Source organism: Brevibacterium sp. UCMA 11752, assembly GCF_021532235.1.
Classification (GTDB): domain Bacteria; phylum Actinomycetota; class Actinomycetes; order Actinomycetales; family Brevibacteriaceae; genus Brevibacterium; species Brevibacterium antiquum.
In genome coordinates, this window is record NZ_JACBOS010000003.1 from 3,050,356 (window position 1) to 3,108,026 (window position 57,671).

The following is a 57,671-nucleotide window of genomic DNA, read 5'->3' on the forward strand; positions in this document are numbered from 1 at the left end:
CGGCAGGGAGTCGGTGAGTACCCACAGATCGAGAAGCGCCGAGGTGGCAAGATCGCGACGATGATCGGGCAGTTGCGTGATCCATGCAGTGCACCGGTCCAGGAATTGCTGCTGCCGTGCCGCCGGCCCTAGGTCTTCTATTCCGGGCATGACACGCGAGTTCGGTGCCAAGCGCTGCACCATCTCGATGCCGATGCCTTCGCGCGAGGTCCCAGAGGTGAAGGCGACGGTGGCGGAGCGGAGGGGATCATTCCGGCCCGCCTGGGCGAGAATGTCGGTGCCTGAGGACGTCGCGAAGCCTGCACCGAGGAGGCCTGCCCCTGCGAGTGCACCAGTGAGGACCTGTCGGCGGTTCAGCCGGGGCCAGGGCACTCGACGCGACTGGTGCTCGGGATTCATGTGGCAACTGGCTTTCTGCCGTGGGCCACCATCAGCTGTAAGTGGTGCCGCCTCGGTCGTGCAGAATTGATGCGGGTACCCGGGCACATGGTGCTGGGCAGGAGGCGATTCTACCGGAGAGCCCACCGCGCTGCGGTCGACAGATCGTTCAGGAACCGAAAAACCCGGTCGGACCGTATGGTCCGACCGGGAAGCGGAGGGGATGACGGGAATCGAACCCGCACCATCAGTTTGGAAGACTGAGGCTCTACCATTGAGCTACATCCCCGTGTTGCGTTAACGACTATAGTCGACTTCCGCATGGCCCGCCAAATCGACTGAAGATGAGCTGAGTCACATTGCCTGCTGCGACCTCTGGTGCGGCCTGTGACCTGCATCCCATTCGCAATGAGGGGCCGAATCGATGTGCATCTTGACCCCTGCCTGTGGTTAGATTGTCTACGTCGCGGGATGTGGCGCAGCTTGGTAGCGCATCTGTTTTGGGAACAGAGGGTCGCAGGTTCAAATCCTGTCATCCCGACGATAGTGAAGCCGTTCGGACTGAATGTCCGGGCGGCTTTCTTCGTACCTTTGCCCGCCGCTCCTGGCGCTGCACTCAGTCTCATGATTCTCGCCTCCCATCTTTCGTCAGCACAGGAGACAATGGGAGGGCAGGCTCGCAGATTGCCGAGGCCGAAAGGTGCGCCGCCGATGCCGATCCGACGACACGACAGTCCCCTTCTACCCACGGTGCTGCCACGCACGGGCGCGCACCACCTCGCGCCGCAGATCGGAGACCGAGCTGCTGGCACCGCTCGCAGACGCGCCGCTATCGCGGTGACACTCGGGCTGGCGCTGAGTGGCTGCAACTCCGATCAGGGAGATACGCCCCTCTCAGATTCGCCCTCAGCAGGCTCGACGGCTCCCGCTTCGCAGAACGGCAACGGGGCCGATGAGGACAGCCGGCCCGATGCCGAGTCGGAGGTGGTGACGCAGAACCTGGAGGCCCCATGGTCGGTTGCCTTCTATGAGGAAACTGCTCTGGTCAGTGAACGGGATTCCGCTCGGATCCTCGAAATCGACTCTCAGCGCCCGGCAGACGCCAGGGAGGTTGCCACGGTTGCGGGCGTCTCCGCCTCGGGTGAGGGTGGTCTCTTGGGACTGAGCGTCCGCGGCGACAGTCTCTATGCCTACTTCACGGCCGAATCGGACAACCGAATTCAGCGCTTTCCGATCACGCGCGGTTCCGATGGGATCGAACTCGGCTCGCCGGAGACGATCGTCTCCGGCATCGCCAAGGCCGGATTCCACAACGGTGGGCGCCTGGCCTTCGGCCCGGACGGAATGCTCTATGCAACGGTCGGCGATGCTGGCGACCAGAGTGCCGCACAGGATCGTGAGTCGCTCTCGGGTTCGATCCTGCGGATGAAGCCCGATGGCAGTGTGCCTGAGGACAACCCCTTCGACGATTCCCTCGTCTACTCCTATGGGCACCGCAATCCGCAGGGATTGGCCTTCGACGAGGACGGGACTATGTATGCCAGCGAGTTCGGCCAGGACACCTGGGATGAACTCAACATCATCAAGGCCGGCGGCAACTACGGATGGCCGGAGGTCGAAGGGATCTCAGAGGACGGGGCCGATGACGATGATTTCATCGATCCGGTTCAGCAGTGGAGCCCCGACCAGGCCAGCCCGAGTGGAATCGCCATCAGCCAGGACACAATCCTCATCGCCAACCTTCGCGGGCAGCTCCTGCGGACCGTGCCATTGGCGGATGTCGCCAAGGCCGAAAGTTCCTACGCCGGTGAGTTCGGTCGCCTGCGTGATGTGGTGACGACACCGAGTGGCGAGGTATGGATCCTGACGAACAACACCGACGGGCGCGGCGATCCGGCCGACGGCGACGACCGGATCCTCCGCATTCCCTCCGACCTCAGCGCTGGAAGTCGATGACCTGCCGCACAACGGTTCCATCCGCCAGAGCGTCGAAGGCTTCATTGAGGTCTTCGAGGCCGATTGTGTCCGACACCAGTTCCTCGACCGGCAGTTTGCCCTGCCGCCACAGATCGGCGTAGACGGGAATGTCACGGCTGGGCACCGCCGAACCCAGGTACGAACCGATGACGGTGCGTGCCTCGGCCGTGAGAGTGACCGGGGTGATGTGTGACTGCGCGTCCGGGGCAGGCAGGCCCACCGTGACGGTCTTCCCGCCGACCGCGGTCGCGGAGAACGCGGTTTCGAAGGCCCGCGGATGGCCGACGCATTCGATGACGATCGGTGCCCGTCGCTGGCCCAGCTGCTCGGGAGTGTAGACCTCGGCCGCGCCCAGTTCCTGTGCCCGGAGCAGTTTGTCCGGATTCGCGTCGACGCCGATGACGCCGGCAGTCTCAATGGACAGGGCCGTGATCAGGGCAGCCATCCCGACCCCGCCCAGCCCGACGATCATGACCTCGTCCCGAGGTCCCGGAACTCCCGCGTTGAGAACCGCTCCCCCGCCTGTGAGGACCGCGCAGCCGAGCACTGCCGCGATCGATGCGGGAACGTCCGAGGCCACCGGGACGACGGAGGCGCGATTGAGCACAGCGTGGGAGGCGAATACCGACGCACCGAGGTGGTGGAGCACTTCGGCACCCGAATCATCGTGAAGGCGGACCTTGTGTCCGTCGAACGGCAATGTTCCCGCACCGTTCGTGGCACTGCCCGGAGTGCACGGGAGCTTGCCGTCCGTGAGACAGTTCGCGCATTCGCCGCAGCGCGGCAGGAACACGGTGACGACCTGATCGCCGATCTCCAGGTCATCGACACCTGCACCGAGCTGTTCGACGATTCCGGCGCCTTCGTGCCCGAGCAGCATCGGCAGTGGCCGAGGCCGGTTGCCGTCGACGACGGAGAGATCGGAATGGCAGACACCGGCTGCACTCAGACGGATGAGAACCTCACCGGGTCCGGGCCCGTCGAGTTCGAGATCCTCGAATGACATCGGCCGAGTCTGAGCGTAAGGGCGCTGGGCACCCATGTCCCGAAGCACGGCTCCACGGATCTTCACAGCGTGTCCCCCATGATCACAGTCCGGCCTTGCCTGTGGCCTCGTACTCGTCCATGATCCGAATCCGACGCTCGTGCCGCTCTTCGCCGGAGAAGGGCTCCGAGAGGAAGGCATCGACGATGGCGATCGACTCAGCCTCTGTGTGCTGCCTGGCACCCACCGACACGATCTGGGCGTTGTTGTGCTCGCGCGCGAGTTTCGCGATGTCAGTGTTCCAAGCCAGGGCGGTCCGGGCTCCCTTGACCTTGTTCGCAGCGATCTGCTCTCCGTTGCCGGACCCGCCGATGACGACGCCGAGGGCCTCAACACCCGCTGCCTGGTCATCGACGACAGCCTGTGCCGCGGCGATGCAGAACGCGGGATAGTCATCGAGTGCGTCGTATTCGAGCGCGCCGTGGTCGACGACCTCGTAACCCGACTCGCCGAGGTGGGCCTTGAGAACCTCTTTGAATTCGAATCCTGCGTGGTCGGTGCCGAGATGAACCTTCATGTGGTCACTCCTTCGAAGTGTCCGGGGCCAGATGCCCGGGAAAGACTGTGCGTGTGGTTTGTGCTTCTGGACGTGTGTGAGTCGAGGTCAGCGCCTCAGTCGAAGACCGGACCCTGATTGCGTGTGCGCTTGAGCTCGAAGAAGCCAGGAGTCGAGGCGACTGCAAGAACTCCGTCGAAGAGTCGACCTGCGTCCTCGCCCTTCGGCGCCGGGGTGACGACCGGACCGAAGAATGCCGTCCCGGCTACTCGGCAGACCGGTGTGCCCACATCGTCACCGACAAGTGCCAGCGCCTCATCATGAGACTCCTGGAGAGCAGCGTCATAGTCGTCGCGTTCGCCGTACTTCATCAAGTCGGCCGGAAGACCGACCTCATCCAACGCCTCGGCGACGGCCTTGTCGAAGTCCTTCTCGCCGCCTGGGTGGATACGGGTTCCGATCGCCGTGTAGAGAGGCTCGGTGAGCTCCTCGCCATGTTCGGCGATTGCAGCGGTGACGATGCGCATGGGTGCCAGAGCACGATCCATCAGCTCTCGATAGTCGGCAGGGATGTCCTTGTCCCGGTTGAGGATGTTCAGGCTCATGACATGGAACTTCACATCGATGTCGCGGACCTTGGCGACCTCAAGACCCCAGCGCGACGTCATCCATGCCCACGGGCAGGCCGTGTCGAACCACAGGTCAAGTGTCTCTCTGCTCAATTTCACTCCTCGTTAGGGTGGGCGCGGGATCCGACGAAACTCCCGCAATGTCCGATGCCAATTTATCAAGCCTTGGCACCGATGAGGAATGCGTCCATGAAAGAATGGCGAAGTACACCCGGACCCGAAGCGGAGGTCACCTCAAAGTGCCCCAATACAACCTCACCCGCGAGGAAGCTCGCAGACGTTCATCCCTCGTCGACGTCTCGAGCTACGAGAACACCCTGATTCTCACAGGAGGGGGCGACAGCTTCCGAGTTCGCTCCCGCATCCGCTTCACCGCAACTCCGGAGTCCACGACATTCATCGATGCCATCACCGCCAGCGTCGAACGCATCCGGCTCAACGGACTCGATCTCGAGACCTCCGAGGTCGTCTCCGCGTCCCGGATCACTCTGCCGGGCCTCGCCGCTGAGAATGAGCTCGTCATTGATGCACACTTCTACTACATGAACACCGGTGAGGGGCTGCACCGCTTCGTCGATCCCATCGACGATGAGGTCTACCTCTACTCACAGTTCGAGGTTCCCGACGCCAGACGCGTCTTCCCTGTGTTCGAACAACCCGATCTCAAGGCTTCGTTCTCCTTCACAGTTGTGGCGCCTGCGCGCTGGACAGTCGTGTCGAACTCCCCCACTCCGACTCCCGGTGATCCCAGCGAAGTCTTCACCGAACTCGACGAAGCGCCGGTCGAGGACACCGCAGTGTGGCAGTTCGCCCCGACGACTCCGATCTCCTCCTACATCACTGCGATCGTGGCCGGCCCGTACCGCAGCGTGCATTCCGAGCTCATCTCCTCCGATGGCTCTCCTGTCCCCCTTGGCCTGTACTGCCGCGAGTCTCTCTTCGACCATCTCGATGCAGAGAACCTGTTCAACATCACACGAGCCGGATTCGAGTTCTACGAACGTGAGTTCGGGGTGTCCTACCCGTTCGAGAAGTACGATCAGCTCTTCGTCCCCGAATTCAATGCCGGTGCGATGGAGAACGCCGGTGCCGTGACCATTCTGGAGAACTACGTCTTCCGGTCCCGGCCCACCGAGGCCCTCGTCGAGCGCCGCACCGTGACCGTGCTCCATGAACTGGCGCACATGTGGTTCGGTGATCTGGTCACGATGAAATGGTGGAACGACCTGTGGCTCAACGAGTCCTTCGCCGAATTCATGTCGACTTTGGCCACCGCCGAGGCCACCAAGTATACGGATGCATGGACCACGTTCGCCACGATCGAGAAGTCGTGGGCCTACCGCCAGGATCAGCTCCCGAGCACACACCCGATCGTCGCCAGCATCGAAGACCTTGCAGATGTCGAGGTCAACTTCGACGGCATCACCTACGCCAAGGGCGCCTCGGTGCTCAAACAGTTGGTCGCGTGGGTCGGTCGAGAAGAGTTCTTCTCCGGCCTCAAACGCTATTTCGACAAGCACGCGTGGTCGAACACGGAACTGCCAGACCTCCTCGGCGAGCTCGAGGCGACAAGCGGGCGCGACCTCGCCACCTGGTCGAAGCTGTGGCTCGAGGAATCAGGTGTCAACCTCCTCGAGGCAGAGCTCCACACCGAGTCCGACAACGGCGCCGAGGTGGTGACGAAGCTGCAGGTGACCCAGAAGCCGTGGATCATCGAAGGACAGCCGGCTCCGTCGCTGCGTCCGCATCGCCTGGCCATCGGGTTCTACTCCGACGATGGGAAGGGCCGACTGGTCCGCACCCACAGCTTCCCGATCGACATCGATTCGGACTCGACCACCGTCGACGAGGCTCGCGGCCTGTCCAAGCCCGACGTCATCATCGTCAATGACGAGGATCTGACCTATGCGAAGGTCCGCTTCGATCGCGAGAGCATGGACGTCGCGGCCAAGCGGCTCGGGGACTTCGATGGCTCGTTGACGCAGCTGCTGGTCCTCGGGGCCCTCTGGGACACTGTCCGCGACGGACAGCGTCCGGCCCAGGACTACATCACCACTGTCCTGGACAACTGTGCGGCCGTGACGCATTCCTCGGGACTGCTCTCCCAGATGCGTCAGCTCGAGACCGCTGTCGGGGCCTACCTGCCCCCGGAAGCGCGGGCAGAGGCTCACACGTCCATCGCCGACCGGTTCGCACAACTCCTCGACACGGTGCCCGGAGGCACAGACCAGGCGTTCCAATTCCTCCGCGGCTTCATCAAACATGCCTCATCACAAACCCAGATCTCCCAGCTGCAGTCCTGGTTGGACGCGACCGGGGACACAGTCCACGGGATCACCATCGACACCGATCTCACCTGGGAGATCATCATCGCACTCGCGGCACACGATGCGATCGATGACTCCGCAATCACGGCCATGACCAAGACGGACCCTTCGGCCACGGGGGCGCGTCAGGCAGCGACCGCTCGCAGCGCACGCCCCACCTCGGCGGCGAAGTCGAAGGCATTCATCCGCATCCTTGACGAGGCTGACCTCCCGAACTCGGAACTCGCGGCACTGGCTCTGGGATTCGCCTCCGGCCTGCAGACGGAGACCGGTGAGATCCTCGTCTCGGAGGAACCACTGCGCGACTTCTCCACCGAATATTTCCAGCGGGTCTCCGGATGGTGGGAGACGAGGACCTTGGAGATGGCGCAGACCATGACGCTGCGGCTATTCCCCCCGGTCAGCGAGCACACTGTCAAAGCCACCCGGGCGTGGCTGGACGATCACCCCGCGGCTCCCAAAGGTCTGCTTCGCCTGATGCGTGAGAATCTTGCAGATGCCCAGCGAGCTCTGAGCGCTCAGGAAGTGTCCAGCAGTTCCAAGGGCACATTGACATTCGGCCGTTAGGCTCGTGGCATCATGACTTTCGATGCACTGAAGACTGACCTCATGTCCGCGCCCAAGATCGATTGGGATTTCCTCCTCGACGCTCCGCTGAGAATCGTCATCATCATCATCGGCGCGATCGTGCTCAACATGGTGATGCGGCTGTTCATCCGACGCTTCTCCACTGCAGTGGCCAAGGGCACCGTCGGCAGCGAGAAGAAGACGGAGAACAGCAAGTTCTCGAGCACGGTCATGGAATCCCAGCGGACCGGCATCGAGCCGACTGTGATCCGTGAGCGCCGCGCGCAACGGGCGAAGACCGTGGGTCGGATGCTCTCATCCGTGGCGACGATCATCATCAGCGTCATCGCGATCCTCATGGTCCTCGACCAGCTGAACTTCAATATCGCACCGATCCTGGCCTCGGCCGGAATTGTCGGTGTGGCATTGGCCTTCGGCGCTCAGGAGCTCGTCAAGGACTACCTGTCCGGGTTCTTCATGGTCATCGAGGACCAATACGGCATCGGCGACACCGTGGACCTGGGCGAAGCCGTCGGCGAGGTCGAGGACTTCGGTCTCCGCAAGACGGCTGTCCGTGATCTCACGGGAACCCTGTGGCATGTGCGCAACGGTGAGATCATGCGAGTCGGCAACCTGTCGCAGGGCTGGGCGCGTGCAGTGCTCGAGATCCCCGTCAACTACTCCACCTCCATGGACACCTACCGTGAGATCACTCAAACAGTCACCGCTGAAATGGCCAAGGACACGCAGGTTGCCTCCGCAATGCTCGAACTCCCCGAGATCGCCGGCGTCCAGTCTCTCTCTGCCGAGTACAGGGTGATCAGAACGATGATCAAGACGAAGCCCAACCTGCAGTGGATGGTCGAACGTGCCTTCCGGGCGGAACTCACGAATGAGTTCGACAGGCGCGGAATCACCATCCCGATCATTCAGGAGACCGTCCTCAGGACGCTTCCGCGGTCGACGGACTCACCTGACAGCACCTCCGAAGGCGACGCCGACGCCGATGACCAGGCTCGGGCCACCCATGTGTCACAGCGAACCAAGGACCAGGGGCCCTCGCCGCTGCCCAGTGATGACGAGATCCGGTCGACGACGGATGAAGCCGGAACCGACACCTCAGACGGAGAGAGCTGAACATGACCCAGACATCGAACGAGACCATCTTTGACGCTGTCGGCGGCCATCCCACCTTCACCCGCCTCGTCGATGTCTTCTACGATCATGTGGACCGCGACGAGGTGCTCATCGCGATGTACCCGGAGGGACACGACCTCACCGGCGCCAAGCACCGGCTGCAGATGTTCTTGGAGCAGTACTTCGGCGGTCCCACGACCTACCAGGAAGAACGCGGCCACCCGCGACTGCGGATGCGCCATTTCCCCTTCGCCGTCGACTTCGACGCTCGTGACCGGTGGCTGGCGTCCATGCGGGCAGCACTCGATGATGTCGCGCTGCCGCCGCTCTACGACGAGATCTTTTGGGACTACTTTCAACGAGCGGCTACGGCCATGGTCAACACGAACAGCAATCCGGTCTGACAGTGCGGCTCTGCCTGCGGGATCCGCGCCGAACTGTCACCGCTCAGCTGTCACCGCTGAGGGTCACTGCTGAGGGGTCATCGGGCCCGGGTGAGCAGATGCCCTCCGGGAGTCGAGATACGCAGCCACCCGGAGGTCGCGAAGACTTCGTATTCCTCGTTGGTCTCCCCCGCCGAGGCGGTTTCGGCCTCCGGTACGAACCGCAGCGCACTCGCGGCGAACGCGAGCCCACCGGGCAGCTCTTTACCTCCTACGGCTGTCATCGGCTTCGACCACACACGCGAACGCAGCGCCTTCACCGCATGTGAGCCTGCGCCCTCGGGAGCACCGTCGCTGATCTCCGCGACTCCCGCCTCGGCGGTCGAACGAAGCACATCACCGGTGATTCTGTCACGGGCCACCCACTGACCCTTCGGGGGTGCTATGCCGGTCCAGGACACCAGCACCGAGTTCGGCGGGACTGGCAGACGGGTGGCGTTCTCCTCTCTGGCGAACCGATCCTTGAGGTTGGCCAAGGGCACAACCTCATCGAGACCGTCCATTTCCGGTCCGTTCAGGCGCAGCATGCGCATAGCCAGCACCAGGGGTGTGGAGTCTCCGATCCCATGCGGGTACAGGGGTGCAATGGTCACCACGAGCACGGTCGACGATACGTGCAGACGCATGGCTCCATCGGGGTCCAGCCGATGCGCCAGCGAAGTGAATGCGGCCAGGTCCTTCATCGCCAGCGGATCGGCGATCTCCAGTTCCGTCACCGGCGACTCCGCATCGGAACGGCTGGTCGAATGACTTCTGTCATAGCTGCTGTCTCCTCCTGGCTCAGACGCCGTGGTCGAGAGCTTGTTCTGTCCACAAAGACGATGACCGTCTCCGCCAGCGTATAGGCGACCGAACCATCGGGTTCGGCGATGACGTAACCGATCGTCACAGACGCCGGTTTGACCTCGCTGATGACCAGATCAATGGCAATGGGTCCCGCGCGATAGGGAATCGGTCGGCGATATTCGATCGCGTGCGAGGCGACGAGCAGCTCGGTGGTGTTCGAAGCCTCGGCGAAGATCGCGGGAATCGAGATCCCCGATACTGTGCCCGAGATTCCCAGCTGGCCGGGGGTTGTGGGCGCATCGGTGCTGTGCGTCGGTGACCCCAACGCTCGGACACGTGCCTCTTCGAGCAGTCGCAGCTGGGTGACATTGTTGACGTGGCCGTAGGCATCCATATCACCCCATCTCAGCTCCAGCAGTACTCGTGTGAATTCGTTCAGATGGGGATTTGTGGTGCCAGTGCGCATAAGACCCATCATGCCACTTTCACTGCGGCGGTGAGGGCCGCGATAGGATCGTGACCACAAGGACGAGAATCATTGTCGCAGGCTGGAGGCCCATATGAGCGATGTAGAACCCACGACTGCGAAGGCGAACGTCGACACACTGCGCAAAGTGCTCGAACTCGACAGCCTGAGTTCCGCCTCGGCGTCTCGAGAGAGCGACTACTTCGTCGGACAGAACCAGTACAAGCCAGATGGGCGTGTCTTCGGCGGTCAGGTGGTGGCGCAATCCGTAGTGGCCGCTGCCGCGACCCTGCCGGATGATCGCCTCATCCATTCACTGCACGGCTATTTCCTTCGTGCCGGGGATGTCAGCGAACCGATCGAGTTCGGTGTCGAGCGACTCCGTGACGGGCGATCGTTCTCCGCTCGGCGTGTCCACGCCTATCAGAAGGATGTGCCGATCCTATCCCTGATCGCCTCATTCCAAGTCGAGCAGGGGGGCCTTGAGCACGCTGAGACCATGCCGCCGGGCCTGCCCGGTCCACTGGAGTGCCCGGAGCTGCGCGACATTCTCGCAGGACAGGACACACCACTGGTCACCGAATGGTTGAATAAACGACCCTTCGAGATCCGTCCGGTCGAGGCTTCCCTGTATCTCACCTCCACCGATGACCGCCAGCGCGATCGGCAGCACGTTTGGTTCCGCGCCAGCTCGCCCTTCGGCGATGATCCGGTGCTCAATGCTGCTGCACTGGCCTATGCCAGCGACTTCAATCTGCTCGAACCGGTTCTGCGCCGTCAGGGACTGAGTTGGACGAGTCCAGGGCTCCGGGTGGCCAGCCTCGACCACGCGATGTGGTGGCATCGTCGAGTCCGGGTCGATGAGTGGATGCTCTACGTTCAGGAGTCTCCCGCCGCCCAGGGAGGCCGCGGTCTCGGCTACGGGCGGATCTTCACTCAGACCGGTGAGCTGCTGGCCACAGTGGCGCAGGAGGGCATGGTCCGCATCAAGGCACCTCAGTGAACCACGACACCGCGATGATCGAGATCCTCGGAAGGATCCTCTCTCGTCTGGTCAACGTCGCGCTCTTCATCATCATCACGATTGTGGCCCTGGTGCTCCTCCGCGAGGCGATGGACATGAACCTGGCGCTGATTGCGCTCTTATCAATCGTCATCGGGATCGTCGGCACCATCGCCGTGATGTATCTGTTCAAGCTTCTGCTGCGCCTCGGCAAGCTGTTCTCCCGTTAGTCAGCTGCGCCAGAACGCTGACTGACCTCAACAGGCTGACTTAGCTCAACGGGCTGACTTAGCTCAACAGGCCGGCTGACCCCAACACACTGACACCTGGCAACAGAAGATGCCCCGGTCGACGACCGGGGCATCTTCTGCAGGCAATCAGCTCTGTGCGCTGCGCTGATAGCGCGCAGCGCACAGAGCTCAATCAGTCAGTCGCGGGTGAGGCGACGGTGCGTCACGCGATGAGGGCGAGCCGCGTCCTCACCGAGTCGTTCGACCTTGTTCTTCTCGTAGGACTCGAAGTTCCCTTCGAACCAGTACCAGTCCGCAGGGTTGTCTTCTGTGCCCTCCCAAGCAAGGATGTGCGTGGCCACACGGTCGAGGAACCAACGATCGTGCGAGACGACCACGGCGCAACCGGGGAACTCCAGGAGTGCATTCTCCAAGGAACCCAGCGTTTCCACGTCGAGGTCGTTGGTCGGCTCGTCGAGCAGCAGCAGGTTTCCGCCCTGTTTGAGGGTCAGTGCCAGGTTGAGGCGGTTGCGCTCACCACCGGAGAGCACGCCGGCCTTCTTCTGCTGGTCCGGGCCCTTGAACCCGAATGCGGAGACATATGCCCGCGAAGGCATCTCCACGTTGCCCACCTGAATGAAATCGAGTCCGTCGGAAACGACTTCCCACAGGTTCTTGTCGGGGTCGATTCCGCCCCGGGACTGGTCAACGTAGGAGGTCTTGACGCTGTCGCCGATCTTGAGGTCTCCCCCGTCGAGCTCTTCGAGTCCGACGATGGTCTTGAACAGAGTCGTCTTGCCGACGCCGTTGGGGCCGATGACACCGACGATTCCGTTACGCGGCAATGAGAAGCTGAGCCCGTCGATGAGAAGACGATCGTCATAGCCCTTCTGCAGGCTGTCGGCTTCGATGACGATATCGCCGAGGCGAGGACCGGCAGGGATCTGAATCTCTTCGAAATCCAGCTTCTTGGTCTTCTCTGCCTCTGCTGCCATCTCTTCGTAGCGTGCCAGACGGGCCTTGGACTTCGTCTGCTTGGCCTTCGGGTTGGACCGGACCCAGTCGAGTTCGTCCTTGAGGCGCCTCGACAGCTTCGCGTCCTTCTTGCCCTGAACCTGCAGACGCTCCTGCTTCTTCTCCAGGTAGGTCGAGTAGTTGCCCTCGTAGGGGTAGAGGTGTCCGCGGTCGATCTCAGCTATCCATTCGGCCACGTGGTCGAGGAAGTACCTATCGTGAGTAATTGCGATGACAGCGCCGGGGTAGGACCGCAGGTGCTGTTCCAACCACAGCACAGATTCCGCGTCCAGGTGGTTTGTGGGCTCATCGAGCAGGAGCAGATCAGGCTTTTCGAGCAGCAGTTTGCACAACGCCACACGGCGGCGTTCACCACCTGAGAGCACACTGACGTCAGCGTCCGGCGGTGGGCAGCGCAGAGCATCCATCGCCTGCTCGAGCTGAGAGTCGAGGTCCCAGGCATCCGCAGCGTCGATCGCTTCCTGCAGCTTGCCCATCTCTTCCATCAGGGCATCGAAGTCTGCATCGGGACTGGCCATCTCCTCAGAGATCGCGTTGAAGCGGTCAAGCTTCGCCTTGATCTCGCCGACGCCTTCCTCGACGTTGCCGAGAACAGTTTTGTCCTCGTTCAGTGGCGGCTCCTGCAACAGGATGCCCACTGTGAAGCCTGGGCTGAGCCGAGCCTCACCATTGGACGGCTGTTCGAGTCCGGCCATGATCTTGAGAATCGTTGACTTACCGGCACCGTTCGGACCGACCATGCCGATCTTCGCACCTGGGTAGAAGGACATCGACACGTCATCCAGAATGACTTTGTCGCCGTGCGCTTTACGCGCCTTGTGAAGGGTGTAAATGAATTCGGCCATAATAACCTCAGGTTATCGGTTCAGCACGCACAAGTGCCAATTGAGTCACTGCTCGAAACCCTTGGATCAACCGCCGCCGAGTGACGGTGCCTCACCCGAAGATGAACCTTCGGAGGAGCCGCCCTCAGACGATGTCCCTCCGGACGAAGAGCCTTCGGACGAGGTTCCTTCGGAGGATGTGCCCTCAGAAGAACCTTCGGATGAAGAGCCGTCTGATGATGTTCCCTGCGACGAGGTGCCTTCCGACCCTTCGTCTGGCGCCGGACTCTCTGAGGCTCCGTCCTTGCCGTTGATGTCCTCACCAGGCATATGCCCGGCACCGTTGGAATCGCCGTCCTTCTCGCGCTTGTCACCTTCAGGTGCCTTCACACCCTTCGGACGTTCGACCTCGCCGAACAGACACGACCCGGTCGATTCTGTGGGAGGCATCAACTCTGCAGTCGCCTTTCCCTTCCGAATCTCTCCGATGACGCAGCCTTTGTCGGTTTTGACGCCGAACATCTTCGAGGGAACGTCATTGCCCAATGGCGAATCGTCGATTGTGGCTTCGAGCTGGTCCGCATCGTAGCCTGCATCGATCATGGTCGTAAAGAACTTCTTCGTCGACGGAACCTTCTCCTCATCGCCGGTCAGCGGCTTGAGGGCCTTGACGACTTTGTCGACCTCGGCAACCGGTTTCGTCGGAGTCCGGGCGGGCGTCGGATCAGAGTTGTCACCACCGATGCCCAGCAGCGAACAGCCCGACAGAGCTAAGGTCAGAGCTCCGAGGCTCAGGAGGGGAACGAGACGCATCAACAACCTCAGCAGGTGGGAACGATTAACAGTCTCACCTTAACCGATTGCTCGCACTATCGCGGTCAGATCCGACGTGTTCCAGCCTCGACCTGTTCACGTGATCCGTGCGATGACGGTGATGCGGCTCTGTTCCGCCCCACTCAGAACGGCGCCGCTGCGCTCACCGTGTCACGAACAATGGCATCATCAAGGTCTCCGGAGTCTCCTCCTCCAGCTTCGGCAGTCACATCATCTTCTGCGCCTTCCGCGTCGCCTTCTCCCTCGTTCCCAGCACCGAGGCTCGACGCTTCGGAGGCATCGGGCCCGACCTCGCCTGCGCCTGTCCCGGCGAGGCTCCCCCAGGCTGAGTCGCTGCCTGACGATTCCTGCTGCTGACCCTCGTGCTGCCGGTTCACACTGCCGGCCTTCTGATAGTGGGCGGTTCCGTAGCGAAGATCGGGACCGATGTGCTCGGCGACGACGGTCGGAGAGATTCCGCTCTTCTCCGCTGTCGACCATTCGCGGATCTTCAGGGTCCCCTGCACCACCACGGACATTCCCTGATGGAGGCTCATCGAGGCATTGCTGGCCAAGGGTCCATAGCAGTCGACGCTGAACCACGACGTTGTATCGGAGACATATTCCCCGGTCCCCTTGTCGAGGCGCCAATGGTTGACCGCCAGACGGAAGGAAGCGCAGGCTCTGCCCGAGGGAAGTGTCCGGCTCTGCGGATCGGCAGCCACAGTACCGCTGAGGTTGATCGGAATGATGGACATCGTGTTGCCTCATTTCTTGGGTAGTTTCGTGATCTGCCCTGCCGGATCGCCCATCGGGGACGAAACGGTCTGAATCGGCCGAACACGTCAACCACCAGTGAGCGTGCCAGGCAGCACTGATGTCCAGACATGAAAAATGCCCTGTGGACGGTTGTTGGCCGTCCACAGGGCATTGGCACATGAGTCCTCGCTCATGTGCACAGAAGTGTCAGTGCAGCGTCTCGTAGGCGCGCCGGTGTTCACCGATCACAGCATTGACGGGCTCCAGATAGGAGCTCTGTGCCACGCTCCCAACCGCCTCGCGAAGTTTGCGATCGACGTCGCTGGCCGCCTCGTTCGCGCCCTTGTTCCGCGCGGACTTGGCGATCACCGAAGTCACAACGGATCCGATGATCCCCACCACCAACAAGCCGATACTCACAATCCAGCTCCATCCCGGAAGCGCTCCGGGCACGACGATGGCGAGGATCGCTGTGGCGATGACACCCAGCAGACCGAGGATCGTGGCGATGAAGAAGATGATCTGCAGAAACCTGGCCAAGGACCACCAACCGGGAGTCTGCGGTTTGATATCCACAGCGGTCACGGCCGAGTCCAGCGTTTCGGACAGCTCGGCGGTGCTCGCCTTCTCAGCCTCCGCGACTGCGCTCTGCCACGGTCGCGGCATTGTCGACACTGATTCTGCGATGAGTTCATGGGCCATCAGGCGCACCTGAGAGCTTTGCGCTCTGCTGGTCGCGGGCACCGACGCGCGGATGAGTTCATCTCTGCCTTGACCGTGCTTGGCTCCCAGCGGATCGGGGGCATTTCTCTGCATCCATGCCAGCACCGGATACCCCGTCTTGCGGTAGGCCCGGCGAATATAGTCATCGTGGACGGTCTGCGCGACAGCCTCGACGCCGGCGGCATCGGACATCGTCTCCACCAGACGCGAAGCTCCCGGTCGTTCATCGGGTGGAACCACGGGCTCGCCGAGTTCGTTCTGCATACGTTTCGCCATGGCCTGCATGTCAGCCAATAGGCGTTCTGAGGCGGCCTGCTTGGAATCGACTGTGTCAGCCAAAATCGACCGGACCTCAGGAACACCTTCTCGTGTCACTGCGGACGTCAAGTGCACCTTGGTGTCGGTGAGCCCGTCCTCGACGAGCAGCTGCTGCAGGTGGTCAGCAGCAGCTTTCTGCTCTTCGTCACTGAGCTTGTCGACCTGGTTGAGAACGACGACCATGTTCGCGCTGTTCTCTGCCAGCTTTGCCAGGTATTCGGAGTGCAGTGAGAAGTCAGCATATTTCTGTGGGTCAACGACCCAGAAGACAACGTCGACGAGGCCCACGAGTCGATCAGATTCGACGCGATGCTTCACAGCGGTCGAATCGTGGTCAGGCAGATCAAGCAGAATCAGACCGTGGAGTTTACGCTGATCGTCGCCGTCGAGCGCCGATTCACGCCAGGTCCGGCTGCGCTCTGGAACATGCAGCCAGTTGAGGATGTCGTTACCGCCTTCGCCCCACACACATGCAGTGGGGCGGGAAGTGGTCGGACGGCGAACACCAACCCGGGCGATGTCCAGCCCGGCGACTGCGTTGAACAGCGACGATTTTCCCGAACCAGTGGAACCTGCGAAGGCCACAACGGTGAATTCCTCGCCGAGACCGAGGCGGTCCTCGGCGCGGTCGAGCAGGTTCTGCGCGTCCCTGCGAACTTCAGGACTCAGTTTGTCAGGGCCCAGAGACAGCGTCTCTCGGATGCCTTCGGCCCGACGTCTGATCTCGGACTGTGCAGGATCGTTCACAATGCCACCTCAAGTCGATCACCGGAGGCGCGCAGAACGCCCGCTTGCCGCGCCGGTACCGCGGATAGTCGTAATACGTTGTCAAAAGGCCCGCGGCAGTCACCGACGATTCCTGCCGCTGTCGTCAGGAAGCGATCTCTGATCGATCCGATGATATTCACGGCCTCCTGTTCACCGAAGATCGTGCCGGCGAGGCTGAGAGCGACATTCGCGTCATTGCGCGAATCATGATTGTCCGCATATGTGTACTTGGGGTCCCAGAATGCCGCGTATTCGACGACGGCACAGACTCCGCCGACGCCGAACGACAGGATCCTGGCCTTAGATTTCTTGCCCTGGCCGATGTCTCGCACGAGAGCGTTCACCTCGTTGGACCATCCGCTGACGGCAGACTTGACCGAGTCTTCAAGGTCGTTCGCGCTCTGTCGGAGTTCGGGGTGTGCGTCCAGTAACGCCGATCCGGCCGGGTTGCGCAGCCACTGAGCACTGATCTCGTCAACGACACCGATTGCCTGTTCCCGCAGTGAGATCGCTGCGCTGCGCAGAATCGCGATGTGCAGCGGCGAAGCAGCATCGTGCTTGCCTGTGACCGCAGCGGAGATTCTGTCTCGCATGCGAGCCATCGTGGGTTCCAGACCGCGAAAGAGCTGTCCCGTTCCTACGAAGTCCTGCCATCTGGCATTGACCTCTCCATGCAGGACGCGACCGTCGGAGAATATCTCGGCAAGTCCTCCGCCCGCAGCATTGAAGGTCTGATCAAGGCTGAGCTGCAGCTCGTCGAAAGCCGACTCCTGCGATTCTGCGTAGTCGGCCAGAGACTTCACCTGGGCCGGCATTGCGCCGATCGATCCGGTGAGGGTCCGCTGTCGTATGCGCTCCTGAGACTGGCCCTCCGAGCTCACCTGATTGATCCAGGATCGGATCGGATAGATCGCTGAGTGTGGCAGCAGGCCGTCTGTCAGCTCCAGCTCAGCCACCGCGAAGATCGGAGAATTCGCCAGACCTGATTCCGACAGCAGGCTGGACAGATGGTGCCTGACCTCACGGTTCGCCTCCGGCGGCACCCGGTCGAGCACGATGGCCACGGAGGTGTTGCGAACCGCGGCGTCCCTCAGCAGCGCCCAGGGTGCGGCATCGGCATAGCGATTGGCTGTGGTCACGAACATCCACAGGTCGGCGCTCATCAGGATTCGTCGGGCCAACTCGCGATTCGACTCGGCAATTGAGTCGATGTCCGGGCAGTCAAGCACGGCGGTGCCGGGTTCGACGTCGTCGTTGGGGATGAGCACGACAGATGGGGTCGAGGTCGTGGGGTCCGTGCTGCGGGGCAGGTCGGACAAGAACGACTGTGATTCGAAGAATTTGGTGTCGGCGGGGTTGTGGACCACGATCGGGTTGCCCGTCGTTGGTCGGCGCACTCCGGCAGGGCTCACTGCTCGTCCCACCAGAGAATTCACGAGCGTGGATTTGCCAGCACCGGTCGATCCGCCCACGGCGATCATGAAGGGCGTCTGCGTCCGATTGATCCGCGGCAGCAGGTAATCAGTCAACTCCGACGAGAGCTGACGATGCAGTTCGCGACCGTCAGCGAAGTCTTCGGTCTGCAGGGTGAAGCGGGTTTCTGAGACTCGCTTCGCGATATCGCTCAGCGCCCCTCCCACTGGTGGCGTCACGGCACTCTTACTGTCTGTCATCACGCATCCACTCTCTACGTTTTCCCAGCCGTGCACCAATTGCCACGCCGTAACGTGAGGTAATTGGTCATTGGTGCGAATACTCGGAGCGTCACTTGGCCTGTCAGTCTGAGAAGAAGTACCCCAAAAGTACCCCCGGCGGGGCTCGAACCCGCGACCTACCGCTTAGAAGGCGGTTGCTCTATCCAACTGAGCTACGGAGGCTCAAATATCCTAACCGATGCCCGGACGAGAACAGAAAGCGACCCTCATCAGTGTCCCAGAGATTGAACTCCGAGGCATCAATGAGGGCCGCTGTGTCCGGGCAGTTGCTCTCACCCCGCATCAGGGGTGTTCGACGTGCGGATCAGTACTCGCGAGCGACACGCTCCAGTGACTTACGCACCGTCACGAATGAGACTGCGACCAGTCCGATGAGGGCGAGGATGACGGCCACCGCTTCGATGGCGAAGGCGAAGTCGACGATGACCGGAAAGAATCCGGCAGCCATGAATCCGAGCAGGGCGACCATCGTCAGTGCAGTGGCTGTAGTGAAATACGTGGAACCATTCATTGTTCATCTCCTTCTTCCTTAAAGAAAGAGTAGACCCGAATGAGACCTGCGTCACTAGGAATTTCCCGAAAGTTTCACCTGTGCCCAACTTACCTGTCGGTACCAATCGACGGTGATGAGCAGACTGATCAGCCGTCGTCACGTGCGTCGATGGCCCTTTCCAGACGCTCGAGCTTGCCATCGATCTCACCGGTGTAGCCCGGACGGATATCAGCCTTCAGCACCAGCGCCACTCGCGGGCCGAACTCACCGACGACGTCGGTGGCCTCTTTGACGACAGCGAACACCTCATCCCATTCACCTTCGATCGTGGTGAACATCGAATCAGTTCGGTGTGACAACCCGGACCGTCGAACGACCTCGACAGCTGCGGCAACCGCATCGTGGACCGATGCGTCCGTATTGTCACCGCCGCTGGGAGCGACGGAGAATGCGACGAGCATGACGCTCTCCTTTCGTATCTGTGTCAGTTCCGTGCGGGCACGGACACGATGAGCGAGTCACCCTGGCCGCCACCACCGCAGAGGGCGGCGACACCTGTGCCGCCACCTCGGCGCTGGAGCTCGAGCGCAAGGGTCAATACGATGCGCGCTCCGGAGGCGCCGATCGGGTGGCCCAGTGCAACAGCACCACCATTGACGTTGACCTTCTCAGGATCGATGCCCAGGTCCTTCGAACTGGCGAGTCCGACTGCAGCGAAGGCTTCGTTGATCTCATAGAGGTCGAACGAATCAGCCGCGACCCCTTCCTTCGCGGCAGCGGCCTGAATCGCCTGTGAAGGCCGATGCTGCAGCGACGAGTCGGGGCCTGCCGTCCACCCGTGCGAGCGGATCTCGGCGAGAATGGGGGCACCGAGCGCTTCAGCCTTCTCACGTGACATGACGACGACAGCGCATGCACCGTCGGAGATCTGCGAGGCGTTTCCGGCTGTGATCGTGCCGTCCTTGCGGAAGGCCGGTCGCAGTTTGGCCATCGACTCCGGGGTCGTCTCGGCGCGCACGCCCTCATCGGCGGAGACGGTCACGTCACCCTTGCGAGCGGAGATGGTGACTGCCTCGACTTCATCGGCGAATGCGCCCGATTCCCAGGCCTGCGCTGCACGCTGATGTGAGCGGGCAGCGAAGGCGTCCTGATCCTCACGGGAGAATTCGAAGTCACCGGCGTTGGCATCTTCGGTCAGACCACCCATGGCCTGGTCGGTGAAGGCATCCCACAGACCGTCATAGTCCATATGGTCCTTCATCACGACATCACCGTATTTGTAGCCCGAACGTGACTTCTCCAGCAGGTGGGGAGCCAGGCTCATCGATTCCTGCCCTCCGGCGACGACGACGTCGTACTCCCCTGCCCGCACCAGCTGGGCCGCCTGTGTGATCGCGTTGATGCCGGACAGACACAGCTTGTTCACGGTGACACCGGGCACGTGCATCGGGATGCCGGCTTCGACCGCGGCCTGACGCGCAGGTCCCTGACCGAGCCCGGCCTGCAGAACCTGCCCCATGATGACGTACTCGACGTCCTCGCCGGTGATCCCTGCGCGACCGAGTGCGCCGGAGATCGCCTTGCCGCCCAACTGCACAGCTGTCAGCGACGACAGACCTCCCTGCAGACGCCCGAACGGAGTACGCGCACCCGCGACGATCACTGCTTCAGCCATTTTTCCTCCTCAGATATTCGTACCCCGCTCACAGCGAGGGAAGTCGATGAAGTGTTGTCTGCTCCAAGGGTAGTCCAGCTGTCTGTGGCCTCGGTCACGGGGGTTATGTCACATCGGGGCAGGAGACGTCCAGACTTAGGAATTCGCACCCAACACTCATAGTGAGTCCGTTAGAGTAGTGGTGGGACGATTTGACCACATACCTTGACACGACAGGAGTCCACTTCAGTGACGCCCACCGAAGAATTCCGCACAGCGATGCGCGGCTACGAAAAAAGTGAAGTTGATTCTCGCCTGCAGCAGCTGCGAACCGAGGTCGAGTCCGTTCGTAAGGCCCTTTCCGATGCCCGAAGTCAGGTCATCAACGCTGATCGCGCGAAACTTCAGATCGCCGGAGAACTCTCGGAGGCGAAGGCCCAGCTGAAGAAGGCTGCCAATGACAGCGCCGAGGCTTCAGGTCCTCCCGGGAGCCGCATCGACCATCTGCTCAAGATCGCTGAATCCCAGGCACGCGAGACTCTCTCGCAGGCAAACTCCGACGCAGAGACGATCCGCAACAAGGCACGAGCCGAAGCCGCTTCGGCTCGTGCCCGCATGCACACGGAGAGCAACGACACTCTGTCCAATGCCCGCTCCGAGGCCGATGCCATCATCAGTTCGGCCGAGCTGCGCGCCGACGAGACTGTGAAAGCTGCCGAAAAGCGCGCCGCAGAGCTCAAGGCGACGGCAGAACGCGAATACAACCAGGCCAAAGAGGCAAATGAGGCTGCCACGAAGGAAGCCCGCGAAAGCCTCGAACACGAGCTCGCTGAGCTCAGGGCCACTTCTGAGAAGCAGGCCGCGGATCTGCGGGCCGAAGCCAAGAGCCAGGCAGATGAGTCGATCAGCACTGCTCAGGCGCAAGCCGACGAACTCCTCGCCGCTGCGAAGGCTCGCGACGCGGCATCGACGAAGGCCTCTGACGAACTCGAGGTCGAGCTGGCTGGTAAGCGCCAGGCCGCCGAGGCCGATCGCAAGAAGCGCTACGACTCCGCCCAGATTGAGAACAAGAAACTCATCGACGAGGCTCAGGCGCGTGCGGCGAAGGCAGATGCAGAAGCAAAGGAGGCCGCGGAGAGAGCGGAGACGACCCGCTCGGATGCGGTGAAGAAGGCTGACGACATCATTGCCGACGGCAAGACTCGCGCGCAGACCCTCATCGGTGAAGCCCGGGCAACGGCCGAAGCCACCATTGAGGAGTCCGCGGCCGAAGCCAAGCGCAATGTGGCATCGGCTCAGTCCCAGGTCGACCTGTTGACCAAGCAGCGCAAGACGATCACAGCACAGCTCGATCAGCTCCGTTCCCTGTTCGCCATGCCCGGTGTGATGGGCGGCGATTCCGTCGACCCAGCCAAGGCTGAATCCGCGTCCCATGCCACCGAGCAGATCGCCGATGAACAGGAGCTGGCCGACCTTCTGGCGGAGGATCCCGAGGAGACAGACAAGGCTGATGACATCGCTGCTGACGACGCGGATGCCGGGGCAAAGGACACGGACGGCCCAGCCGACACAGCTGCCTCAGTGGACTCCACGGACGCTGCGGAGGCACCGGCTGAGAACGTGCCCACCAAGGCGGCCGAGCCTCAGGGAGCTCAGTCGAAATCCGAGAAGCCTGCCACGACGGACGATTCCGACGAAGCCGAGGACTCCGACCTGCCGAATGGAGCCACCGATGCTGACACGATAGCCATCGATGCTCAGGTTTCGGGGTCGCAGAGCAAGAACACCAAGGCGTCGCGTTCCGGGAATTCGCTGCGCTGAGGTCTTCACCCTCCCACAGCCTGCACCATTGAGAAGGGGCCAGTTCACAAAGAACTGGCCCCTTCTTCTGGTCTCGATTCCTGGTCCGCCTGCGATCGGCCCGCGACCAGTACCCTCACCTGAATTTCTGAAAGCACCTCGTGTGCCAGTGGCGGCGGGACTCCACTCCCACCTCGGTGCCGTGTCGCGCGGTCTGTCGCCAGGCAACAATATGCGCCGTCGACGACGCCACGTCCTGTCCGCACCCTGGGCAGATATAGACCTTGCCCTGAGAATTGCCGGCAACGTTCTGCACCGACCATGTCCCGTCGGGCAGATCTCGATTTGTGCGCAGTCCACTCACAGAGTCGGAGAGCTCACGCGGGGCCTGCTGCCATTTGTTTTTGCGACGCGAGGAGGTAGATCGTGGCATCTGCCCATTCTCTCACGTAGAGTGAAGCGCGTGCGTCTCGTCATTGCTAAGTGCTCCGTTGATTATGCCGGTCGTCTGACCGCCCATCTGCCCATGGCCACCCGTCTCATCATGCTCAAGGCCGACGGCTCGATCCTCATCCATTCGGATGGCGGATCGTACAAGCCCTTGAACTGGATGACTCCCCCGTGCTCGATCAGAATCACTGATCCGAGCCAGGAACAGGAGGAGGCCGGCCTAGCCGAGATCTGGACGGTCTCCCAGGCCAAGACAGGTGACAAGCTCGTCATCTCCATCGCCGAGGTGATCGCCGATGACCAGCATGAGTTCGGCATCGATCCCGGACTGGTCAAAGACGGGGTGGAAGCCCACCTGCAGGAGCTGCTGGCCGAACATATAGAGACTCTCGGAGACGGGTACAGCTTGGTCAGGCGCGAATACATGACGGCCATCGGGCCAGTCGACATTCTCGCCCGCGACCACGGCCACAAGTCCGTTGCCGTGGAGATCAAACGACGTGGCGATATCGACGGCGTTGAGCAGCTGAGCAGGTACCTGGAACTGATGAACCGAGACCCGCTGCTCACGCCGGTCCAGGGAGTCTTCGCCGCTCAGGAGATCAAGCCCCAAGCTCGGACCCTGGCCGAGGATCGTGGCATCCGCTGCGTCGTCTTAGACTACGATGCGCTGCGCGGTATGGACGACCCTGACTCGCGTCTGTTCTGAGTCCTATTCGAAGCTGAGGATATCGGCTTTTTCCACGCGTTCGATGTCGGCGCCAAGCCTGCGCAGGTTCGATACGAAGTTCTCATAGCCGCGTTCGATGTGGTCGATGCCGGAGACCTCTGTGATTCCAGCGGCCCGCAGGCCCGCCATCACCAGACCGGCACCGGCGCGGATGTCTGACGCTTCCACCTCGGCGCCAGACAGGCTGTCGACACCGGAGATCAGGGCGTGGTTGCCGTCGACTCGAACCTTCGCGCCGAGTCGGGCAATCTCCTGGACGAACCGCCAACGAGCTTCGAACAGGTTCTCCGACAGCAGTCCGACACCGTCTGAGACTGAATTCAGAGCGATCACGAACGGCTGCAGATCCGTGGGGAAGCCGGGGAACGGCATAGTCGCGACGCGAATCGCGTGCGGACGCTCGGCACCGATGACGCGGAACCCATGTCCACGCGTGCCATCGCCGAGCTCGATTTCGCCGAGGTCATCGACAGTGGCGCCCGAGTCGCGGAGTTTGATCGCGATATTGGGCATCAGCTCGAGTCCGACTCCCTTGACGGTCACATCACCGTTCGAGAGAGCAGCGCCGAACGCGTAGGTTCCAGCTACGATCCGGTCCCCCACTGTTCGGTGGTCGGCCGGGTGGAGTTCGTCGACACCGGTGATCGTCAGGTCGGCGGTGCCGATCCCACTGATCTGGGCGCCCATATCGACGAGCATTGTGCAGATGTCGACGATCTCCGGCTCCTTGGCCGCATTCGAGATTGTTGTCACGCCATGGGCCAACGTTGCCGCCATGACCAGGTTCTCCGTAGCACCGACGGAGGGGAATTCGAGAACGATGTCCGTTCCATGAAGACCGCTGGGAGCCTCCGCGACGAAATAGCCGTGATCAAGATGCACCGTTGCACCGAGAGCTTCGAGACCTGCCTGATGCATATCCAGGCCCCGGGAGCCGATCGCATCGCCGCCGGGAAGGGCTACATGTGCTGCGCGCATCCGGGCGGTCAGCGGCCCGAGGACGGAGATCGACGCTCGCATCGCTCGCACGAGTTCATAGTCCGCCTGGATGCCGACCTCGGCGGGGACGTCGATGCTGACGACGCCGCGATCGGCATCGTAATCGACGCTGCAGCCGAGCCGGATCAGGAGCTGAACCATGATCCGCACGTCGAGGATCGCCGGCACATTGGTGATCGTCGTTCGGCCGACGGCCAACAGACTGGCCGCCATGAGTTTGAGGACGCTGTTCTTGGCTCCCCTGATATCGACCTCGCCGCGCAGTCGACTCGGACCGGTCAAGCGAAAGACATCCATCAGGTGAACCTTCCCATCGTCGGGTTGAAGCCGGGGGGCGATGATTCCAGCCAGGAGGCCATCGTAGACAGCGATTCGGTGTCCATGGCCAGAGATACGGAACGGGGTCGGCCGTCAGCCTTCCCGTAGGAGCAGTCCACCACCACTGCGTCGGGCAGCACCGAGTACTGTTCACCGGACGTGGGTTTGCGGCGGACGAGAATATCGAGGTCGGCACGCGGGAGACGAACTGCGGCGCGTCGAGTCAGCGCGAATACGGGATACCAGTCCAGTGATGCCACTGAGAACACTGCTACACCCAAACGCCAACGTGGGCGAGAAGAGGATTCCTCGCCCACGTTGATGGAACAGTCAAAAGCACCGGAGAGCTTCGAAATCGACCTGCGTCGAATCGTCACGACGACGATCAAAGCCAGGGCGAGTCCTACTAACGAGAGCAGAACGATCAGAAGGACGGAAGGGTTCACGGTTGCCAGTTTAATTGACGGATCAGAGAAGTTCGGCCTGATCAGCGGCAATGATGACGCGATTATTCTCGACCGAGAGGAATCCACCATCGGCCTTGACCCGGATGGTCTCATCAGAGGTCGTGAGAATACGTGCTTCACCATCGGCAACGACACCAAGAACAGGCTCGTGGCCTGGGAGGATGCCGATCTCGCCGTCCAAGGTACGGGCGATGACGCGCTTGGCCTCACCAGCCCATACCTTTTGGTCGGCTGCTACGACGTTCACATCGAGTGCAGCCATGGCTTACTTCTGCATCTCTTCGTAGTTGCGCATGACGTCATCAAGCCCACCTACGTTGTAGAACGCCTGTTCGGGGATGTGGTCAACCTCGCCGGCGCAGAGCTTCGAGAACCCTTCGATGGTGTCAGCCAGCGGAACTGTCGAGCCGGGCACCTGGGTGAACTTCTCAGCGGTGTAGGTGTTCTGCGACAGGAACTGCTCGATGCGACGAGCACGGTGGACGACGAGCTTGTCCTCTTCACCGAGTTCATCGACGCCGAGGATGGCGATGATGTCCTGCAGTTCCTTGTTCTTCTGCAGAATGGCCTTCACCTCGTTGGCGACACGGTAGTGCTCTTCGCCGACGATCAGCGGATCGAGGATACGCGATGTCGAGGTCAGTGGATCGATGGCCGGGTAGAGACCGCGCGAGGCGATGTCACGGTTGAGCTCGGTCGTCGCGTCCAGGTGTGCGAACGTCGTTGCCGGAGCCGGGTCGGTGTAGTCATCGGCGGGAACGTAGATCGCCTGCATCGACGTGATCGAGTGACCACGAGTCGAGGTGATGCGCTCCTGGAGAACACCCATCTCATCCGCCAGGTTGGGCTGGTAGCCCACGGCCGAAGGCATGCGGCCCAGAAGGGTCGAAACCTCGGAGCCTGCCTGCGTGAAACGGAAGATGTTGTCGATGAACAGCAGCACGTCCTGGTTCTGGACATCGCGGAAGTACTCCGCCATGGTCAGTGCCGACAGCGCAACGCGCAAACGGGTGCCTGGTGGCTCGTCCATCTGGCCGAAGACCAAGGCAGTGTCTTTGAACACGCCGGCCTCGTCCATCTCCATGATGAGGTCATTGCCCTCACGGGTGCGCTCACCCACACCGGCGAACACCGAGGTGCCGTTGTGGTTGTGAGCGATGCGGAAGATCATCTCCTGGATGAGGACGGTCTTGCCGACGCCAGCACCACCGAAGAGGCCGATCTTTCCACCCTGGACATACGGGGTGAGGAGGTCGATGCTCTTGATGCCGACTTCGAGCATCTCGGTCTTCGACTCGAGTTCGTCGAAGGCAGGAGCTGTCCTGTGGATGGGCCAGCGCTCGCTGATCTCGAGCTTCTCGCCCTCTTCGAGGTTGAGGCAGTCACCGGTGGTGTTCCACACGTGGTTCTTGGTCACGTCGCCGACCGGCACGGTGATAGGAGCGCCGGAGTCGACGACCTCCTGGCCGCGAACCAGTCCGTCGGTGGGCTGCAGGGAAACGGCACGCACAAGGCCGTTGCCCAGGTGCAGTGCAGTCTCGAAGGTCAGCTTGCGCGTGCCTTCGGAGAGTTCCACCGAGGTGGAAAGGGAGTTGTAGATCGCTGGCACGGAGTCGAGCGGAAACTCGATGTCGACAACCGGGCCGATGACTCGGGAAATCCGGCCGAGGGCTGTGCCCTGCGCCGGGGAGGTATCCGTAGCTGTGGCAGTCATGGTCTCTTTCTTCTCTGCTCTCGCCGGTCAGTCGCCGGCTGATGATGCCGCGAGGGCATCGGCCCCACCGACGATCTCGGTGAGTTCCTGGGTGATTTCCGCCTGGCGAGCCGTATTGGCCAACCGGGTGTAGGTCTTGATCAGATCGTCTGCGTTGTCGGTCGCAGTCTTCATCGCAGCCTGACGCGAAGCCTGCTCGGACGCAGAGGCGCTCAACAGCGCGGACAGAATCCGCGAGTCGATGTAGCGCGGCAGCAGCGAATCCAAGACGGCCTCGGCACTGGGTTCGAACTCATAGAGAGGGAACGCAGCTGCGTCCTTCGCCGGTTCGGACGGACCGCCGGTGGCGACCTCGTCCGCGTCGACTACCTCGAGCGGAAGCAGTCGCCGGTATTCCGGGTCGTGTTTGACGCTGGAGACGAACTTCGTGAATACGATGTAGATCTCATCCACACCGGTCTGCGCGGAATCGGTATTGAAGCTCTGCAGCAGAGCCTCACCGATCTCCCGAGCATTCTCCGGAGTAGGCATCTCAGAGATCCCGGTCCAGGACTGTTCGATCGCACGGTCGCGGAAGGTGTAGTAGTTCTTGGCCTTCCCTCCGACGGTGAAGAGCGATACGTCCTTGCCTTCGCTGCGCAGCAGGCGATTGAGCTCCTCAGCCTCACGCAGCAGGTTCGCCGAATAGGCGCCGGCGAATCCACGATCTGGGCCGATCACCAGCACTGCTGCACGAGTGACCGACTCAGGCTCGGTCGTCAACACGTGGTCGACGTTGGACTCACTCGCCACCGCCGAGACCGCACGGGTCAGGGCGTTGGCGTATGGGCTGGCAGACTGCGATCGAGCAATGGCCTTCTGAATCCGTGAAGCAGCGATGAGCTCCATGGCCTTGAAGATCTTCCTCAAGGACGAGGTGGAGCGGATCTTCTGCTTGAAGACCCTCTGCTGGGCTCCCATCAGTTCTTCCTTTCGCTGTTACGGATCAGATTCAACGCTTCTGCCGAACGATCTGCTCCTGCTCGACCTCATCGGATGAGGCGGTGGCAGTGTCTTCGCTGCCTGCCTTTGATCCGCTGGAGTCGGAGCTGACGAAGTTCCGGGTGAACTCGGTCAAGACGTTGTCCAGCTCTGCCGAAGTGTCATCATCGAGCTTGAGCGTCTCACGAATAGTCGTCAAGATACCGGTCTTGCGTTCGATGTGATCATGGAGCTCAGTTTCGAACTTGAGCACGTCGGAAACGGGAATCTCGTCAAGATAGCCGTGCGTACCTGCGAAGATCGACACGGTCTGCTTCTCGAAGGGCATCGGCGAGAACTGAGACTGCTTGAGCAGCTCGGTCAGTCGAGCACCGCGAGCCAGGTCGCGCTTGGTCGTCTCGTCGAGGTCTGAAGCGAACATCGCGAACGCCTCGAGCGATCGGTACTGGGCCAAGGAGATCTTCAATGTGCCGGAGACACTCTTGAGGGCCTTGGTCTGAGCGGCACCACCGACACGGGACACGGAGATGCCCACGTCGACTGCAGGACGCTGGCCCGCATTGAACAGGTCCGACTGCAGGAAGATCTGACCATCGGTGATCGAAATCACGTTAGTCGGAATGAACGCACCGACGTCGTTGGCCTTGGTCTCAATGATCGGAAGACCGGTCATCGAACCGCCGCCGAGTTCATCGGAGAGCTTCGCACAACGCTCAAGCAGACGCGAGTGCAGGTAGAACACGTCTCCTGGGAAAGCCTCGCGGCCTGGCGGGCGGCGCAGCAGAAGTGACACTGCACGGTAGGCCTCGGCCTGCTTCGAGAGGTCATCGAACACGATGAGGACGTGCTTGCCTTCATACATCCAGTGCTGACCGATGGCCGAACCGGAGTATGGGGCGAGGTATTTGAATCCTGCAGGGTCAGAAGCAGGAGAGGACACGATCGTGGTGTATTCCAGTGCGCCCGCTTCTTCGAGCGAACGGCGGACACCCGCGATGGTCGAACCCTTCTGGCCGACGGCGACGTAGATGCAGCGAACCTGCTTCTTCGGGTCACCGGTTTCCCAGTTGGCCTTCTGGTTGATGATCGTGTCGATCGCAAGGGCGGTCTTACCCGTCTTGCGGTCACCGATGACCAGCTGGCGCTGTCCACGGCCGACAGGGATCATAGCGTCAATGCTCTTGTAGCCGGTCTGCAGAGGTTCGCGAACCTCCTGGCGATCCATCACGCCTGCTGCCTGGAGCTCGAGCTCACGACGTCCGACGGTCTCGACTTCACCGAGTCCGTCGACTGGCTGACCCAGAGGATCGACCACGCGACCGAGGTATCCGTCGCCGACGGGGATGGAGAGAACCTCACCGGTGCGGTAGACGTTCTGTTCAGCCGCGACCCCGGAGAACTCTCCGAGGACGACAACGCCGATCTCGCGCTCGTCGAGGTTCTGTGCCAAGCCCAAGGTGCCGTCTTCGAACCGGAGGAGTTCGTTGGCCATGGTGCCGGGCAGACCCGAGACGTGGGCAATTCCGTCACCTGCGGTGACGACCTTGCCGACCTCGGACTTTACCGAGCTCTCGGGGTTGTACGAGTCAACGAACTTCCCGAGAGCGTCCCGGATCTCTTCCGGGCGAATTGTCAGTTCCGCCATCTGGTTTCCCTGCTTCCTTTACTCAAAACTTGTGTCCGACGACCGGTGGGCCGCCTGTGCTGCCGGACTGGCCGGCCCCTCGATTTAACTTGCGAGCTTGCGCTGAACTTCGGCCAGACGATCGGCCACTGTGGAACTCATCATCTCATCGCCGACCTGAACCCGGACTCCCCCGACGACTTCGGGGTCGACCTGAACGTTGAGCACGAGATCGCGTCCGTAGCTGGCGGACAGAGCGGCCGCGAGTTTCTGGGTCTGAGCTTCGCTCAACGGTTTTGCGACGGTGACATCGGCGACTGAACGCTGCTGTCGTGCCGCGAGGATATCGCTGTACTGATCCAGAGCCTTCGCCACGCGGAGGCCGCGTGGGTACAGAACCGCCTGCTCGATCAGTGTGATGGTGTCGGCCTGTGCCTTACCTGCCAGCAAGTCTGCGATGAGCGAGCGCTTAGTCGATGCGGATGCATCGGATTCCAGGGCCCGCGCCAGTTCGTGTTCGGTTTCGCACAGACGGGCGAAGCGGAAAACTTCCTCTTCCACCTGGCCGAGTTGACCGGACGCCTGAGCAGCAGCTGCGATAGCCGTCACTCCGGCAACCTCAAGGCTGGTCACCAAGTCCTGAGTCCTCGCCCAGCGCTGGCTCACAGCCAGTTCGCTCAGACGCAGGGCCGTATTGGTGGTCCGAGTCGAGAACAGAGTCCGCAGCAGCTGCTGCTTCTTCTCAGCCGACTCGGACGAGTCTGCCAAGGCCTTGCGCAACGTGACGTTCTCAGCGAGAACGGCAACGATGGCCAGTTCACCAGCACCGATTTCTCGCGCGTCACCGCGGGAGATCTCAGCGTTGGCGGTTTCAAGTACGGCCTGCAGGGACAATCTGCTCGACTGGAGCATCACGCCCCCTTGACCGGCTGTGCCGAAGACTGCGACTCGAGATCGGAGATGAAGCGATCGACCACGTTGGCAGAACGCTGATCATCGGTGAGAGATTCACCGACGATGCGCGATGCCAGATCAGTGGCCAGGGTGCCGACTTCCGAACGCAGCTGCACCATGGCGGACTGACGCTCGGCTTCGATCTGCGTCTGTGCCTGAGCGACGATGCGCTCGGACTCGGCATGAGCCTGGGTCTTCATATTGGCGATGATCTGGGCGCCTTCTTCCTGAGCCTCGGCGCGCAGTCGTGCAGCTTCTGCACGGCCGTCGGCGAGCTGCTTCTGATACTCGGCCAGAGCCTCATCGGCTTCGGCCTGCACCTTCTCAGCCTTCTCAATTCCACCCTGAATGCGCTCTGCGCGCTCATCAAGGGTCTTGTTGAAGGCCGGGAGGACGTACTTCCAGACAACCAGGAAGACGATCAGCAGACAGATGGCACTCCAGACGATGTCGTACCACGCGGGGAGAAGCGGGTTCTCAGCGGAGGCAAGAATAGTTACCGGAGTCATCGTTTAGTCCTCTTCGTGATCAGGGCAGGAAGAACGGGGTGGCGATGCCGATCAGGGCCAGGGCCTCGATCAGCGCAATGCCGAGGAACATGTTTCCGCGCAGTGCGCCGGCCATTTCAGGCTGACGAGCGGTTCCTTCGATGGTCTTGCCGATGACGATACCGACACCGATACCTGGGCCGATAGCGGCGAGGCCGTATCCGATAGTCGAAACGCTACCTTCAACTGCGGCGAGCATATCCATAGGATGCTTTTCCTTTCATAATGAAGTCGGGTGGTTGGCCCGACCATGCAACTCGAGAGTTACGGTTCTGGGTGTTAAATCAGTGGTCGTCCGCAATGGCTGCGTTGATGTAGACGCAGGACAGAAGAGCGAAGATGTAGGCCTGCAGGACGACGATCAGCATCTCCAGGATGAAGACGAAGAACCCGCCGGCGAAGGTGATGATCGAGAAGAACTGGAATCCGTTCGCAGCATCGAACAGGAAGAAGCTCGTCGCGGAGAAGCACAGCACAAGAAGAAGGTGACCGACCATCATGTTGGCAAAGAGTCGGATCGCCAAAGTGAACGGCTGAGTGATGAACTTCGTGATGAACTCGATGGGGATGAGCAGGATGTGCATCGGCCAGGGGACGCCAGGCAAAATGAGCGAATCCTTGAGGTAGCCGCCGAGTCCCTTCTCGGCGATTCCAGCCCAGTGGTACGTGACATAGACCGCGAGGGTGAGGACAATCGGGAGGCCGATGACGCCAGTGCCCGGCATGTTGAGGAACGGGATGAGCTTCGTGACGTTCCAGAACAGAATGCCGAAGAAGATCGCCACAATCAGCGGCATGAACTTCTTGGCTTTTTCCTTGCCCATGGTGTCTTCGGCGATGCCGACGGTGACGAACTCCATGGCCAGCTCCATAGCTGACTGGAAACGGCCGGGTACCAGCTTCATGCGCTTGGCCCACACAGCGAGCAGAACAACGACTGCGATAGTGGCGAGGACGCGAATGAGCATCACGCGGTTCATCTCAAAGGGAGTGCCTTCGAAGAGGAACGCGGCGGGAAAGAACTCCGCCATGGATGGGGCGTGAAAACCACTTTCAGCGGCTTGGATCGTTGTGTTCGCAGCGTTGAGTGTTCCCACGTTTCCTTTACTCTCCCATGGTCAAAAGCCTCAGTGGCCTGGCCTGATCCACACATTGATTGTGCAGGTATAGGTTCAGGAGCGACTTGGAGCAACAATTGGCTCCAGCACCGCAACAACTCTACCAATTGTAGAGAGCTGCCGACAAATTCATCACCTTTGACTGTACATCTTCTGGCAGGGCCCGGCGCAATCGTCTAATTCGCCTATTTCGCGTCGGGATCGACGTAGGGCACGCGGCCCTTGACCACAGTCAGCGCTTCAATAAGCGAGGAACCGATCACCGCGACGACGATAGTGAGGAACGCCACAGTTCCGTCCAGCCAGCTTGCATCTTTGATCCGCCAGATCACGATCATGAAGATGAACGCCTTGAAGAGGAAGCCCATGCCGAGGAATCCGGCGATCGCTGTCAGTCCCAGGTTGCGTCCCGCATACATGATGACCAGAGTGACGATGATGAACACCGCGGCCAGTCCCCCACCGACGGCCCCGCCATTGAAGCCTTCGATCCCGGAGACCAGGTAGCCGATACCCATTCCGAGCACAGCGACAACGGCGACGAGGATGACGCCGCGGACCAACATGGTCTTCCAGACTCTGGTCCATGCTGCTTCAACGTAGGTTTCCTGACGCGGTGACTCATCGGTCATGAGATTTCCTCTCTGGCTTTCTGACGGACCCGCAGGGGGTAGAACGTGAAGATAAGGGTGATGGCGAACAGTCCGCCGACGATGCAGACGACGTAGATCCACGGCATCAGCAGGAGCATGACAGATCCGAATGCGATGAGCGCGGTCCAGGTATAGAGGATGAGGACGGCCCGGGCATGAGAATGCCCAAGTCTGAGCATCCTGTGATGGAGGTGCTTCGCATCTGCGGAGAACGGTGACTGGCCGGCCATGAGACGACGGATGACTGCCAGCCCCAGGTCGAGCAGCGGCAGGAACATCACGGCGACGGGCAGCACGATGGGCAGGAAGGTCGCGAAGACTCGCTCTTCCCCGAGCAGCGCCGGGTCGACCTGGCCGGTGACGCGGATGGTGGATGCTGCCAGCAGGAGGCCGATGAGCATCGACCCGGAGTCGCCCATGAAGATCCGCGCCGGATTGAAGTTGTGCGGGAGGAAGCCGACGCAGGCGCCGACGAGGATTGCGGTGATCAGCGAGGCCAGGTTCGCATAGGACTCAGGCGATGCATCCCGGGCCAGACCGTAGGAGTAGATGAAGAATGCGCTGCCGCCGATCGCGACGACTCCCGCTGCCAGCCCGTCGAGCCCATCGACGAAGTTCACAGCGTTGATGGTGACAAGGACGACGAGGATGGTGATGATGATCGACATCCGCGGCGAACCGATGATCACGCCCCCGAAGGGGATCGACAGCAGTGCCACGCCGTTGATGGCCATGAATCCAGCTGCCAGTGCCTGCCCTGCAAGCTTGGTGATCCAGTGGAGATCCCAGATGTCGTCGATGATGCCCAGCACGCACAGCACGGTGGCCGCTCCGGCGATGCCGATGATGGGTCCCATATCCGAGAAGATCCTCTGCAGGAACGGTGTTTGGGAGGCGAAGATGAGGCCCACGATCACCGCCCCGAACATCGCGACCCCGCCCAACCTCGGCGTCGGGACGGAATGGACATCGCGTTCGCGCAGAGGCGAGAAGATCTGGCCTCGCTCGGCTACCCGCCTGACCATCGGGGTCAGGAGGTAAGCCACGAGGGCCGAGATGATGAGGATGAAGAGGTAGGCGCGCACTCAGCCGTCCAGGCCGATGACATCGGGGACGATCTCGCGCAGCTCTTCGATGGTCACGGGACCCTCGCGCACGATACGCGGCACTTCGCTGGTGAGGTCGATGATCGTCGAGGAGATTCCCGACGCTCTCACTCCGCCGTCGACGTAGATGTCGACATCGTCGCCCAACATCTCCATCGCCTCATCCGCCGAGGTGGCGGCGGGCTCACCGGAGGTGTTGGCACTGGACACGGCCAGTGGCCCCGTCCGCCCCAACAGGGCGAGGGCGTACTCGTCGTCGGGCATGCGCACCGCAACGGTGCCATGGGTGTCGCCGAGATCCCAGTCCAACGACGGCTGTGCATTCGCGATGATCGTCAACGGTCCGGGCCAGAACCGGGCGGTCAGCGAAAGCATCCTCTCGTCGACACCGTCGACGAGGCCGAAGACGGTCTCCGCACGCGGGACGAGGACAGGCGGCGGCATGTCACGTCCGCGGCCTTTCGCTGCCAGCAGAGCGGAAACCGCCGAAGCGCTGAATGCGTCTGCAGCGATCCCATACACGGTGTCCGTGGGGATGACGAGCAGATTGCCCGTCTCACTCACCCTGGCGCATTCGTCCAGGACAAGGTCACGGATGTCGCTTTGGGTCACGTCGAATCGTCTCGACACGAATCCTCCGTTTCGGATCGCGGTGGTCAGTGGCCCCAACCGGGTGGTCCATGGTCACAGGTCGACCCCTGACACACGATGAGCCACGGTGTAGCGGTCGCGTCCAGTGTAGTCCGGGTAAGTGGCGGCCCGTCTGAGACTGGCCGTCGACATGATGAGTTCGCAGGCGCCGGGCCCCTGTTCCTCGGAATGTTCCATGATGAAGAAGCCACCGGGACGCAGCAGCTTCTCCGCCTGCTTCACGATGAGGCCTGGGATCTCCAGGCCCGTCGATCCTCCGTAGAGAGCGGCTGCCGGATCGTGTTCGCGCACTTCGGCATCGCGCGGCACAGCCTCATCGGGCACATAGGGAGGATTGGTCACGACGACATCCGCGCTGCCCCACAGCTCAGGTCGCTCGTCGGCGAACCTCGTGGCGTCACCGCTGATCAGCTCTACGCTGGAGTCGCCGAGGCTGAGCGAGGCCAGATTCTTCAGCGACCAGTTCAGGGCCTCAGCTTCGCGCTCGACGCCGATGATGCGCAGCTGGCGATGTTCGGCAGCCAGGGACAGCGTGATCGCACCCGAGCCCGAGCACAGGTCGATGACGAAGGGCTCATGTGCGTTCTGCTGCCTGTCCAACTCTTCGAGGACCTCGGTGACGAGAAGCTCGGTCTCGGGCCGGGGAACGAACACTCCAGGGCCCACCTGCAGTTCGAGGTGCCGAAAGGCCGCGACTCCGATGATGTGCTGAAGTGGGACGCGCTGACGTCGTCGATCGATGAGCTGAGCGAAGACTTCAGTGACTTCGGCGGGGACACCATCGCCAAGCAGGCGTCTGCGGGCCAAGTCGGAGGCGTCGATTCCCCAGGCATGGGCAAGCAGCGCCGCGGAGTCCGAGTCGGGGTTGGCGACGCCGACATCGGCGAGCAGCCGTGCCGCTCCGCGCAGCACCGTCGACACGTCCTCTTCGGGACTGGGAGGGCGCGGAATCAGGTCAGTCCCCCAGTGCGTCGAGTCGTGCTGCTTTGTCAGCCTCACGGCAGGAGCCGATGACCGGATCGAGGTCACCGGAGAGAACCTGGTCAAGGTTGTAGGCCTTGTAGCCCGTCCGATGGTCGGTGATGCGGTTTTCGGGGAAGTTGTAGGTGCGGATGCGTTCAGAGCGGTCGACGGTGCGAACCTGGGACCGTCGGATGTCCGCGGCCTCGGCTGCGGCTTCGTCGGCCTGTTTGGCCAGGATGCGGGCCCGGAGCATGCGCAGTGCTGCTTCCTTGTTCTGCAGCTGTGACTTCTCGTTCTGACAGCTGGCGGTGATGCCTGTGGGCACGTGGGTGATGCGCACGGCGGAGTCCGTGGTGTTCACGGACTGACCGCCGGGGCCCGAGGACCGGTAGACGTCGATGCGCAGATCGTTGTCATCGAGTGCGACTTCCTCAGGCTCGTCCACCTCGGGAAATACGAGCACTCCAGCGGCCGAGGTGTGGATGCGTCCTTGGGATTCGGTCACGGGCACGCGTTGGACCCGGTGAACTCCACCTTCGAACTTCACCCAACCGTAGGCACCGTCGTCCTTGGCCTTCAGAGCCAGGGTGACGTCCTTGTAGCCGCCGAGATCAGAATGCGTGGCATCCAGGATCTGCGAGGACCATCCGCGTGAGTCGATCCAGCGCTGGTACATGCGCAGGAGATCCCCTGCGAACAGCGCCGATTCGTCACCACCCTCACCAGCTTTGATCTCGATGATCGCATCACGTGCATCGTCTGGATCGCTGGGAACCAAGAGATCTCTGAGCTCAGCCTCGACTTCCGAGGCCTCCTCGTGCAGGCGTTTGGCCTCAGCAGCGAATTCGGCGTCGTCATCCGCGAGTTCCTCTGCGGCGACGGCGTCGTCTTCGAGCTGAGCGAACCGACGAGCGGTCACTGCGACCTTATCGAGTTCGGCGTAGCGCCTGGTCAGTTTCCTGGCGCGGCCAGCGTCAGCGTGCACCGCAGGATCGGAGAGTTCCGACTGCAGGCGTGCATGCTCGTCGAGCAGTGCGCTGACGCTGGCTTTGAGGGTGTCATCGTCGGCCATCTCAGTTGTTGTCGGTGGAAGACTTCTGCAGTGGCGTCGTCTTCTGCACCTGCATGAGGAATTCGACGTTCGAGCCGGTTTCCTTCAGCTTCGACATCAGGAGCTCGACAGCCTGCTGCTGTTCGAGTCCGGACAGTACGCGCCGAAGCTGCCACATGACCTTCATCTCTTCGTTGGTCATCAGCATCTCTTCACGACGGGTGCTCGACGCGTTGACGTCGACTGCCGGGAAGATGCGCTTGTCAGCGAGCTGGCGCGACAGACGCAGCTCCATGTTGCCGGTGCCCTTGAACTCTTCGAAGATGACCTCGTCCATCTTGGAACCGGTCTCGACGAGGGCTGTGGCCAGAATCGTCAGCGAACCGCCGTTCTCGATGTTGCGGGCAGCACCGAAGAATCGCTTCGGCGGGTAGAGCGCGTTCGCGTCGACACCACCGGAGAGGATACGACCCGAGGCTGGCTGCGCAATGTTGTAGGCGCGGCCGAGCCGGGTGATGTTGTCCAGGAGCACGACGACGTCGGAACCCATTTCGACAAGACGCTTGGCGCGCTCGATGGCCAGCTCGGCGATCGTCGTGTGATCATCGGCGGGACGGTCGAAGGTCGAAGCGATGACTTCGCCCTTCACCGCGCGCTGCATGTCCGTGACTTCCTCGGGACGTTCGTCGACGAGGACGACCATCAGGTGGACTTCCGGATTGTTCTCGGTGATCGCATTGGCGACCTGCTGCATGATCATCGTCTTGCCCGCCTTCGGGGGTGCCACGATGAGACCACGCTGGCCCTTGCCGATGGGAGTCACAAGGTCGATGAGCCGGGTCGAATGCTGCTTGGAGGTGGTCTCCAGGCGCATCCTCTCCTGCGGATAGAGCGGTGTCAGCTTCGAGAACTCGACACGGCTCCGGGCTTCATCGACGGTCAGGCCGTTGACCGAGTCCAATCGCACCAGGGCGTCGAACTTCTCGCGCTTGCTGTTGCGGTCGTTCTCGCGAGGCTGGCGAATGGCACCGGCGACGGCGTCGCCCTTGCGCAGCTGGTTCTTGCGCACCATCGAAGCCGAGACGTAGACATCGTTGGGTCCGGGCAGGTAGCCGGAGGTGCGCAGGAATGCATAGTTGTCATGCACATCGAGGATGCCGCCGACAGGGATGAGCACGTCATCGTTGCGGATCTCGGGCTCGTCGCCGCCGCGTCCTCCGCGACGTTTGCGGTCACGGTCACGACCGCGTCCGCGACGGTTGCCGCGATCGTCGTCATCGTTGTTGTTGCGACCCCGACGGTCGTTGTTGCGGTCATTGCCGCGATCGTTGTCATCGCTCTGGCGTCCGCGACGGTCGTTATTGCGATCGTTGCGATCGTTGCCACGGTCGTTGTTGCGATCGTTGTCGTCGTTCTGACGGTTGCGGTTGTTTCCGCGATCGTTGCGCTCACCATTGCGATCGTTGCCGCGGTCGTTGTCGTCGTTCTGACGGTTGCGACCGTTTCCGCGATCATTGCGGTCATTGTTGCGATCGTTGCGGTCACCGTTGCGATCGTTGCCGCGGTCGTTGTCGTCGTTCTGACGATTGCGGCCGTTTCCACGATCATTGCGGTCCGAGCGCTCACCCGAGTCATCGGAACCGTGTCCGTTGTCCTCGTTCTGCGGCTCAGCGCCACGCGAGCGCGAACGGCTGCGACGAGAACGCTGTTTGTCCGGCTCACCGGCTGATTCGGACGAAGCATCATCTGCGACCGGCTTATCTGCGACGGTCGAGGCTTCAGCAGACGTCGCTGCGGCAGTCGTTCCCTGGGCGGCGACGGCATCATCGTCAGATGTCGCAGCTGCGTTGCGACGAGCCGGACGACGCTTGGCTTCATCGGGTGCTGCGTCGGAACCGCTGTTGTCTTCCTTGGCTTCCTTCTCAGAGCCTGCGGAAACGGCCGGTGCGGTCTTCGGGGCTGCTTGAGCCTGTCCCGGACCGCTCTGTGGGCCATTGTGGTTGTTGATGGCGTCGATCAGTTCGCCTTTGCGAAGTCGACGGTACCCTTTGATCCCGAGTCCCGCTGCCATCTCCTGGAGCTGGGGCAGACGCAAAGCGGTCAGACTGCCGGTGCGTGGCGTGGAATCTTGAGTAGTGGTTTCAGACACGAAGGTCCTTCTCCCTCTTTCGGCCGTGCGGCAAGAGCCGTTTACTCACGGCGACGGAAACACCGTTGACGGTGCATTGTGAAAGATAACCTGCCTAAGAATGAGCAGGAGACGTTCCAGAATTTGTGACATAGACAGTGGATTCGCGATTCATATCATCGAATCCGATCACTGACGGAACACCATCAGTTTACTTGCTCAACGCCGATCACGCGAATCCGGTGACTGACTCTCTGCCTGGACGCGATATCCGCCGAGGTCAATCGCGGTGTGAATGAGTGTCACCGATGGCGGGAGCAGCGCTGGAGGGACCGTGCTCGCGAGGACGAGGACGGTGGGACCTGCGCCCGAGATCACTGCCGGCAGGCCCTCGTCGCGCAGACCGTCGACAATGACCATCGACTCTGGGTAAGCCTCGCGTCGGAACTCCTGATGGAGCCGATCGTCGGTGGCCTCCAGCAGAACAGAGGCATCGGTGACGAAGCCATGGATGAGCAGCGCGGCACGTGCGGAGTTCTCTGCGGCGACCTCATGTTCGACGGATACGGGGATCACGCTTCGTGCGATCTCCGTATCCAAACGCACCTCGGGCACCAGCACGGTCACCTCGGCGAGGGTGTTGGACGGCACCTGCCACGAGCGGGCAGGGTCCGGCAGGGCGATGGTCAATCCCCCGAACACGGCAGGAGCTGCATTGTCAGGGTGGCCCTCGAGTTCGGAGGCGAGCTCAAGCACGCGCTGCCGACTCAGTTTGTCACCGCCGGCGTAGGCCCCGATCTCGCCAGCCAGCGCAATGGCGCCCACGATCGCGGCCGCGGAAGATCCGAGTCCGCGCGAATGTGGTATCCGGTTGACACAGTCCAGGCTGAGCCTCTCCCCCAAGTCTGCGGGGGCGTCGGGATACTCTGCATGGAGCACATCGACGATCACGCGCATGATGAGATGGGACCGATCCGTCGGCAGAGTCTCGGCGCTCTCCCCTGTCACACTCACACAGGCGCTGGGATCGACGGCCTCGTCGTGGATCGTCAGGGTCAGAGTATCGAATATCCCGAGTGCTAGGCCGAAGGCATCGTAGCCAGGGCCCAGGTTCGCCGAGGTGGCCGGAACCTCGATCTGGATCCTCACGCTCACCTGTCTTCGAGCCCGAGGGCCCGTGCCGCGCTGACGGCGTCGACCGAGACCCGCTTGGGCTCGATCTCGGAACCGTCAGCCGTGTGCAGTGCCCAGCTGGGATCCTTGAGGCCGTGACCGGTCACGGTGACCGCGATTCTCGCACCGGCAGGGACCTTGCCCGCCTCGGACATCTTCAGCAGACCAGCCACCGAGGCAGCCGAACCGGGCTCGACGAAGATCCCCTCTTCCCGGGACAGAATCTTGTGTGCGCGCAGGATCTCTTCGTCGGTGACCGAGTCGATGACTCCGCCGGAGGAGTCACGCGCCTCGATGGCCTGCTGCCAGCTGGCCGGATTGCCGATCCGGATGGCGGTGGCAATCGTATCGGGTTCGTCGACGGGGTGGCCGAGCACGATCGGTGCCGATCCTGCGGCCTGGAAGCCCCACATCTGCGGCAGGCGGGTCGAGGCGCCGATCTCCTGGTACTGGCGGTAGCCCTTCCAGTAGGCGGTGATGTTGCCCGCGTTGCCCACAGGCAGCACGTGAATGTCAGGGGCGTCGCCCAGGACATCGACAACCTCGAAGGAGGCGGTCTTCTGTCCCTCGATGCGATCAGGATTGACGGAGTTGACGAGGTGAACCGGGTAGGACTCGGAGAGCTTCCGGCACAGAGTCAGGCAGTCGTCGAAGTTTCCGTCAACTTCGAGCAGCGTGGCCCCATGTGCGATGGCCTGGCTCATCTTGCCCGGGGCGATCTTGCCGGTGGGCACGAGCACGGCACAGGTCAGACCGGCCTTGGTGGCGTAGGCCGCCGCCGAGGCTGAGGTGTTGCCGGTCGAGGCACAGATGACGGCCTTCGCACCCTGAGCCGCAGCCTTGGTGATGGCCATGGTCATACCGCGGTCCTTGAAGGACGCCGTCGGGTTGAGGCCTTCGTACTTCACCCATACGTCAGCGCCGGTGAGCTCGCTGAGCTTCTCCGCGTGGATGAGCGGAGTTCCGCCCTCACCCAGAGTCACCGCCGGTGTGGTCTCGGAGATGTCGAGGAGGCTGCGGTATTCCTCGACGACGCCCTGCCACTGCTTTTTGGGGAATTCGGTCATTCTCACTGTCCTTCTACACGGATCACGGATTTGACGGCGCGCACCACGGGAAGGCCGCCGAGGCGGTCGACCGTTCCCCGCAGGATCGCGTCGGTGTTCGAGTGGGTGGCCAGCACGAGCTTCGCGTGCTGTGTGCCCTGTTCGTCGACTTCTCCCACCGTCTGGCGCATGAGTTCGATCGATGCTCCTTCATCGGAGAAGACCTCAGAGACTGCTGCGAGGACGCCCGGACGATCGACGACGTCGAGCGTGATGTGGTACCGGGTGGTGATCGCCGATATCGGCAGGATCGTCGAGTCCTTGTGGAAGGGACGTTCGTACTGTCCCCGACCGCCGAGAACCTTGCGACGGGCCACGGAGACCACATCGCCGAGGACCGCAGACGCCGTCGGCTCGCCGCCGGCGCCCTGACCGTAGAACATGAGCGAACCAGCGGCCTCGGCCTCGATGAAGACCGCGTTGAAGGCGCCGCGCACCGTCGCAAGAGGGTGATTGCGTCCCAGCAGTGCCGGGTAGACGCGAGCGGACAGCCCCGGCCCGGCAGGAGATTCGCTGACTCGTTCGCAGACGGCGAGGAGCTTGATGACGAACCCTTGGTCCCGAGCCGTGGCGACCATCTCGGGGGTGATGTCCTCAATGCCTTCGACGTGGACATCGTCGATCGTGACTGGAGCGTGGAAGGCCAGTGACGAGAGAATCGCGGCCTTGGCCGCAGCATCATGTCCACCCACGTCGGCGGTCGGGTCCGCCTCGGCGAATCCCAGCTCCTGCGCGGTCTTGAGCGCTTCATCGAAGCCCCAGCCCTCGGAGTCCATCTGATCGAGGATGTAGTTGGTGGTGCCGTTGACGATGCCCATGATCCGGTCGATCCGATCCCCGGCCAGCGAGTCACCGACTGGACGGATGATGGGAATGGCACCGGCGACGGCGGCTTCGTGCTCGAGACGGACTCCTGCCGTGTCCGCCGCGGACATGAGCTCGCCGTAGTTGGCGGCCAGCAGGGCCTTGTTGGCGGTGACGACGGAGGAGCCGTGGTCGAGTGCCGAGCGGATGAGCGTCTTGGCAGGCTCGATGCCGCCCATGAGCTCGATGACGATGTCGGCATCAGCGATGGCAGTCTCTGCGTCGGTCGTCAGCAGGCTCGGATCGATCCCCGGACGCTGCTTCGCAGTGTCACGGACGACGATTGCGCTCAGCTCAAGAGGCGCACCGATCCGTTCGGCCAGAGCCTCGCTCCGGTTCTGGATGCGGGCGGCGACCTCGGTGCCGACGACCCCACATCCGAGCATGGCAACTTTCAAAGCCTGCATTTGTTCACCTTTTCGCTGTCTTCAGTGGCACTCACACGCGCTCACCGACGTTCATTCCCGGATCACTGCGCAACATCTGAGAGTAGTCCTCGGGCGTCACGATCCACTCAACCTTATCCGTTGTCACGGCCAGGACGCCTGGTTTGGGCAGGTGGTTATAGTTGTTGGCCAGTGACCGGCAGTAGGCACCGGTGCTCGGGACCGCAACAAGGTCCCCGGAGGTCACATCGGATCCCATGTATTCGTCTCGGACGATGATGTCACCGGATTCGCAGTGCTTGCCCACGACGCGCACGATGGCGGGTTCGGAACTGGAGTTCCGATTGGCCAAGGTACACGAATAGTCGGCATCGTAGAGAGCCGTCCGAATGTTGTCACTCATCCCCCCGTCGACGGCGACGTAGGTGCGCACACCGTTGTCGGTGTCGACCTCTTTGACCGTGCCGACCCGGTAGAGGGTGAACATTGACGGGGACACGATCGCGCGTCCGGGCTCGATCGAGATCCGCGGCACGTTCGTGCCCAGTCCGCGGCACTCCTTGGCGACCACCGCGGCGAGCTCCTGGGCCATCTCGGCCACCGGAATGGGCGTGTCCTGTGAGGTGTATCGGATGCCGAAGCCACCGCCCAGGTCGACATCGGGCAGATCGACACCGTGTTCGTCCATGATCTCCGCTCGCAGAGCCAGGACTCGGGCGGCAGCGACCTGGAAGCCGGAGATGTCGAAGATCTGCGAACCGATGTGCGAGTGCAGACCGTCGAAACGCAGATGCGGTGAGTTCGCCACTGCCGCGGCGGCCTTCGCTGCTGTTCCCGCGGAGACCGAGAGTCCGAACTTCTGATCCTCATGAGCTGTGGCGATGAAATCGTGCGTGTGAGCTTCGACTCCCACCGTCACCCGCAGCATCACAGGTGCAACGGCGCCCTTCGCGGCCGCGATCGATTCAAGCAGGGATATCTCGTCGAGGCTGTCGACGAAGATGCGTCCCACACGGTAGTCGAGGGCATATTCGAGCTCGGCCACAGATTTGTTGTTGCCGTGCAGACCGACCCGTTCCCCCGGAACTCCTGCTGCGCGGGCCACCATCATCTCTCCCAGGGAACAGGTGTCGAGGCCCAGTCCGGCCTCGTGGACCCACCGGGCGACAGCGGTGCACAGGAATGCTTTGCCCGCATAGAAGACGTCGACACCAGACAGTCCCTTGTTCGCGGAGAATGCGGCCGAATACGCGCTGACATAGTTCTCGGCGCGGGCGGTGAAATCGGCGACATCCATGACGAGGGTCGGGGTGCCGTAGCGTTCAGCGAGATCAGTGACTGGGTGCCCGGCGACGGTGAGGACGCCGGAGTCGGACTTCGTCACGTTGTCCGACCACAAGCTGGGCAGGAGGGCGTTGACGTCCTCGGGGTAGGGCAGCCACACGGGTGCAGGGGTCGCGTGCATGGTGCCGGCGATGTGGGCAGGCATTACATCCTCTCCGGGGCGCGAACGCCCAGTAGTCGAAGTCCTGTGGCCAGGACGATGATGGCGGCTCGGTCGAGGACCAGCCGGGAAGCGTGGAGTCGGCTGATGTCCTCATCGACTCTCGGTGTCACTGGGCATGCGTTCGCCCAGTCCAGGAACAGCTGTGCGGTGGCTTCGAGGAGGTAGGTGATGCGCCGAGGTTCGTCCGCGCAGGCGGCGGCATCGGTCGTGGTGATGAAGTCTGCCAGGGCCGCAGCCAGCGCGGTCTCGGTGGCATCGGTCAGGGCGTTCGGGTCGAAGCCGGCGGCGCTGATGCCAGCCGCTGCCGCGCGGCGATCGACACGACGGGCCGAGGAATGCGCGACCTGGACGAGGTACACGGGGTTGTCTGGGTGGGCCGTGCGCAGCAATCCCACGTCTGCCGCAGGCGATGAGGCCGTGCTGCTGCGTGCGGCCAGGAAGCGAAGCGCATCGCTTCCCACTGCAGGGAGCAGAGTCCGAAGTTCGGGGTTGGAAGAGATGCGTTCATCGACTGTGGCTTCGATGCGCGCTGCCGTGTCCTGATCAGGGCCGAAAGCCGTGCCTGCGTCGACGATGTCGGCGGCGACCTGGGCGAGGCTGCTGGGGCTCACTGTGATGTTGAGGAACCCGGGCCCGGCGACGTCGACACGGGTGATTCCGGTGTTATCGCGCAGTCGTGAAGCGATCTCTGCTGCCAGGGTTCTGGGCTCGGTGTCCAGAGATGCGGCACTGCGCAGTGCGATGGTCGAGACCCAGTCGCCGTGAGGTTGTGCCTGCGCCCTGCGAAGGGTCGAGCCCGGTACAGGGTCACTGTCGATTCCTCGTGCGGCGGCGCTGCTCGCCAGTGCACGCGCCAGAGCGGTCTGCAGAAGTTCCGGGGTCACTCGTTCAGATTACTCGTGTCCGGTTGTCGACGGCGAATCAGGTGTCATAGTCGTTGTCTGGATCAGATCGAGCCGGGACGACAGGCGGAGAAGCTGACCGCGAACTTCACCGCGGTGGAGGCCAGCACCACAGCGTAAGCCAGCCACATCACATCGAAGCTCTGGATCAGGAAGGCGAAGATCAGGGGCCCGGTAGCGGCCATCAGGTAACCGCCGCCCTGAACGAACCCGGACAGCGCTGCCGAGGCCTCAGCGCTGCGTGAGCGCAGGGTGATCAGGGTCAGAGCCAGCGGGAAGGTCGAGATTCCGATGCCCAGCAGGACCGTCCACAGCACTGGTGCTGCCTGAGGCATGAGCCACAGGCCGAGGTATCCGACAGCCAGGCAGGCGCAGAAGGCCGCGACTATCGGCGAAGCTGTGCGCATCTTCTGCGCGAGAAGCGGCAGGACGAACCCGAGGACGAGGGGAATGGCGGTCACGAGGGCGAGCATGGCTCCTGCGAATGCCGGGTCGAAACCCGATCGTGTCAGCAGGGTAGGCAGCCAAGTGAACAGGATGAAATTGTTGAATGAGGTCAGTCCGGTCATCGTCATCAGTGCCCAGGCTCGGCGGGTCTTGACCAGTCGCAGCAGTTCGCTTCCGCCGACGACCGTGGCCGAGACCTGCGACCGGGGTGCAGGTCTGAGCACAGCGATCACGGCCCAGACGGCGATCCCCAGCGCCGCGGAGACAGCCCACACGAGCAGAGAACCGCGCCATTCGAACTTCGATGCCAGTGGCACTGCCACGAGTGGAGGGATGAAAGTCCCCAGCTGCAGCAGCCCCACGTGCACTGTCGACATCAGCGCGACACGGTCAGGGAAGTAGGACTTCACGATCGGTGGCACGACGACGTTGCCGATGCCCATACCCAGCAGTGCGAGAACGCTGAGTGCCAGGAAGAGTGCGGGAGAGTCGACGATCGCACGCAGGCCCAGGCCAGCCGTGATCATGATCATCACTGCCAGTGAGATCGTCAGTCCGGAGAACCGGTTGTACAGCCGTGGCGTGATGAAGCCGCTGATTCCGTAGAGCAGCGGCGGCAGCATCCCGATGATTGCCAGGAACACCGCGCTGAGATGGATCTCGGAGCCCATCGCGTCCAGCAGCGGCGACAGCCCGGTCACGCCCGGGCGAAGGTTGAATGCTGCGACAACGATTCCGAGGACGATCAGACCGGATGCCCACCCAGATTTCATGCTTGCATTTCTATCATCCTGGCCACCGCACCAGTGTCGGCGGGGTCAGTTCTCCTGCTTGAGTCCCTCGACCGGTGACAGCCGCGCGGCCCGTCTGGCCGGTGCCAAAGCGGAGAGCAGCCCCGCAAGGATCGCCACCAGCAGGATGCCCAAAGTGGAGGCAAGAGACCAGTCAACGATGAGCCGATTGGAATAGTCGTGCGTGATCAGATGAGTGCCGACGATGCCGAGCGCCCCGCCGAGGAGGAGCCCGATGAGCGCAGCCACCGAGGAGATGAGGGTGGCTTCGAGAGCGAGAAGTGATCTCAGCTGGGAGATGCTCAGACCCAGGGCCCGGAGCAGTGAGTTCTCCCGCCGACGTTCGATCACCGACAGGCTCACCGTGTTCGAGACACCGAGCAGGGCAATGAGGACCGCAACGAATAGGAGGGCCACGGCAGCAACGAGAAGCACGTCGATGAACTCGGAGTATTGGCCACGGGCCACTGCTGAACCGGCGACCTCGTCGGTGGTGACGTCGAGTGCTTCGGCCACGTCCTGTTGGATCCGAAAGATGTCTGAGACCGAGGCGTTCGGGTCGACCCTGACCAGCACCGACGTGGAGGTTGCGGACACGCCAAGGTCGTTGCCCACATCTGGGGTAGTGAAGTACACCAGACTCGAGTCACCGGCCTTCTCAACCGGAACCGTCGCCTCGGTGAGGCCCTTGATGCGGATGCTGTCGGGAGCGAAGTCCTTCGGGACGAGCACTTTCCCGGCAACCGGAGCCTCGGCACCCTCGCTGATCACGGTCTGCGCGGACTCGGGATCGATGACATAGAGCTCAGGGGGCGAGTCACCGTGATCGCCGATCACCTGTGCCCGATGAGCGACGACGACGGCTTCCACGCCCGCGATGTCCCTCACGGCATCGGCTTCGTCGCGGTCGACGGTGGTTTCGAGCGGGACAGCGATGTCGATGGGATAACGCTGGTTGAGGCCGAAACCCATCGTTGCCTTCGTTGACATTCCGCCGACGAGAATCGTCGCCACAAGGGTGACGCCGATGATGAGTGCAGTTGCGGTCGCGGCTGTTCGCCGGCGGTTGCGCAAGGTGTTCAGGGTGGCCAGTCGCCCCGGGATGCCGAAGGGACTGAAGGCCAGGTCACCGATGGCCGCGACAATCGGGGGAATGATCATCACGGAGCACAGCACAATGCCGAAGACGAGAAGGGCTCCCCCAAGTGCACCGCCCAGGATCCATGCCTGCGCCTGCTCAACCAGATAGATCGAGGCGAGGAGGAGCACGATTCCGAGGCCGATGCTCGACCACCCGACGATGTGGCGCAGCCTGCTCTGGCCCGAAGGAGACAGCGCCTCGTCGAAGGGCTGCAGCGCCTCCAGCGGGGTCACCGCGATGGCGCTGCGGGCCGGTCGGATGGTTGCGAGCACCGTGAGAAGCACCCCGACGGCAATGCCGATCAACAATGCCGACGGGGGCACACTCAGGCTCAAGTAGTCGAACTCGTTGGGCCAGATCTGCTTCGCTCCTGCAGCGAGGCAGAAGCTGACGCCTGCCCCGACGGCCACACCCACGATCGACCCGAGCAGTCCCACGAACGTGCCCTCCGTGACCACAGACCCGTAGAGCTGAAGGCGTGAGGCTCCCAGGCAGCGCAGCAGTGCCAGTTCGCGTCTGCGCCCGGCCACGATGACGGAGAAGGTGTTGGACACCACCAGTATCGCCACAATGACGGAGATGCCGGCGAAGGCCAGGAGCAGCCAGGTGATGACCTCGTTGCCGCCGGAGAGCCGTTCGGCTTTGACGTCGACGGCATCGGAGACCGTCATCGCCTCCAGACTCCCCTGCAGTGCAGAGTCATCGATCGTCGCCTGCAGACGTGGGAGAACCGCGGCCGGATCCGCACCCGCGTCAAGCGCGATCTGGATCGCAATGACGTCGCCCTGTTGAGCGAAGTACTCCTGATAGCTCGCCGAGGTTGTCATTCCTCGGTGCATGCCTGCAGTCGCAGGACCGCTGCCCATGGAGGCCAGACCGACCACGGTGAACGTCGTGTTGCTCTGGCTCGGTCCCCGGTAGACGGGCATCGAATCTTCATCAGATCCGACGGATACTGCGGCAACGGAGAAGCGGATCTCGTCGCCGATGCCCACACCCAGATCTGTCGCAGTCGCCTCGTCCAGGACCAGGTCGGAGATTGAGTCGGGCCGTGTGCCTTCGGTGATGGAGAACGTGTCCAGGCTCGTATCCGCGGGTACAGGACTCAGAGCGAACGTGCTCTCAGAGAAGGACTGACCTCGACCCGTGGTGGTCGTGCGAGCGTTGACGGCCGCACCGCTCACACTGTCGACCCGCTCCAGAGGCTTCGCCAAAGGAGAGACTTCCTGCCCATTGACGAAGACGTCCTGGGCCGGAACGATGACGAGGTCCGATTCGGAGAATGTGTGCCCGACCGATTCCTTCAGGCTCGTCTGCAGGGATGAGCTGATGATCAGGGTCGAGGCCACGAAGCCTGCTGCCAGCGCGATGCCGAGACCCACTGCGAGGAATCGCGCCCAGTGGATTCGGATCTCCGCCAGAGCGACTGCGATCACAGATCGCTCAGCTCACCCAGCGCGGAGACCACGGATTCCCTGCTCGGCTGCTGCACTTCGCCCCCGGCTCGTCCGTCCTTGAGCAGCACGACTCGATCGGCGTGTGAGGCGGCTACGGGGTCGTGGGTGACCAAGATGATCGTCTGCCCGTAGCGGGTGGTCGCACCGTGGAGCAGGGCCAGCACTTCTGCTCCTGCCTGGGAGTCGAGGTTGCCTGTGGGCTCATCGGCGAAGATCACGTCCGGACGCGTCAGAAGGGCGCGAGCCACGGCAACGCGCTGCTGCTGGCCACCGGAGAGTTCGTGCGGTCGGTGTTTGAGCCGGTCCCCCAGCTCAAGACGCTCAACGACTTCTGCTTTCCACTCCGGATCGATCTTCTTGCGAGCCAGGGACACCGGCAGCTCGATGTTCTGTTCAGCGGTCAGGGTGGGAACGAGATTGAATGCCTGGAAGATGAATCCGACGCGGTCCCGCCGCAGCTGGGTCAGTTCTTTGTCATTGAGAACAGTAATGTCCTGGCCGCCCATCGTGATGGTTCCGGAATCCACTCTGTCGAGTCCGGCGAGGACATGCATGAACGTGGATTTCCCCGAGCCCGAGGGGCCCATGATCGCGCTGAACCTGCCGGCTTCGAAGTTCACCGTGATGTCATCGAGGGCCGTCACAGCGGTGTCGCCGCGACCGAAGCTCTTTCGCACCGATTGTGCGCTGAGCACGACATCGGCGTTCGTCACATCCGCAGGAGTCGTCATCAGGACCTTCATCAGCTGGTTGAGGTTGCTTAGGAACCACCATAAGCGGTGGTAGCAGAAACCGCCCACCTCAGCTGATGAGGAGGACGGTGTGTGGTGCCCGCGACAGGATTCGAACCTACGACCTTCTGCTCCGGAGGCAGACGCTCTATCCACTGAGCTACGCGGGCAACGGATGCAATGCTATCACCGACTTGTGGTGCTTCCCAAAACGAATCCGCGTGCAATCGAGTCTCGATTGCACGCGGATGTCGGTATCAGGCGCCCTTGAGGTCCTTGCGCCCTGGAACGTATTCCCAGTGCCAGAGTTCATAGGCGTTGCGCTTGGCCCAGTCGGGGTTCTCCCACCCGTACTTCTCACCGTTGGCGACGAGCCACTCATACTGCACGCCGGTTCCGTTCTGGGTTCCTGCACCGAGATCCAGCGCGATTCCCCAGCCGTGGTTGGATGTGCCGGGACGAGCAGCGAATCCGGGCTTGCGTTCTGCGACGGAGATCTGAGATTCCAGCGACCGATACGAGTCGGTGACTGCCAGTTCCTTGCCCGTGTCCTTCTTGAACGCAGCATTCATCTTGGCAAAGGACACCGCAGCGTCCGAACGCAGCTGGTGGTTGCCGACGCCGATATCGCACAGCCATTCCTCGGGGACCTCACCGTTGGATGCCTCGCCTTTCGGAGCCTCGCCTTCGCATCCGGGAAGCACGGTCTTGGTGATGGCACGCGAAGCGGCCTCGACCTTGGTCTGCTTGGCGCTCGGGGCGCCGATGGCCATGCTCGTCTTCTCGTCGTCTGCCTTGATGTCGGCGGAGACGGATTCGGCATTGATGGCGCGAGTCTGGCTGTCGGCAGCAGTCTCGTCGACCTTGACTTCCTGATTGCCGCTCATGTTGCCTGCGACCATAACGGCGGCGATCGCGGTTCCTGTGACAGAGACAGTGGCCAAGGCCGAGAAGGTCGTCACACGACGTCGACGCACCGAACGCAGCAGTGAACCGTCGGATCCGCGGCTGCCCATGCGTGCGGCTACGAAGGCCGAACCGCCATGGTCGGGACGCGCCGAGGCCTCCTTGGCCATCGCGGCCCTACGGGGCGATCCTGCGGCAGCCCTGGCTTCTGCAGCCATCGCGGCGCGACGCGGCGAAAGGGGTGCGGATGGAGTCGGGTTCGAATGCTGCGACACCGATGTCGCGGTCTGTTTCGAAAAGACAGATGGCACAGGTGAAGATGTGTGCTGCTTGCGCAGATCGCGACGGCGAACCAGTGGCATCTCTGCGGTCGAGGACTCACTCGACATATTACTCCGTACTGTTGTCCGTATTTCGGCCGCCATGTATCCGGGCGAACGAAAACCTTATGTCACAACACTATAACGAGCTCGTTACACATTGTCACTTTCCGTTCACACTTGGCGTGTGACCTGGCGTTTGACATGTTTTAGCCCCCACCAGGGCGTCGCAGAACGCGTATTTGCGGGCTCCGGTGGGGGCCTTAGGTAACATATTGTTACAAAGGGACGGGCATTTGGATGACGCGTGTCACACATTCATCGCCGTGCCTGCGTGATGTCATGCTCAGTATTCGTATCGACCCCGCTGCATGGCGTCCTGGACTTCCCCGACGAGCTCTTCCAAGACGTCTTCGAGGAAGAGCAGTCCCAGCACGTTGCCCTCTGCAGACACGACCCTGGCAACGTGAATGCCGACCTTCTGCATCTGGGATAGGGCCTCTTCGACTTCGTCACCTGCAGTCACCGTGAACAGGGGGCGGAATCTCTTCGTCGGAACCGGTGCACCGTATTCGAGCGTGCTGTCGGCATAGAGGACGTCTTTGATATGGAGATAGTCCTGCGGATACCCGTCCTCGTCAGTGACGAAATAGCGCGAGAACCCGGTCTTTCCGACCATGGTGACGAGCTCATCAGGAGTCACACTGGAAGAGATGGTGATCAGTTCGGACATCGGGACCATGATGTCGGCTGCTGTTTTGTCGCTGAACTCCAGTGCGCCCTTGAGGAGCCCGGTGTCGTCTGTGAGCAGACCCTCGCGTTTGGACTCGGCGACGATCGACTCAACCTGCTCGATCGTGAACGCCTCGTTGACCTCGTCGCGTGCTTCGATCTTGAACAGATGCAGGATCGAGTTGGCCAGACCGTTCAGCGGTTTGATGACGAAGCCGAAGACTCGGGAGAGGAAGACGAGCGGGGGTGCCAGCAGCATCACGGCGCGAGCTGAGGCTGCCAGAGCCATGTTCTTGGGCACCATCTCACCGATCACCACATGCAGATATGTGACGACGCCCAGAGACAGAATGAAGGAGATAGTCGAGGACAGCCCGGCCGGAATGCCCAGTCCTTCCAGCGGCCCTGCCAGGAGATGGTGGATGGCCGGCTCTGCCACGTTGCCCAACAGCAGAGAGCAGACGGTGATTCCGAGCTGGCAGATCGCCAACATCACCGAGACATGCTCCATCGCGTAGAGAGCGGTCTTCGCCGCGGACGACCCCTCCTGAGCCCGGGGCTCGAGCTGTGATCGTTTGGCCGCGACCACTGCGAATTCGGCTGCGACGAAGAAGGCGTTGCCCAGAAGCAGGACGACGAGCCAGATCAGGCCGAACCAGTCAGCGCTCATCAGAACTCACCGCCCTGTTCATAGCCGGCTGCGTCGGTCGCACGAAGGAGAATGCGCAATCTCTCGACCCGGCGACCATGCATCCGCTCGACACGGATCAGCGCGTCATCAGTTCGGATCTGGTCCCCTGGCTCTGGGATCCTCCCCAATTCTTTGAGGACGAAGCCCGCCAGAGTCTCGTAATCGGAGTCTTCCGGTATCTCGAGTCCGATCGTCGACGAAACTTCGTCGGGACGAAGCTGTCCCGGAACGATCCATGTGCCATCCCGAGCCGGCCGTGCCGCCACACGCATCCGGTCGTGCTCATCGGCGACCTCACCGACGAGTTCTTCGACGACGTCCTCGAGCGTCACGACACCTGCGGTGCCTCCGAATTCGTCGACGACGACGGCCATCTGCAGGCCCTTGGCCCGAAGCTCCATGAGAAGCGGATCGAGCCGCAGCGTTTCAGGAATCTCTGTCACCTCGGTCATCAGTCCTCCGGCGTAGGCATCGTCACGATTGGGCAGCGGAACCGCAAAGGCCTGTTTGACATGGACGACACCGACGATATGATCCTTATCTTCGCCTGCCACCGGGAATCGGGAGAACCCTGTCTCTCGGGCCTGTTCGATGATCGCTCGTGCGGTCGTATCCTTGACCACCGATGACATGCGTGTGCGCGGTGTCATCACGTCCTCTGCTGTGCGCTCGGAGAAACTCAGCGTCCGTTCGAGGAGGTCGGCGGTCTGCTCATCGAGCATCCCCTCTTCAGCGGAGTGACGCACCAGAGATGTGAGCTCTTCGGGCGACCGACCGACCGAGCCCTCTTCCTGAGGCTCGATGCCGAAGGACAGAAGAATCTTGTTCGCGGTGCCGTTGAGCACGCTGATCACGGGCTTGAAGACGAGCGAGAAGGCATACTGCATCGGCGCGGCAATGCGGCCGGTTGCCAACGGCACTGCGATCGCCAGATTCTTAGGCACCAGTTCGCCGAAGATCATCGACAGGAACGTGGATGCGATGAGAGCGATCGTCAGGGCGATCGGAGCCGCGAGACCCGGGCTCGCGCCCAAGGATTCGAAGACCGGAGCCAGGAGTTTGCCCAGGGACGGTTCCATCAGATAACCGGTCAGCAGGGTGGTGATGGTGATGCCCACCTGGGCCGCAGACAGCTGCGTGGACAGGTGGGTCATCGAACGACGGAGCGTCTTGGCCCCGAACTTGCCGTCTTCCACCGCTTTGTCTGCGGTGTGACGATCGAGCGTGAGAAGGGAGAACTCGGCAGCGACGAAGACGCCGGTGCCGCAGATGAGGATGAGGGCTAAGGCAAGGTAGAGCCATTCCATCAGTGACGATCCCCGCCGTTCGCGGTCAGGAGATCAGGGCAGGTGATGCGATCGAGCCTCAGCGGGTGAGGGTCGTCGTCTGGGGCGCCGGCTTCCCGCCGGCTGGGACTGTCACTGTGCATGGCTGGATCTTACCAACTCCGGGACAGAGGGCGGCCTTCGTCATACCCTGCAGCGCTCTGAACTCCGACTGTTGCGAGTTCGGCAAATTCCCCGAGGTTGCGGGCTCCTGCATAGGTGAACGAGCTGCGTACGCCCGAAGTGATGCCGTCGAGCAGATCCTCGACACCAGGAGATTCTGGGTCAATGTACATCGTCGACGAAGAAATGCCCTCTTCGAACAGGCCCTTGCGTGCGCGGGAGAACGCAGACTCCGTCCGAGTCCTGTTCGCCACCGCCCGCGCCGAAGCCATGCCGAAGCTCTCCTTGTATCTGCGGCCTTCGCCGTCGACGAGAAGATCTCCCGGGGACTCATGGGTGCCGGCGAACCACGAGCCGACCATGACCTGTGATGCACCTGCGGCGAGAGCCAGAGCCACATCCCGGGGGTAGCGCACTCCCCCGTCCGCCCACACATGCGCACCCAGCTCTCTGGCAGCCTCGGCGCATTCGCGGACAGCCGAGAACTGCGGACGGCCGACGGCCGTCATCATGCGCGTCGTGCACATAGCACCGGGGCCGACACCGACCTTGATGATCTGAGCGCCGGCCGACACGAGGTCGCGAACACCATCAGCGGTGACGACATTGCCGGCGACGATGGGCACTCCCAGGTCAGCGGCCGCGATCGAGCTCAAGGTGTCCAGCATCTTCACCTGATGGCCGTGGGCAGTGTCGACGACGAGCACATCGGCACCGGCTGAGACCAGGGCAGAGGCTCGTTCGACGGCGTTGCCGTTGACTCCGACCGCCACGGCGATCTTCAGTCTGTTCTGGTCATCGAGGTTGGGGGCGTAGATCGATGACCGAAGCAGCGACTTGGGAGTCAGGGATCCCAGCACCCTGTCGCTGTCATCGACCACGGCTGCGAACGGAGTCCGGGCCTCGTTCATGGACTCGAACAGAGACTCCAGCTGTGCCCCATCGGACCAGTCGATGTCCGAGGCCCTGATGACATGCGGCGACGGTTCGAGCAGCGCAGACACCGCAGTGAAGCGGTCGACGCCCTTGAGGTTCGTCGAATCGATGACTCCGGCGAGCTTGCCGGAGTCATCGACGACCACTCCGTAGCCGTGGGATCGTTTGGCCAGGACGTGCAGGGCGCTCAGCACTGTGTCCTCCGGGGAGAACCGCAATGCCGAATCGAAGACGCGGTCGCGACTCTTCACCCACTCGATCGTGTCCTGGGCAGCCGATAGGGGGATGTCCTGCGGCAGTACCGCGAGGCCACCTCGGCGAGCCATGGTCTCCGCCATCCGACGACCGGATACGGCGGTCATATTTGCGGCGACGATCGGTGTCGTGGAGCCGGTCGGATCGGTCGTCGACAGGTCGACGTCGAACCGGGAAGTCAGTGAGGACGAATTGGGAACCAGGAACACATCTGAGTAGGTCAGATCATTATTCGGGTCATTTGAGATGAAACGCATAACACTATTGTCCCCTATGCGGACATACTCGGGTACATCGCGTTAGGCTGGTCATGTCGTTAAGCAGCAATTCTTGAATCAGGAAGTAGGCGATCAACGCCGTGTCCGTCAATACTCCGAACCGCACCGTCGACGACTTCGGGTCGAATGAGTGGTTGGTCGAGGAATTGTATGAACAGTACAAGTCCGATAAGAACTCCGTCGACCAGTCATGGTGGCCGTTCTTCGACAAGTACGAAAAGAACGGGGATGGAGCAGCAGCGAAGACTGCAGACGCCGAACCCGCCGCGAAGACCGGCACCAAGCCGGCCGCGAAGTCCAACGTGAAATCAGCATCGAAGGCTCCTGCGAAGCCTGCCGACAAGTCCGCCAAAGACACCTCGGGCGCAGACTCTGTTGCGGATGACAGTCCCCGCGGGATCTCCCCGTCTTCGGCACAGAGCGAGACTCTGAAGGCCGAGACCAAGTCCGTGCCCAAGGTCGTCGTGAAGGACACCGAGCCGAAGCCGACTCCCGAAGAGACCGTGACCCCGTTGCGCGGTCCGGCCAAGCTGATCGCCAAGAACATGGACGATTCGATCGAAGTTCCCACGGCCACGTCCGTGCGGGCGCTGCCGGCAAAGGCACTCATCGACAACCGAATCGTCATCAACTCGCACCTCAAGCGGACCCGTGGTGGAAAGGTCTCCTTCACCCACCTCATCGGCTTCGCCGTCATCCGAGCTCTGCAGAACTTCCCCTCGCAGAACGTGTCCTACGATGTCCGCGACGGCAAGCCCGTCATGGTCTCTCCCGCACACGTGAACTTCGGACTGGCGATCGATGTGCCGAAGAAGGACGGTTCGCGCACTCTTCTGGTGCCGAACGTCAAGAAGGCTGAGACTCTGACCTTCCGCCAGTTCGTCGATGCCTACGACGGTCTCGTCGACAAGGCTCGGCAGGGAAAGCTCACAGCTGACGACTTCGCGGGCACATCAGTCTCACTGACCAACCCCGGCGGAATCGGAACCGTACACTCCGTGCCTCGTCTGACCAAGGGGCAGGGATGCATCATCGGCGTCGGTGCACTCGACTACCCGGCAGAGTTCCAGGGTGCCAGCCAGCACACGATCAACAAGCTGGCCGTGTCCAAGGTCCTGACACTGACCTCCACCTACGATCACCGCGTGATCCAGGGTGCAGGGTCCGGAGAGTTCCTCAAGCTCGTCCACAGCTACCTCCTCGGCGAGGACGGCTTCTACGACGATGTCTTCGAGTCGCTGCGCCTGCCCTATGAGCCTGTGCGCTGGGTGCCTGACGTCTCGGCCGAAGACCAGGACGATGTCAACAAGACCGCGCGCGTCATCGAACTCATCGACGCCTACCGCACCCGCGGACACCTCATGGCGAACATCGATCCGCTCGTGTACCGTCAGCGTTCGCACCCGGACCTCGACATCAACCAGCACGGTCTGACCCTGTGGGATCTCGAACGTGAGTTCCCCACCGGCGGCTTCGGGGCCAAGCCGATGATGCCCTTCCGCAACATCCTCGGCCTCCTGCGCGAGAGCTACTGCCGGACCATCGGCTTCGAATACATGCACATCGCCGATCCGCTGCAGCGCCGTTGGTTCCAGGCCAAGATCGAAGTTCCGCATCAGGAGCTGACTCGTTCAGAGCAGGGACACATCCTCGGTCGCCTCAACGCGGCCGAAGCCTTCGAGACCTTCCTGCAGACGAAGTACATCGGACAGAAGCGCTTCAGCCTCGAGGGCGGCGAATCAGCCATCGTCCTCCTCGACGAAGTCCTCAACCAGTCGGCAGACACCGGTATGGAACAGGTCGCCATCGGTATGGCCCACCGTGGACGTCTCAACGTGCTCACGAACATCGCCGGCAAGTCATATGCGCAGATGTTCCGTGAGTTCGACGGAACGATGTCTCCCGACAGCGTTCAGGGCTCCGGCGACGTCAAGTACCACTTGGGCACCGAGGGTTCCTTCACGTCACCTGCGGGCAATTCGACCGATGTCTACGTCGCGGCCAATCCCAGCCACCTCGAGACCGTCGATCCGATCCTCGAAGGCATCGTGCGCGCCAAGCAGGACTTCATCGACCAGGGAGAAGCCGGTTTCACCGTGCTTCCCGTCCTCGTTCACGGCGACGCGGCGTTCGCAGGTCAGGGTGTCGTGACCGAGACCCTCAACCTCTCGGAGCTGCGCGGCTACCGGACCGGTGGCACGATCCACATCATCATCAACAACCAAGTCGGCTTCACCACCCCTCCGGCCTCGGCCCGCTCGTCCTTCTACTGCACCGACGTTGCGAAGTCGATCAACGCACCGATCTTCCACGTCAACGGGGATGACCCCGAAGCCGTCGTCAGAGCAGCACGACTCGCGTTCGAATACCGTCAGGAATTCAACCGCGACGTCATCATCGACCTCGTCTGCTACCGCCGCCGCGGACACAACGAGGGCGACGATCCATCAATGACGCAGCCGCTGATGTACTCCCTCATCGAGAAGAAGGGTTCGGTGCGCAAGCTCTACACCGAATCGCTTGTCGGCAGAAAGTGCATCACCGATGAGGAAGCCAGCGAAGCGCTCAAGGACTACCAGTCGAAGCTGGAATCGGCGTTCGCCGAGACCAAGGAAGCCGAGACCGGCCCCTATGACGGTGATGCCTTCAATGCACCGCATGTGCCCAGCGACATCGAAGCATTCAACAATGCTGAGACCGCGATCAGCACGGAGACTCTGCACCACATCGGCGAGACCTTCGCCGCTGTTCCGGAGAAC

At 62.1% G+C, this 57,671-nt stretch carries 51 protein-coding genes and 4 tRNA genes (2 of these 55 only partly in view); 10 read left to right on the forward strand and 45 right to left on the reverse strand.

Annotation, left to right across the window (positions count from 1 at the left end; translation table 11 throughout):
* Together HU144_RS13620 and HU144_RS13625 are read right to left on the reverse strand one after the other, a co-directional pair.
* Positions 1-399: the start of a hypothetical protein gene (locus HU144_RS13620; protein WP_235351764.1), read on the reverse strand. Its footprint begins 975 nt before the window's first position; 399 of the gene's 1,374 nt are visible here — the first part of the coding sequence; its start codon is at positions 397-399; its stop codon lies beyond the left edge, outside the window.
* 197 nt (positions 400-596) lie between these two features.
* Positions 597-667, reverse strand: a tRNA-Gly gene (locus HU144_RS13625).
* A gap of 178 nt (positions 668-845) precedes the next feature.
* Between HU144_RS13625 and HU144_RS13630 the strand changes: the two genes are divergently transcribed.
* Both HU144_RS13630 and HU144_RS13635 read left to right on the forward strand, forming a co-directional pair.
* A tRNA-Pro gene (locus HU144_RS13630) sits at positions 846-919 on the forward strand.
* Positions 920-1,089: 170 nt separating this feature from the next.
* Entirely contained in the window at positions 1,090-2,334 is a 1,245-nt protein-coding gene (locus HU144_RS13635) for a PQQ-dependent sugar dehydrogenase (protein WP_235351765.1), read from the forward strand.
* Here the strand turns inward: HU144_RS13635 and HU144_RS13640 are convergent.
* The 3 genes from HU144_RS13640 to HU144_RS13650 all read right to left on the reverse strand — a co-directional run bounded on the left by HU144_RS13640 (position 2,315) and on the right by HU144_RS13650 (position 4,618).
* Positions 2,315-3,427, reverse strand: a complete 1,113-nt coding sequence (locus HU144_RS13640; protein WP_235351766.1) for an alcohol dehydrogenase catalytic domain-containing protein — start codon at positions 3,425-3,427, stop codon at positions 2,315-2,317. The two genes, HU144_RS13635 and HU144_RS13640, sit on opposite strands and share 20 nt — an antisense overlap.
* 16 nt (positions 3,428-3,443) lie before the next feature.
* On the reverse strand, positions 3,444-3,917 hold the full coding sequence (locus HU144_RS13645) for a ribose-5-phosphate isomerase (protein WP_235351767.1): 474 nt from the start codon (positions 3,915-3,917) through the stop codon (positions 3,444-3,446).
* Between the two features lie 95 nt (positions 3,918-4,012).
* Entirely contained in the window at positions 4,013-4,618 is a 606-nt protein-coding gene (locus HU144_RS13650) for a mycothiol-dependent nitroreductase Rv2466c family protein (protein ID WP_268825910.1), read from the reverse strand.
* A 104-nt stretch (positions 4,619-4,722) separates the two neighbouring features.
* Between HU144_RS13650 and pepN the strand changes: the two genes are divergently transcribed.
* The 3 genes from pepN to HU144_RS13665 are packed head-to-tail and all read left to right on the forward strand — an operon-like array spanning position 4,723 to position 8,960.
* On the forward strand, positions 4,723-7,419 hold the full coding sequence (gene pepN / locus HU144_RS13655) for an aminopeptidase N (RefSeq protein WP_235352708.1): 2,697 nt from the start codon (positions 4,723-4,725) through the stop codon (positions 7,417-7,419).
* A 12-nt stretch (positions 7,420-7,431) separates the two neighbouring features.
* A complete protein-coding gene (locus HU144_RS13660; protein ID WP_235351768.1) occupies positions 7,432-8,556 on the forward strand; it encodes a mechanosensitive ion channel family protein in 1,125 nt (374 codons plus the stop codon).
* Positions 8,557-8,558: 2 nt separating this feature from the next.
* Positions 8,559-8,960: a globin gene (locus tag HU144_RS13665; protein ID WP_235351769.1), complete on the forward strand. Its 402-nt coding sequence runs from the start codon at positions 8,559-8,561 to the stop codon at positions 8,958-8,960.
* A 77-nt stretch (positions 8,961-9,037) separates the two neighbouring features.
* Here HU144_RS13665 and HU144_RS13670 read toward each other — a convergent pair whose 3' ends face one another.
* Positions 9,038-9,715, reverse strand: coding sequence for a hypothetical protein (locus HU144_RS13670; protein ID WP_235351770.1), 678 nt, complete (start codon positions 9,713-9,715; stop codon positions 9,038-9,040).
* On the reverse strand, positions 9,712-10,179 hold the full coding sequence (locus HU144_RS13675) for an acyl-CoA thioesterase (RefSeq protein WP_232488046.1): 468 nt from the start codon (positions 10,177-10,179) through the stop codon (positions 9,712-9,714). Before HU144_RS13675 ends, HU144_RS13670 begins: the two co-directional genes overlap by 4 nt.
* Before the next feature lie 166 nt (positions 10,180-10,345).
* Here HU144_RS13675 and HU144_RS13680 point away from each other — a divergent pair, with 166 nt between their 5' ends.
* Both HU144_RS13680 and HU144_RS13685 read left to right on the forward strand, forming a co-directional pair.
* The gene (locus HU144_RS13680) at positions 10,346-11,254 is read left to right on the forward strand and encodes an acyl-CoA thioesterase (RefSeq protein WP_235351771.1); all 909 of its coding nucleotides are present in this window, start codon (positions 10,346-10,348) and stop codon (positions 11,252-11,254) included.
* A complete protein-coding gene (locus HU144_RS13685) occupies positions 11,251-11,484 on the forward strand; it encodes a hypothetical protein (RefSeq protein WP_235351772.1) in 234 nt (77 codons plus the stop codon). Before HU144_RS13680 ends, HU144_RS13685 begins: the two co-directional genes overlap by 4 nt.
* Positions 11,485-11,681: 197 nt before the next feature.
* On the opposite strand, the gene ettA is transcribed toward HU144_RS13685, so the two are convergent.
* The 9 genes from ettA to HU144_RS13730 all read right to left on the reverse strand — a co-directional run bounded on the left by ettA (position 11,682) and on the right by HU144_RS13730 (position 20,607).
* Positions 11,682-13,364, reverse strand: a complete 1,683-nt coding sequence (gene ettA, locus HU144_RS13690) for an energy-dependent translational throttle protein EttA (RefSeq protein ID WP_235351773.1) — start codon at positions 13,362-13,364, stop codon at positions 11,682-11,684.
* A gap of 66 nt (positions 13,365-13,430) precedes the next feature.
* Positions 13,431-14,156, reverse strand: a complete 726-nt coding sequence (locus HU144_RS13695) for a DUF6993 domain-containing protein (protein ID WP_235351774.1) — start codon at positions 14,154-14,156, stop codon at positions 13,431-13,433.
* A gap of 143 nt (positions 14,157-14,299) precedes the next feature.
* Positions 14,300-14,914 (reverse strand): single-stranded DNA-binding protein, encoded by a 615-nt coding sequence (locus HU144_RS13700; RefSeq protein WP_235351775.1) that lies wholly within the window; start codon positions 14,912-14,914, stop codon positions 14,300-14,302.
* Positions 14,915-15,122: 208 nt separating this feature from the next.
* Positions 15,123-16,703: a GTPase gene (locus tag HU144_RS13705; protein ID WP_235351776.1), complete on the reverse strand. Its 1,581-nt coding sequence runs from the start codon at positions 16,701-16,703 to the stop codon at positions 15,123-15,125.
* Positions 16,700-18,397 carry a dynamin family protein gene (locus HU144_RS13710; protein WP_235351777.1) on the reverse strand — a complete coding sequence of 566 codons (1,698 nt, stop codon included), beginning with the start codon at positions 18,395-18,397 and terminating at the stop codon, positions 16,700-16,702. The genes HU144_RS13705 and HU144_RS13710 overlap by 4 nt, the downstream gene beginning before the upstream one ends.
* A gap of 130 nt (positions 18,398-18,527) precedes the next feature.
* Positions 18,528-18,601: transfer RNA gene (locus tag HU144_RS13715), tRNA-Arg, on the reverse strand.
* A 142-nt stretch (positions 18,602-18,743) separates the two neighbouring features.
* Entirely contained in the window at positions 18,744-18,950 is a 207-nt protein-coding gene (locus HU144_RS13720; protein ID WP_204233746.1) for a hypothetical protein, read from the reverse strand.
* 128 nt (positions 18,951-19,078) lie between these two features.
* Positions 19,079-19,393 carry a thiamine-binding protein gene (locus tag HU144_RS13725; RefSeq protein WP_235347145.1) on the reverse strand — a complete coding sequence of 105 codons (315 nt, stop codon included), beginning with the start codon at positions 19,391-19,393 and terminating at the stop codon, positions 19,079-19,081.
* Between the two features lie 23 nt (positions 19,394-19,416).
* Positions 19,417-20,607: an acetyl-CoA C-acetyltransferase gene (locus HU144_RS13730; protein WP_235351778.1), complete on the reverse strand. Its 1,191-nt coding sequence runs from the start codon at positions 20,605-20,607 to the stop codon at positions 19,417-19,419.
* A gap of 228 nt (positions 20,608-20,835) precedes the next feature.
* Here HU144_RS13730 and HU144_RS13735 point away from each other — a divergent pair, with 228 nt between their 5' ends.
* Both HU144_RS13735 and nucS read left to right on the forward strand, forming a co-directional pair.
* Complete coding sequence (locus HU144_RS13735) at positions 20,836-22,407, forward strand: cell division protein (protein WP_235351780.1); 1,572 nt, start codon at positions 20,836-20,838, stop codon at positions 22,405-22,407.
* A 442-nt stretch (positions 22,408-22,849) separates the two neighbouring features.
* Positions 22,850-23,545, forward strand: coding sequence for an endonuclease NucS (gene nucS / locus HU144_RS13740; RefSeq protein ID WP_235351782.1), 696 nt, complete (start codon positions 22,850-22,852; stop codon positions 23,543-23,545).
* A gap of 3 nt (positions 23,546-23,548) precedes the next feature.
* Here the strand turns inward: nucS and murA are convergent, their stop codons facing one another.
* The 29 genes from murA to HU144_RS13885 all read right to left on the reverse strand — a co-directional run bounded on the left by murA (position 23,549) and on the right by HU144_RS13885 (position 54,891).
* The gene (gene murA, locus HU144_RS13745; protein ID WP_235351783.1) at positions 23,549-24,862 is read right to left on the reverse strand and encodes a UDP-N-acetylglucosamine 1-carboxyvinyltransferase; all 1,314 of its coding nucleotides are present in this window, start codon (positions 24,860-24,862) and stop codon (positions 23,549-23,551) included.
* Entirely contained in the window at positions 24,862-25,443 is a 582-nt protein-coding gene (locus HU144_RS13750) for a DUF2550 domain-containing protein (RefSeq protein ID WP_328284319.1), read from the reverse strand. Before HU144_RS13750 ends, murA begins: the two co-directional genes overlap by 1 nt.
* Positions 25,352-25,612 (reverse strand): F0F1 ATP synthase subunit epsilon, encoded by a 261-nt coding sequence (locus HU144_RS13755; protein WP_198395522.1) that lies wholly within the window; start codon positions 25,610-25,612, stop codon positions 25,352-25,354. The genes HU144_RS13750 and HU144_RS13755 overlap by 92 nt, the downstream gene beginning before the upstream one ends.
* Before the next feature lie 3 nt (positions 25,613-25,615).
* Positions 25,616-27,064, reverse strand: coding sequence for a F0F1 ATP synthase subunit beta (atpD, locus tag HU144_RS13760; protein ID WP_143923300.1), 1,449 nt, complete (start codon positions 27,062-27,064; stop codon positions 25,616-25,618).
* A 27-nt stretch (positions 27,065-27,091) separates the two neighbouring features.
* The gene (locus HU144_RS13765; RefSeq protein ID WP_198395520.1) at positions 27,092-28,024 is read right to left on the reverse strand and encodes a F0F1 ATP synthase subunit gamma; all 933 of its coding nucleotides are present in this window, start codon (positions 28,022-28,024) and stop codon (positions 27,092-27,094) included.
* Between the two features lie 31 nt (positions 28,025-28,055).
* Complete coding sequence (atpA, locus tag HU144_RS13770; RefSeq protein ID WP_198395519.1) at positions 28,056-29,690, reverse strand: F0F1 ATP synthase subunit alpha; 1,635 nt, start codon at positions 29,688-29,690, stop codon at positions 28,056-28,058.
* Between the two features lie 84 nt (positions 29,691-29,774).
* Complete coding sequence (locus tag HU144_RS13775) at positions 29,775-30,581, reverse strand: F0F1 ATP synthase subunit delta (protein ID WP_235351784.1); 807 nt, start codon at positions 30,579-30,581, stop codon at positions 29,775-29,777.
* The gene (locus tag HU144_RS13780) at positions 30,581-31,132 is read right to left on the reverse strand and encodes a F0F1 ATP synthase subunit B (RefSeq protein ID WP_235347154.1); all 552 of its coding nucleotides are present in this window, start codon (positions 31,130-31,132) and stop codon (positions 30,581-30,583) included. Before HU144_RS13780 ends, HU144_RS13775 begins: the two co-directional genes overlap by 1 nt.
* A gap of 19 nt (positions 31,133-31,151) precedes the next feature.
* Positions 31,152-31,376 carry a F0F1 ATP synthase subunit C gene (gene atpE, locus HU144_RS13785; protein WP_101572413.1) on the reverse strand — a complete coding sequence of 75 codons (225 nt, stop codon included), beginning with the start codon at positions 31,374-31,376 and terminating at the stop codon, positions 31,152-31,154.
* Between the two features lie 79 nt (positions 31,377-31,455).
* Positions 31,456-32,268, reverse strand: coding sequence for a F0F1 ATP synthase subunit A (gene atpB / locus HU144_RS13790; protein WP_235351786.1), 813 nt, complete (start codon positions 32,266-32,268; stop codon positions 31,456-31,458).
* Between the two features lie 206 nt (positions 32,269-32,474).
* Positions 32,475-32,921 carry a hypothetical protein gene (locus HU144_RS13795; RefSeq protein ID WP_235351787.1) on the reverse strand — a complete coding sequence of 149 codons (447 nt, stop codon included), beginning with the start codon at positions 32,919-32,921 and terminating at the stop codon, positions 32,475-32,477.
* Positions 32,918-34,027, reverse strand: a complete 1,110-nt coding sequence (locus HU144_RS13800; protein ID WP_235351789.1) for an MraY family glycosyltransferase — start codon at positions 34,025-34,027, stop codon at positions 32,918-32,920. The genes HU144_RS13795 and HU144_RS13800 overlap by 4 nt, the downstream gene beginning before the upstream one ends.
* A complete protein-coding gene (locus tag HU144_RS13805) occupies positions 34,028-34,678 on the reverse strand; it encodes an L-threonylcarbamoyladenylate synthase (protein WP_235347158.1) in 651 nt (216 codons plus the stop codon).
* A gap of 54 nt (positions 34,679-34,732) precedes the next feature.
* A complete protein-coding gene (gene prmC / locus HU144_RS13810; RefSeq protein WP_235351790.1) occupies positions 34,733-35,698 on the reverse strand; it encodes a peptide chain release factor N(5)-glutamine methyltransferase in 966 nt (321 codons plus the stop codon).
* Positions 35,655-36,734: a peptide chain release factor 1 gene (gene prfA / locus HU144_RS13815; protein WP_235351791.1), complete on the reverse strand. Its 1,080-nt coding sequence runs from the start codon at positions 36,732-36,734 to the stop codon at positions 35,655-35,657. Before prfA ends, prmC begins: the two co-directional genes overlap by 44 nt.
* A 1-nt stretch (position 36,735) precedes the next feature.
* Positions 36,736-38,862: a transcription termination factor Rho gene (gene rho, locus HU144_RS13820; RefSeq protein WP_235351793.1), complete on the reverse strand. Its 2,127-nt coding sequence runs from the start codon at positions 38,860-38,862 to the stop codon at positions 36,736-36,738.
* A 198-nt stretch (positions 38,863-39,060) separates the two neighbouring features.
* Complete coding sequence (thrB, locus tag HU144_RS13825; RefSeq protein WP_235351794.1) at positions 39,061-39,990, reverse strand: homoserine kinase; 930 nt, start codon at positions 39,988-39,990, stop codon at positions 39,061-39,063.
* Positions 39,991-39,992: 2 nt separating this feature from the next.
* Positions 39,993-41,081, reverse strand: a complete 1,089-nt coding sequence (gene thrC / locus HU144_RS13830; protein WP_198395511.1) for a threonine synthase — start codon at positions 41,079-41,081, stop codon at positions 39,993-39,995.
* Positions 41,082-41,083: 2 nt separating this feature from the next.
* Complete coding sequence (locus tag HU144_RS13835; RefSeq protein ID WP_198395510.1) at positions 41,084-42,391, reverse strand: homoserine dehydrogenase; 1,308 nt, start codon at positions 42,389-42,391, stop codon at positions 41,084-41,086.
* A gap of 31 nt (positions 42,392-42,422) precedes the next feature.
* Positions 42,423-43,859 carry a diaminopimelate decarboxylase gene (gene lysA, locus HU144_RS13840; protein ID WP_235351795.1) on the reverse strand — a complete coding sequence of 479 codons (1,437 nt, stop codon included), beginning with the start codon at positions 43,857-43,859 and terminating at the stop codon, positions 42,423-42,425.
* On the reverse strand, positions 43,859-44,761 hold the full coding sequence (locus HU144_RS13845) for a DALR anticodon-binding domain-containing protein (protein ID WP_235351796.1): 903 nt from the start codon (positions 44,759-44,761) through the stop codon (positions 43,859-43,861). The genes lysA and HU144_RS13845 overlap by 1 nt, the downstream gene beginning before the upstream one ends.
* 62 nt (positions 44,762-44,823) lie before the next feature.
* Entirely contained in the window at positions 44,824-45,999 is a 1,176-nt protein-coding gene (locus HU144_RS13850; protein WP_235351797.1) for an MFS transporter, read from the reverse strand.
* A 45-nt stretch (positions 46,000-46,044) separates the two neighbouring features.
* Entirely contained in the window at positions 46,045-48,594 is a 2,550-nt protein-coding gene (locus tag HU144_RS13855) for an ABC transporter permease (protein ID WP_235351798.1), read from the reverse strand.
* Entirely contained in the window at positions 48,591-49,346 is a 756-nt protein-coding gene (locus tag HU144_RS13860; protein WP_235351799.1) for an ABC transporter ATP-binding protein, read from the reverse strand. The genes HU144_RS13855 and HU144_RS13860 overlap by 4 nt, the downstream gene beginning before the upstream one ends.
* 94 nt (positions 49,347-49,440) lie before the next feature.
* Positions 49,441-49,516 (reverse strand) — tRNA-Arg (locus HU144_RS13865).
* An 87-nt stretch (positions 49,517-49,603) separates the two neighbouring features.
* Complete coding sequence (locus HU144_RS13870) at positions 49,604-50,470, reverse strand: M15 family metallopeptidase (protein ID WP_235351800.1); 867 nt, start codon at positions 50,468-50,470, stop codon at positions 49,604-49,606.
* Between the two features lie 448 nt (positions 50,471-50,918).
* Complete coding sequence (locus tag HU144_RS13875) at positions 50,919-51,974, reverse strand: hemolysin family protein (RefSeq protein WP_235351802.1); 1,056 nt, start codon at positions 51,972-51,974, stop codon at positions 50,919-50,921.
* Positions 51,974-53,302: a hemolysin family protein gene (locus HU144_RS13880; RefSeq protein WP_235351803.1), complete on the reverse strand. Its 1,329-nt coding sequence runs from the start codon at positions 53,300-53,302 to the stop codon at positions 51,974-51,976. The genes HU144_RS13875 and HU144_RS13880 overlap by 1 nt, the downstream gene beginning before the upstream one ends.
* Positions 53,303-53,433: 131 nt before the next feature.
* Positions 53,434-54,891, reverse strand: coding sequence for a GuaB1 family IMP dehydrogenase-related protein (locus HU144_RS13885; protein ID WP_198395501.1), 1,458 nt, complete (start codon positions 54,889-54,891; stop codon positions 53,434-53,436).
* Between the two features lie 101 nt (positions 54,892-54,992).
* Here HU144_RS13885 and HU144_RS13890 point away from each other — a divergent pair, with 101 nt between their 5' ends.
* Positions 54,993-57,671, forward strand: partial view of a multifunctional oxoglutarate decarboxylase/oxoglutarate dehydrogenase thiamine pyrophosphate-binding subunit/dihydrolipoyllysine-residue succinyltransferase subunit gene (locus HU144_RS13890; protein ID WP_235351805.1) — the 5' portion only. 1,089 nt of this gene lie beyond the right edge of the window; only the first 2,679 of its 3,768 coding nucleotides appear in the window; it begins with the start codon at positions 54,993-54,995; its stop codon lies off the right edge, out of view.

Coding starts and splice junctions, on each gene's coding strand:
- HU144_RS13635 (WP_235351765.1), top strand. CDS start 1,090: ATGCCGATCCGACGACACGACAGTCCCCTTCTACCCACGGTGCTGCCA.
- HU144_RS13645 (WP_235351767.1), bottom strand. CDS start 3,917: ATGAAGGTTCATCTCGGCACCGACCACGCAGGATTCGAATTCAAAGAG.
- pepN (WP_235352708.1), top strand. CDS start 4,723: ATGGCGAAGTACACCCGGACCCGAAGCGGAGGTCACCTCAAAGTGCCC.
- HU144_RS13660 (WP_235351768.1), top strand. CDS start 7,432: ATGACTTTCGATGCACTGAAGACTGACCTCATGTCCGCGCCCAAGATC.
- HU144_RS13665 (WP_235351769.1), top strand. CDS start 8,559: ATGACCCAGACATCGAACGAGACCATCTTTGACGCTGTCGGCGGCCAT.
- HU144_RS13675 (WP_232488046.1), bottom strand. CDS start 10,179: ATGGATGCCTACGGCCACGTCAACAATGTCACCCAGCTGCGACTGCTC.
- HU144_RS13680 (WP_235351771.1), top strand. CDS start 10,346: ATGAGCGATGTAGAACCCACGACTGCGAAGGCGAACGTCGACACACTG.
- ettA (WP_235351773.1), bottom strand. CDS start 13,364: ATGGCCGAATTCATTTACACCCTTCACAAGGCGCGTAAAGCGCACGGC.
- HU144_RS13695 (WP_235351774.1), bottom strand. CDS start 14,156: ATGCGTCTCGTTCCCCTCCTGAGCCTCGGAGCTCTGACCTTAGCTCTG.
- HU144_RS13700 (WP_235351775.1), bottom strand. CDS start 14,914: ATGTCCATCATTCCGATCAACCTCAGCGGTACTGTGGCTGCCGATCCG.
- HU144_RS13710 (WP_235351777.1), bottom strand. CDS start 18,397: ATGACAGACAGTAAGAGTGCCGTGACGCCACCAGTGGGAGGGGCGCTG.
- HU144_RS13720 (WP_204233746.1), bottom strand. CDS start 18,950: ATGAATGGTTCCACGTATTTCACTACAGCCACTGCACTGACGATGGTC.
- HU144_RS13725 (WP_235347145.1), bottom strand. CDS start 19,393: ATGCTCGTCGCATTCTCCGTCGCTCCCAGCGGCGGTGACAATACGGAC.
- HU144_RS13730 (WP_235351778.1), bottom strand. CDS start 20,607: ATGGCTGAAGCAGTGATCGTCGCGGGTGCGCGTACTCCGTTCGGGCGT.
- murA (WP_235351783.1), bottom strand. CDS start 24,862: ATGGATGTCTTTCGCTTGACCGGTCCGAGTCGACTGCGCGGCGAGGTC.
- HU144_RS13750 (WP_328284319.1), bottom strand. CDS start 25,443: ATGAGACCATCCGGGTCAAGGCCGATGGTGGATTCCTCTCGGTCGAGA.
- HU144_RS13755 (WP_198395522.1), bottom strand. CDS start 25,612: ATGGCTGCACTCGATGTGAACGTCGTAGCAGCCGACCAAAAGGTATGG.
- atpD (WP_143923300.1), bottom strand. CDS start 27,064: ATGACTGCCACAGCTACGGATACCTCCCCGGCGCAGGGCACAGCCCTC.
- HU144_RS13765 (WP_198395520.1), bottom strand. CDS start 28,024: ATGGGAGCCCAGCAGAGGGTCTTCAAGCAGAAGATCCGCTCCACCTCG.
- atpA (WP_198395519.1), bottom strand. CDS start 29,690: ATGGCGGAACTGACAATTCGCCCGGAAGAGATCCGGGACGCTCTCGGG.
- HU144_RS13775 (WP_235351784.1), bottom strand. CDS start 30,581: ATGCTCCAGTCGAGCAGATTGTCCCTGCAGGCCGTACTTGAAACCGCC.
- HU144_RS13780 (WP_235347154.1), bottom strand. CDS start 31,132: ATGACTCCGGTAACTATTCTTGCCTCCGCTGAGAACCCGCTTCTCCCC.
- atpE (WP_101572413.1), bottom strand. CDS start 31,376: ATGGATATGCTCGCCGCAGTTGAAGGTAGCGTTTCGACTATCGGATAC.
- HU144_RS13795 (WP_235351787.1), bottom strand. CDS start 32,921: ATGACCGATGAGTCACCGCGTCAGGAAACCTACGTTGAAGCAGCATGG.
- prfA (WP_235351791.1), bottom strand. CDS start 36,734: ATGGCCGACGATGACACCCTCAAAGCCAGCGTCAGCGCACTGCTCGAC.
- thrC (WP_198395511.1), bottom strand. CDS start 41,081: ATGACCGAATTCCCCAAAAAGCAGTGGCAGGGCGTCGTCGAGGAATAC.
- HU144_RS13835 (WP_198395510.1), bottom strand. CDS start 42,391: ATGCAGGCTTTGAAAGTTGCCATGCTCGGATGTGGGGTCGTCGGCACC.
- lysA (WP_235351795.1), bottom strand. CDS start 43,859: ATGCCTGCCCACATCGCCGGCACCATGCACGCGACCCCTGCACCCGTG.
- HU144_RS13850 (WP_235351797.1), bottom strand. CDS start 45,999: ATGAAATCTGGGTGGGCATCCGGTCTGATCGTCCTCGGAATCGTTGTC.
- HU144_RS13860 (WP_235351799.1), bottom strand. CDS start 49,346: ATGACGACTCCTGCGGATGTGACGAACGCCGATGTCGTGCTCAGCGCA.
- HU144_RS13870 (WP_235351800.1), bottom strand. CDS start 50,470: ATGGCTGCAGAAGCCAGGGCTGCCGCAGGATCGCCCCGTAGGGCCGCG.
- HU144_RS13875 (WP_235351802.1), bottom strand. CDS start 51,974: ATGAGCGCTGACTGGTTCGGCCTGATCTGGCTCGTCGTCCTGCTTCTG.
- HU144_RS13880 (WP_235351803.1), bottom strand. CDS start 53,302: ATGGAATGGCTCTACCTTGCCTTAGCCCTCATCCTCATCTGCGGCACC.
- HU144_RS13885 (WP_198395501.1), bottom strand. CDS start 54,891: ATGCGTTTCATCTCAAATGACCCGAATAATGATCTGACCTACTCAGAT.